The organism is Streptomyces sp. NBC_00207 (assembly GCF_045160965.1).
Lineage (GTDB): Bacteria > Actinomycetota > Actinomycetes > Streptomycetales > Streptomycetaceae > Streptomyces.
In genome coordinates, this window is sequence record NZ_CP130715.1 from 5645225 (window position 1) to 5701316 (window position 56092).

54 protein-coding genes (2 of these 54 cut by a window edge) are annotated in these 56092 nt (G+C 72.3%); 35 read left to right on the top strand and 19 right to left on the bottom strand.

Annotation, left to right across the window (positions count from 1 at the left end):
• The 6 genes from OG472_RS26840 to OG472_RS26865 all read left to right on the top strand — a co-directional run.
• On the top strand, nucleotides 1-268 hold the 3' portion of the coding sequence (locus OG472_RS26840) for a holo-ACP synthase (RefSeq protein ID WP_401607363.1). It extends 101 nt beyond the left edge of the window; only the last 268 of its 369 coding nucleotides appear in the window; the start codon falls outside the window, past its left edge; its stop codon occupies nucleotides 266-268.
• Nucleotides 269-294: 26 nt separating this feature from the next.
• Nucleotides 295-1680, top strand: a complete 1386-nt coding sequence (locus OG472_RS26845) for an NAD(P)H-hydrate dehydratase (RefSeq protein WP_405942138.1) — start codon at nucleotides 295-297, stop codon at nucleotides 1678-1680.
• Between the two features lie 118 nt (nucleotides 1681-1798).
• Nucleotides 1799-2935 carry an alanine racemase gene (gene alr / locus OG472_RS26850; protein ID WP_405942139.1) on the top strand — a complete coding sequence of 379 codons (1137 nt, stop codon included), beginning with the start codon at nucleotides 1799-1801 and terminating at the stop codon, nucleotides 2933-2935.
• On the top strand, nucleotides 2932-4143 hold the full coding sequence (locus OG472_RS26855; RefSeq protein WP_405943211.1) for an alpha/beta fold hydrolase: 1212 nt from the start codon (nucleotides 2932-2934) through the stop codon (nucleotides 4141-4143). Before alr ends, OG472_RS26855 begins: the two co-directional genes overlap by 4 nt.
• Nucleotides 4094-4660 (top strand): tRNA (adenosine(37)-N6)-threonylcarbamoyltransferase complex ATPase subunit type 1 TsaE, encoded by a 567-nt coding sequence (gene tsaE / locus OG472_RS26860; protein ID WP_401607354.1) that lies wholly within the window; start codon nucleotides 4094-4096, stop codon nucleotides 4658-4660. The genes OG472_RS26855 and tsaE overlap by 50 nt, the downstream gene beginning before the upstream one ends.
• 116 nt (nucleotides 4661-4776) lie before the next feature.
• Complete coding sequence (locus OG472_RS26865) at nucleotides 4777-4956, top strand: hypothetical protein (RefSeq protein WP_405942140.1); 180 nt, start codon at nucleotides 4777-4779, stop codon at nucleotides 4954-4956.
• A gap of 33 nt (nucleotides 4957-4989) precedes the next feature.
• Here the strand turns inward: OG472_RS26865 and OG472_RS26870 are convergent, their stop codons facing one another.
• Complete coding sequence (locus OG472_RS26870) at nucleotides 4990-5547, bottom strand: hypothetical protein (protein ID WP_405831612.1); 558 nt, start codon at nucleotides 5545-5547, stop codon at nucleotides 4990-4992.
• Nucleotides 5548-5702: 155 nt separating this feature from the next.
• Between OG472_RS26870 and tsaB the strand changes: the two genes are divergently transcribed.
• Genes tsaB through OG472_RS26895 form a run of 5 tightly spaced genes read left to right on the top strand, consistent with a single transcriptional unit; the run spans nucleotide 5703 to nucleotide 8936 of the window.
• Nucleotides 5703-6365 carry a tRNA (adenosine(37)-N6)-threonylcarbamoyltransferase complex dimerization subunit type 1 TsaB gene (gene tsaB / locus OG472_RS26875; RefSeq protein WP_383577445.1) on the top strand — a complete coding sequence of 221 codons (663 nt, stop codon included), beginning with the start codon at nucleotides 5703-5705 and terminating at the stop codon, nucleotides 6363-6365.
• A gap of 29 nt (nucleotides 6366-6394) precedes the next feature.
• Nucleotides 6395-6874 (top strand): ribosomal protein S18-alanine N-acetyltransferase, encoded by a 480-nt coding sequence (gene rimI, locus OG472_RS26880; RefSeq protein WP_030710386.1) that lies wholly within the window; start codon nucleotides 6395-6397, stop codon nucleotides 6872-6874.
• A complete protein-coding gene (gene tsaD / locus OG472_RS26885) occupies nucleotides 6867-7991 on the top strand; it encodes a tRNA (adenosine(37)-N6)-threonylcarbamoyltransferase complex transferase subunit TsaD (protein WP_405831614.1) in 1125 nt (374 codons plus the stop codon). The genes rimI and tsaD overlap by 8 nt, the downstream gene beginning before the upstream one ends.
• Entirely contained in the window at nucleotides 7988-8260 is a 273-nt protein-coding gene (locus OG472_RS26890; RefSeq protein ID WP_319727499.1) for a hypothetical protein, read from the top strand. The genes tsaD and OG472_RS26890 overlap by 4 nt, the downstream gene beginning before the upstream one ends.
• A gap of 52 nt (nucleotides 8261-8312) precedes the next feature.
• A complete protein-coding gene (locus OG472_RS26895) occupies nucleotides 8313-8936 on the top strand; it encodes a hypothetical protein (RefSeq protein WP_401607345.1) in 624 nt (207 codons plus the stop codon).
• Nucleotides 8937-8983: 47 nt separating this feature from the next.
• Here OG472_RS26895 and OG472_RS26900 read toward each other — a convergent pair whose 3' ends face one another.
• Complete coding sequence (locus tag OG472_RS26900) at nucleotides 8984-10180, bottom strand: THUMP-like domain-containing protein (RefSeq protein ID WP_405831616.1); 1197 nt, start codon at nucleotides 10178-10180, stop codon at nucleotides 8984-8986.
• Nucleotides 10181-10297: 117 nt separating this feature from the next.
• Here OG472_RS26900 and OG472_RS26905 point away from each other — a divergent pair, with 117 nt between their 5' ends.
• Nucleotides 10298-11254 (top strand): polysaccharide deacetylase family protein, encoded by a 957-nt coding sequence (locus tag OG472_RS26905; protein WP_401607342.1) that lies wholly within the window; start codon nucleotides 10298-10300, stop codon nucleotides 11252-11254.
• On the top strand, nucleotides 11251-12150 hold the full coding sequence (locus tag OG472_RS26910; RefSeq protein ID WP_401607339.1) for a polysaccharide deacetylase family protein: 900 nt from the start codon (nucleotides 11251-11253) through the stop codon (nucleotides 12148-12150). The genes OG472_RS26905 and OG472_RS26910 overlap by 4 nt, the downstream gene beginning before the upstream one ends.
• Here OG472_RS26910 and OG472_RS26915 read toward each other — a convergent pair.
• The 5 genes from OG472_RS26915 to OG472_RS26935 form a co-directional block, all read right to left on the bottom strand.
• Entirely contained in the window at nucleotides 12147-12497 is a 351-nt protein-coding gene (locus OG472_RS26915) for a hypothetical protein (RefSeq protein ID WP_405942141.1), read from the bottom strand. The genes OG472_RS26910 and OG472_RS26915 overlap by 4 nt on opposite strands.
• A gap of 286 nt (nucleotides 12498-12783) precedes the next feature.
• Complete coding sequence (locus OG472_RS26920) at nucleotides 12784-14178, bottom strand: FtsW/RodA/SpoVE family cell cycle protein (RefSeq protein WP_405942142.1); 1395 nt, start codon at nucleotides 14176-14178, stop codon at nucleotides 12784-12786.
• Nucleotides 14166-14495, bottom strand: a complete 330-nt coding sequence (locus tag OG472_RS26925; RefSeq protein ID WP_401607332.1) for a hypothetical protein — start codon at nucleotides 14493-14495, stop codon at nucleotides 14166-14168. Before OG472_RS26925 ends, OG472_RS26920 begins: the two co-directional genes overlap by 13 nt.
• 476 nt (nucleotides 14496-14971) lie before the next feature.
• A complete protein-coding gene (locus tag OG472_RS26930; RefSeq protein ID WP_405942143.1) occupies nucleotides 14972-15190 on the bottom strand; it encodes a hypothetical protein in 219 nt (72 codons plus the stop codon).
• A 4-nt stretch (nucleotides 15191-15194) separates the two neighbouring features.
• Nucleotides 15195-15707, bottom strand: a complete 513-nt coding sequence (locus OG472_RS26935) for a hypothetical protein (protein WP_405942144.1) — start codon at nucleotides 15705-15707, stop codon at nucleotides 15195-15197.
• Between the two features lie 257 nt (nucleotides 15708-15964).
• Here OG472_RS26935 and groES point away from each other — a divergent pair, with 257 nt between their 5' ends.
• Nucleotides 15965-16273, top strand: a complete 309-nt coding sequence (gene groES, locus OG472_RS26940; RefSeq protein ID WP_030011064.1) for a co-chaperone GroES — start codon at nucleotides 15965-15967, stop codon at nucleotides 16271-16273.
• A 112-nt stretch (nucleotides 16274-16385) separates the two neighbouring features.
• Nucleotides 16386-18014: a chaperonin GroEL gene (gene groL, locus OG472_RS26945; protein WP_401607325.1), complete on the top strand. Its 1629-nt coding sequence runs from the start codon at nucleotides 16386-16388 to the stop codon at nucleotides 18012-18014.
• Between the two features lie 73 nt (nucleotides 18015-18087).
• Here groL and OG472_RS26950 read toward each other — a convergent pair whose 3' ends face one another.
• The 3 genes from OG472_RS26950 to OG472_RS26960 all read right to left on the bottom strand — a co-directional run bounded on the left by OG472_RS26950 (nucleotide 18088) and on the right by OG472_RS26960 (nucleotide 20385).
• Nucleotides 18088-18798: an ester cyclase gene (locus OG472_RS26950; protein ID WP_401607322.1), complete on the bottom strand. Its 711-nt coding sequence runs from the start codon at nucleotides 18796-18798 to the stop codon at nucleotides 18088-18090.
• 95 nt (nucleotides 18799-18893) lie between these two features.
• Complete coding sequence (locus OG472_RS26955) at nucleotides 18894-19667, bottom strand: SDR family NAD(P)-dependent oxidoreductase (protein WP_401607320.1); 774 nt, start codon at nucleotides 19665-19667, stop codon at nucleotides 18894-18896.
• Between the two features lie 31 nt (nucleotides 19668-19698).
• Entirely contained in the window at nucleotides 19699-20385 is a 687-nt protein-coding gene (locus tag OG472_RS26960; RefSeq protein WP_401607877.1) for an MOSC domain-containing protein, read from the bottom strand.
• Between the two features lie 92 nt (nucleotides 20386-20477).
• On the opposite strand from OG472_RS26960, the gene OG472_RS26965 reads away from it, so the two are divergent.
• Nucleotides 20478-21377, top strand: coding sequence for a LysR family transcriptional regulator (locus OG472_RS26965; RefSeq protein ID WP_405831628.1), 900 nt, complete (start codon nucleotides 20478-20480; stop codon nucleotides 21375-21377).
• Nucleotides 21378-21516: 139 nt separating this feature from the next.
• Here the strand turns inward: OG472_RS26965 and OG472_RS26970 are convergent, their stop codons facing one another.
• Nucleotides 21517-21843 (bottom strand): WhiB family transcriptional regulator, encoded by a 327-nt coding sequence (locus OG472_RS26970; protein ID WP_030710411.1) that lies wholly within the window; start codon nucleotides 21841-21843, stop codon nucleotides 21517-21519.
• A gap of 390 nt (nucleotides 21844-22233) precedes the next feature.
• Here OG472_RS26970 and OG472_RS26975 point away from each other — a divergent pair, with 390 nt between their 5' ends.
• From OG472_RS26975 to OG472_RS26990, 4 genes are all read left to right on the top strand, one after another.
• The gene (locus tag OG472_RS26975) at nucleotides 22234-22845 is read left to right on the top strand and encodes a response regulator transcription factor (protein ID WP_003948568.1); all 612 of its coding nucleotides are present in this window, start codon (nucleotides 22234-22236) and stop codon (nucleotides 22843-22845) included.
• 348 nt (nucleotides 22846-23193) lie between these two features.
• Nucleotides 23194-23823 carry a sigma-70 family RNA polymerase sigma factor gene (locus OG472_RS26980; RefSeq protein ID WP_030389108.1) on the top strand — a complete coding sequence of 210 codons (630 nt, stop codon included), beginning with the start codon at nucleotides 23194-23196 and terminating at the stop codon, nucleotides 23821-23823.
• Between the two features lie 114 nt (nucleotides 23824-23937).
• Nucleotides 23938-25437 (top strand): IMP dehydrogenase, encoded by a 1500-nt coding sequence (guaB, locus tag OG472_RS26985; protein WP_401607315.1) that lies wholly within the window; start codon nucleotides 23938-23940, stop codon nucleotides 25435-25437.
• A gap of 146 nt (nucleotides 25438-25583) precedes the next feature.
• A complete protein-coding gene (locus OG472_RS26990) occupies nucleotides 25584-26708 on the top strand; it encodes a GuaB3 family IMP dehydrogenase-related protein (protein WP_189733282.1) in 1125 nt (374 codons plus the stop codon).
• 75 nt (nucleotides 26709-26783) lie between these two features.
• Here the strand turns inward: OG472_RS26990 and OG472_RS26995 are convergent, their stop codons facing one another.
• Entirely contained in the window at nucleotides 26784-27257 is a 474-nt protein-coding gene (locus OG472_RS26995; protein ID WP_401607311.1) for a hypothetical protein, read from the bottom strand.
• Nucleotides 27258-27376: 119 nt separating this feature from the next.
• A complete protein-coding gene (locus OG472_RS27000) occupies nucleotides 27377-28606 on the bottom strand; it encodes a nucleotide sugar dehydrogenase (protein ID WP_401607310.1) in 1230 nt (409 codons plus the stop codon).
• Nucleotides 28607-28837: 231 nt separating this feature from the next.
• Here OG472_RS27000 and OG472_RS27005 point away from each other — a divergent pair, with 231 nt between their 5' ends.
• From OG472_RS27005 to OG472_RS27035, 7 genes are all read left to right on the top strand, one after another.
• A complete protein-coding gene (locus tag OG472_RS27005) occupies nucleotides 28838-30544 on the top strand; it encodes a glycerol-3-phosphate dehydrogenase/oxidase (protein ID WP_401607308.1) in 1707 nt (568 codons plus the stop codon).
• A 443-nt stretch (nucleotides 30545-30987) separates the two neighbouring features.
• The gene (locus tag OG472_RS27010; RefSeq protein WP_405942145.1) at nucleotides 30988-33390 is read left to right on the top strand and encodes a serine/threonine-protein kinase; all 2403 of its coding nucleotides are present in this window, start codon (nucleotides 30988-30990) and stop codon (nucleotides 33388-33390) included.
• Nucleotides 33391-33468: 78 nt separating this feature from the next.
• A complete protein-coding gene (locus OG472_RS27015) occupies nucleotides 33469-35982 on the top strand; it encodes a protein kinase (RefSeq protein WP_405942146.1) in 2514 nt (837 codons plus the stop codon).
• 125 nt (nucleotides 35983-36107) lie between these two features.
• Nucleotides 36108-37736: a protein kinase domain-containing protein gene (locus tag OG472_RS27020; RefSeq protein ID WP_401607301.1), complete on the top strand. Its 1629-nt coding sequence runs from the start codon at nucleotides 36108-36110 to the stop codon at nucleotides 37734-37736.
• 93 nt (nucleotides 37737-37829) lie between these two features.
• Nucleotides 37830-39458, top strand: coding sequence for a succinic semialdehyde dehydrogenase (locus OG472_RS27025; RefSeq protein WP_401607300.1), 1629 nt, complete (start codon nucleotides 37830-37832; stop codon nucleotides 39456-39458).
• Between the two features lie 9 nt (nucleotides 39459-39467).
• Nucleotides 39468-41273: a GMC oxidoreductase gene (locus OG472_RS27030; RefSeq protein ID WP_405831638.1), complete on the top strand. Its 1806-nt coding sequence runs from the start codon at nucleotides 39468-39470 to the stop codon at nucleotides 41271-41273.
• Between the two features lie 166 nt (nucleotides 41274-41439).
• Nucleotides 41440-43077 (top strand): peptidase, encoded by a 1638-nt coding sequence (locus OG472_RS27035; protein WP_405942147.1) that lies wholly within the window; start codon nucleotides 41440-41442, stop codon nucleotides 43075-43077.
• Between the two features lie 264 nt (nucleotides 43078-43341).
• On the opposite strand, the gene OG472_RS27040 is transcribed toward OG472_RS27035, so the two are convergent.
• Nucleotides 43342-43605 (bottom strand): chorismate mutase, encoded by a 264-nt coding sequence (locus tag OG472_RS27040; RefSeq protein WP_319726447.1) that lies wholly within the window; start codon nucleotides 43603-43605, stop codon nucleotides 43342-43344.
• 297 nt (nucleotides 43606-43902) lie between these two features.
• Between OG472_RS27040 and guaA the strand changes: the two genes are divergently transcribed.
• From guaA to OG472_RS27060, 4 genes are all read left to right on the top strand, one after another.
• On the top strand, nucleotides 43903-45489 hold the full coding sequence (gene guaA / locus OG472_RS27045; protein ID WP_401607293.1) for a glutamine-hydrolyzing GMP synthase: 1587 nt from the start codon (nucleotides 43903-43905) through the stop codon (nucleotides 45487-45489).
• A 137-nt stretch (nucleotides 45490-45626) separates the two neighbouring features.
• The gene (locus OG472_RS27050) at nucleotides 45627-46400 is read left to right on the top strand and encodes a class II aldolase/adducin family protein (protein ID WP_405831641.1); all 774 of its coding nucleotides are present in this window, start codon (nucleotides 45627-45629) and stop codon (nucleotides 46398-46400) included.
• 117 nt (nucleotides 46401-46517) lie between these two features.
• The gene (locus tag OG472_RS27055; protein ID WP_401607874.1) at nucleotides 46518-47759 is read left to right on the top strand and encodes a hypothetical protein; all 1242 of its coding nucleotides are present in this window, start codon (nucleotides 46518-46520) and stop codon (nucleotides 47757-47759) included.
• An 18-nt stretch (nucleotides 47760-47777) separates the two neighbouring features.
• Nucleotides 47778-48293, top strand: a complete 516-nt coding sequence (locus OG472_RS27060) for a DoxX family membrane protein (RefSeq protein WP_405942148.1) — start codon at nucleotides 47778-47780, stop codon at nucleotides 48291-48293.
• Here OG472_RS27060 and OG472_RS27065 read toward each other — a convergent pair.
• A complete protein-coding gene (locus tag OG472_RS27065) occupies nucleotides 48239-48463 on the bottom strand; it encodes a hypothetical protein (protein ID WP_401607286.1) in 225 nt (74 codons plus the stop codon). The two genes, OG472_RS27060 and OG472_RS27065, sit on opposite strands and share 55 nt — an antisense overlap.
• Nucleotides 48450-49751, bottom strand: a complete 1302-nt coding sequence (locus tag OG472_RS27070; RefSeq protein WP_405831645.1) for a PspC domain-containing protein — start codon at nucleotides 49749-49751, stop codon at nucleotides 48450-48452. Before OG472_RS27070 ends, OG472_RS27065 begins: the two co-directional genes overlap by 14 nt.
• A gap of 131 nt (nucleotides 49752-49882) precedes the next feature.
• Here OG472_RS27070 and OG472_RS27075 point away from each other — a divergent pair, with 131 nt between their 5' ends.
• The 3 genes from OG472_RS27075 to OG472_RS27085 all read left to right on the top strand — a co-directional run bounded on the left by OG472_RS27075 (nucleotide 49883) and on the right by OG472_RS27085 (nucleotide 53097).
• A complete protein-coding gene (locus OG472_RS27075) occupies nucleotides 49883-51187 on the top strand; it encodes a PspC domain-containing protein (RefSeq protein ID WP_401607282.1) in 1305 nt (434 codons plus the stop codon).
• Complete coding sequence (locus tag OG472_RS27080; protein ID WP_383565237.1) at nucleotides 51184-51873, top strand: LuxR C-terminal-related transcriptional regulator; 690 nt, start codon at nucleotides 51184-51186, stop codon at nucleotides 51871-51873. The genes OG472_RS27075 and OG472_RS27080 overlap by 4 nt, the downstream gene beginning before the upstream one ends.
• Nucleotides 51874-51993: 120 nt before the next feature.
• Nucleotides 51994-53097, top strand: coding sequence for an alpha/beta hydrolase (locus tag OG472_RS27085; protein WP_401607280.1), 1104 nt, complete (start codon nucleotides 51994-51996; stop codon nucleotides 53095-53097).
• An 80-nt stretch (nucleotides 53098-53177) separates the two neighbouring features.
• On the opposite strand, the gene OG472_RS27090 is transcribed toward OG472_RS27085, so the two are convergent.
• From OG472_RS27090 to OG472_RS27100, 3 genes are all read right to left on the bottom strand, one after another.
• Nucleotides 53178-54236, bottom strand: coding sequence for an NlpC/P60 family protein (locus tag OG472_RS27090; protein ID WP_405942149.1), 1059 nt, complete (start codon nucleotides 54234-54236; stop codon nucleotides 53178-53180).
• Nucleotides 54237-54357: 121 nt separating this feature from the next.
• On the bottom strand, nucleotides 54358-54711 hold the full coding sequence (locus OG472_RS27095; protein WP_361760526.1) for a hypothetical protein: 354 nt from the start codon (nucleotides 54709-54711) through the stop codon (nucleotides 54358-54360).
• Between the two features lie 26 nt (nucleotides 54712-54737).
• A complete protein-coding gene (locus OG472_RS27100) occupies nucleotides 54738-55640 on the bottom strand; it encodes an alpha/beta fold hydrolase (protein WP_405942150.1) in 903 nt (300 codons plus the stop codon).
• A gap of 133 nt (nucleotides 55641-55773) precedes the next feature.
• On the opposite strand from OG472_RS27100, the gene OG472_RS27105 reads away from it, so the two are divergent.
• Nucleotides 55774-56092, top strand: the 5' portion of a protein-coding gene (locus tag OG472_RS27105; RefSeq protein ID WP_383565247.1) for an ArsR/SmtB family transcription factor. It continues 29 nt past the right edge of the window; the window shows 319 of its 348 coding nt (coding positions 1-319); it begins with the start codon at nucleotides 55774-55776; its stop codon lies off the right edge, out of view.

The window sequence follows — 56092 nt, forward strand, 5'->3', positions numbered from 1 at the left end:
GTTGACGCTGGCGAGCGGTGAGCGGCGCGGGACCGCCTCGCTCGCCGCGCGGTTCGCCGCCAAGGAGGCGCTGGCCAAGGCGCTCGGCGCGCCCGCCGGGATGCTGTGGACCGACGCCGAGGTGTACGTGGAGGCCAGCGGGCAGCCGCGGCTGCGGGTGTCGGGAACGGTGGAGGCGCGGGCGCTTGCACTGGGCGTGAAGTCCTGGCACATCTCGCTGAGCCACGACGCCGGCGTCGCCTCCGCCGTGGTGATCGCCGAGGGATAGCGCCTGCCGTCGGGCAGGCTGGTGCCATGCGTACTGCTTACAGCGTGGAGACCGTACGGGCCGCCGAGCGGGAGCTGATGGCCCGGCTGCCCGAAGGAGCCCTGATGCAGCGGGCGGCGGCCGGACTGGCCGCCGTGTGCGCGGGGCTGCTCGTACGGGTGTACGGGTCCCGGATCGTGCTGCTCGTAGGGCCCGGCGACAACGGGGGCGACGCGCTCTACGCCGGGGCGCGGCTCGCCCGGCGCGGGGCCGCGGTGACGGCGGTGCCCATGGACCCCGAACGGATGCACCCGGGCGGGCTGGCCGCGCTGCGGGCCGCCGGCGGCCGGGTCGGGGAGACCGTACCGCAGCGGGCGGACCTCGTACTCGACGGGCTGCTCGGGATCGGCGGCCGGGGCGGGCTGCGGCCTGCGGCGGCCGCGCTGGTGGAACGGATCCCGCCGGGGGTCCCGGTGGTGGCCGTGGACCTGCCGAGCGGGGTGGACGCGGACACCGGGGAGGTGGCGGGGCCGGCCGTCACGGCCGACGTCACGGTGACCTTCGGCGCGTACAAGCCGGGGCTGCTGATCGACCCCGGAGCCTCGCGGGCCGGGGTGGTGCGGCTGGTGGACATCGGGCTGGAGCTGCCGTCGCCGCAGGTGGAGGCCTTGCAGCACGCCGACGTCGCGGGGCTGCTGCCGGTGCCGACGGCGTCGAGCGACAAGTACCGGCGGGGCGTGGTCGGGATCGTCGCCGGCTCCGCGCAGTATCCGGGGGCGGCCGTACTGGCCGTGGCCGGAGCGCTGCGGGGCGGTGCGGGTGCGGTGCGGTACGTGGGGCCGGCGGCGGAGGCCGTGCTCGCGCGGTACCCGGAGACGCTGATCGGGCCCGGCCGGGTGCAGGCATGGGTGGTCGGGCCGGGACTGGGGGAGGGGCGCGCCGGGGAGGTCGCGGACCTGCTGGCGGGCGACGTGCCGGTGCTGGTCGATGCGGACGGGCTGCGCGGGCTGGACGCGGAGCTGCTGCGGGCCCGGACGGCCCCGACCCTGCTGACCCCGCACGCGGGGGAGGCGGCGGCGCTGCTCGGGGTGTCGCGGGAGTCGGTGGAGGCGGGGCGGCTGGGGGCGGTGCGGAGGCTGGCGGCCGGGTACGGGGCGGCGGTGCTGCTGAAGGGGTCGACGACGCTGGTCGCCTCCGGCGGGTCCGCCGTCCGGGTGAATCCGACGGGGAGTTCCTGGCTGGCCACGGCGGGGAGCGGGGACGTGCTGTCCGGGCTGGCCGGGTCGCTCCTGGCGGGCGGGCTGTCCGGCGCGGACGCCGGTTCCGTGGCGGCGTACCTCCACGGCCTGGCGGCCCGACTCGCCGGCGGCCCCCTCCTGGCCCACCAACTGGCCGAAGCCCTCCCCACTGCGTGGCGCAACGCCAGCCAGTGACACCGCGGCTCCCGGGGGCCAGCCCCCGGACCCCCGCGCCTCAAACGCCGGCGGGGCTGGAGTGGTGCGGCGAGGCTGACCGGCAGGGCACGGTGGGGGTTCTGAGAGACTGGGGGCGATGAACGAGACACCGACGCGCGTGTACGCCGAGATCGATCTTGACGCCGTACGGGAGAACGTGCGCGCACTGCGCGAGCGGGCGCCCCGGGCCGAGTTGATGGCCGTGGTCAAAGCGAATGCCTACGGGCACGGAGCCCTGGCCTGCGCCCGGGCCGCCCAGGAGGCCGGCGCCACCTGGCTCGGGACCGCCACCCCCGAGGAGGCGCTCGCGCTGCGCGCCGCCGGGATCGAGGGGCGGATCATGTGCTGGCTCTGGACCCCCGGCGGGCCCTGGCGGGAGGCCGTCGAGGCCGACATCGACGTGTCCGTCAGCGGAATGTGGGCCCTCGACGAGGTGCGCGAGGCCGCCCGGGCCGCGGGCCGGACCGCGCGCGTCCAGCTCAAGGCCGACACCGGCCTCGGCCGCAACGGCTGCCAGCCCGCCGACTGGGAGGAGCTGGTCGGGGCGGCCGTCGCAGCCCAGGCCGAGGGGACCGTCCGGGTCACCGGGGTCTGGTCGCACTTCGCCTGCGCCGACGAGCCCGGCCACCCCTCCATCCAGCTCCAGCTCGCCGCCTTCCGCGACATGCTCTCGTACGCCGAGAAGGAGGGCGTCGAGCCCGAGGTCCGGCACATCGCGAACTCGCCGGCCACCCTGACCCTGCCCGAGTCGCACTTCGACCTGGTGCGCTGCGGGCTGGCCGTCTACGGGGTCTCGCCCGCGCCCGAGCTCGGCACCCCGGCCCAGCTGGGCCTGCGGCCCGCGATGACCCTCAGGGCCTCCCTCGCCCTGGTCAAGACGGTCCCCGCCGGGCACGGCGTCAGCTACGGCCACCACTACGTCACCGAGACAGAGACGAACCTGGCGCTGATCCCGGCCGGCTACGCCGACGGCATCCCGCGGCATGCCTCCGGGCGCGGGCCGGTGCTCGTCGCCGGCCGGATCCGCCGGGTGGCCGGGCGCGTCGCCATGGACCAGTTCGTGGTCGACTTGGGTGCGGACCACGCCCGCGTCGGGGACGAAGCCGTCATCTTCGGGGACGCGGAACGCGGTGAACCCACCGCCGAGGACTGGGCACAAGCGGCGGACACGATCGCGTATGAGATCGTCACCCGTATCGGTGGACGTGTGCCCCGGGTGTACCTGGGCGGCTGAGCGAGCGGAGTGAGGGCGGCGGCGTGAGCGAGAACTGGCGCAAGGCCGGCTGGGCCGGCGCCGCCATCGGCGTGATAGCCGCGGGCGCGGCGGCCGGTGTCGCGGTCGAACGGATCACCGTCGGGCGCGGCATGCGCAGGAAGGCGCGCCTCGCACTCGACGCCGCCGGGGACTACGGCGCCCTGCGCGGGACCGAGGGGACCTGCCCGGCCGAGGACGCCACCGAGCTCTACTACGAGGTCGAAGAGCTGCCGGAGGAGGGCAAGCGGCGCCGACTGCGGCGCAAGGCCGCGCCCCCGGCCACGGTCGTCTTCTGCCACGGCTACTGCCTCAGCCAGGACTCCTGGCACTTCCAGCGCGCCGCCCTGCGCGGAATGGTCCGCGCGGTCTACTGGGACCAGCGCAGCCACGGCCGCAGCGCGCGCGGCCTCGCCCAGGCGGACGGCGAGCCGCTGACCATGGAGCAGCTCGGCCGCGACCTGAAGACCGTCATCGACGCCGCCGCTCCGGAGGGCCCGCTGATCCTCGTGGGTCACTCGATGGGCGGAATGACCATCATGGGATTCGCCGAGCAGTTCCCCGACATCGTGCGCGAGCGCGTGGTCGGCGTGGCCCTGGTCGGGACCTCCAGCGGCCGCCTCGACGAGGTGACGTACGGGCTGCCGTCCGTCGGGGTGGGCGCCGTGCGCCGGATCCTGCCGGGCGTGCTCAAGGCGCTCGGCTCGCAGGTGGAGCTGGTGGAGAAGGGCCGGCGGGCCACCGCCGACCTGTTCGCCGGCATGATCAAGATGTATTCGTTCGGCTCCCGTGACGTGGACCCGGGCGTCACGCGCTTCGCGGAGCGGCTCATCGAGGCCACCCCGATCGACGTGGTCGCCGAGTTCTACCCGGCCTTCCAGACCCACGACAAGACGGCCGCGCTCCGGCTGTTCGCGGACATCCCGGTCACCGTCATCGCCGGCGACAAGGACATGATCACCCCGCCCGGGCACAGCGTGGCCATCAAGGAGGCGCTGCCCAGCGCCGACCTCGTGGTCCTGGAGTCCACCGGGCACCTGATGATGCTGGAGCGCCCGGAGACCGTGACGCGGCTGCTCACCGGGCTGCTGGCGCAGACCGGCGCGGTCCCGCTCCCCACACCGACTAACGTTGGCGCGCATGGAAGAAGTACCGCTGGAAGCCCAGCGCAGCCAGGCACCGGCACCTGAGGCCGAGGACAGCACAGAGACCCGGATCACCGTCGGTTCGCCGGACGCGATGCAGGAGTTGGGCCGCAGGATCGCCGCCCTGCTGCGTCCCGGCGACCTCGTCCTGCTGACGGGTGAGCTGGGAGCGGGCAAGACCACGCTGACCCGCGGCCTGGGCGAGGGCCTGGGCGTGCGCGGGGCCGTGACCTCGCCGACCTTCGTGATCGCCCGCGTCCACCCCTCGCTGACCGGCGGGCCCGCGCTGGTGCACGTGGACGCGTACCGCCTGGGCGGCGGGCTGGACGAGATGGAGGACCTGGACCTCGACGTCTCGCTGCCCGAGTCCGTGGTCGTCGTGGAGTGGGGCGACGGCAAGGTGGAGGAGCTCTCCGACGACCGCCTGCACGTGGTGATCGCGCGCGCGGTCGGCCACGAGGAGGTGCTGGACGACGTGCGCGAGGTCTCGGTGCGCGGGGTCGGGGTGCGCTGGACCGCCGGGGCCGGGCTGGACTCCCTGGCCGGTGCACTCTCGGAGTAAACGTACCGACAACTCGTCGGCAAGATATTGCGCTGGTGGCAGCCCTCGTGGTGACATGGTACCGAGAGTTTCTTAGGTATGCCTAAGTTCGGTGTCCCGGGGTCCAGGAGGCAGCCATGTCGGCACCAGCAGGAGCACAGCGCGATCCCCGCCCGTCCGTCGTCTCCATGCGGATGCTGCTCGCCGCCGGAGTGGCCGCCACCGCCGTCTCGACTCCGCCCGCGCCCGAACACGTACCGGGCGGGCCCGAGGACACCGCACGCGAAGAGGCCGCTCCGGAATCCGAAGCGGCCTGAGTCGCACGTACGGGTGAAGCGCGGGCGCTCCGGTCAGGGAACGACGACGACCTTCGAGTTGATCGTCGCGAAGGCCCACATCGCGTCGCCGTCGGCGCGCGTCATGCGGATCCCGCCGGTCTTCTTGGCCGCGTCGGGCGCCGGCGTCGCGCCGTCCAGACGGGCGCTGAAGCCGACCGCCACACCCTCGGCGGTGGCGAACCGCACGACGTGCTCGATCGGCACGCCGTCCGAGCCGGTGACCGAGCCCGAGCGCGAACCGACGAGGTAGCTGCCCGCCTTCGGGTGCACCGTGCTCGGCATCACCGTGAACGACTTCGGCTCCTGCGCGGCGTCGCCCACCAGCCACACCCGCTTCTGGCCCACCGAGTACACGACGCGCGTCCCCGTGCCGGAGCCCTCCGGCACGGGCACCGGCTTCGCCGGGTCCTGCTTGGCGGCGGACTGGCTCGGGGCGGGGGCCGCGGCTTGCGGGGCCGCCTTCGAGGGGCGCGCCGGCGCCGTGGCGGAGGCCTGGTAGCCGAGGAAGCCGACCGCGGCCACTGCCGCGATGGTGAGCCCGGCCACGATTCCCGAGCTGCTGCGTGCCACCTTGCTCCACCTCTCCGCGCTGACCGACACCTCGACCGACAGTTCGGCCGATGGCTCGACCGATACCTCAGTGATCCCTCGGTCGAAAGGTAGCAGCCGCCCTCCTTTCCGACCGGCCGCAAGGGGCGCGGCCGCCGGAGTCGTAGGCTGTTCGCGTGCTCCTGCTCGCTGTAGATACCGCCACGCCCGCCGTCACCGTCGCCCTGCACGACGGCGAGTCCGTCCTCGCCGAGTCGAACCAGGTCGACGCCCGCCGCCACGGGGAGCTGCTGCTGCCCTCCGTGGACCAGGTGCTCGCCGAGGCCGGGCTGAAGCTCGACGCCCTCACCGGCATCGTCGTCGGGGTCGGCCCCGGCCCCTACACCGGGCTGCGCGTGGGCCTCGTCACCGCCACCACCTTCGCCGCCGTGCTGGGCGTGCCCGTGCACGGCCTGTGCACGCTCGACGGCCTCGCGTACGCCGCCGGCACCGCCGGGATCGAGGGCCCCTTCACCGTCGCCACCGACGCGCGGCGCAAGGAGGTCTACTGGGCCCGGTACGAGGACCCGCGCACGCGCGTCGGAGAGCCCGCCGTGGACCGCCCGGCCGACATCGCCGAGCAGGTCGCGGGGGTGCCCGCGGTGGGCCAGGGCGCGCTCCTGTACCCCGAGGTGTTCCCGGACGCGCGCGGCCCCGAGCACCAGTCCGCCGCCGCACTGGCCTCGCTGGCCGCGGAACGACTGGCGGCGGGGGCGCAGTTCCTGCCCCCGACCCCGCTCTACCTGCGCCGGCCCGACGCCCAGGTCCCCAAGAACTACAAGGTGGTCACCCCGCAGTGACCCCGGCGACCCCCCACAGACTGCGCGAGATGCGCTGGTGGGACATCGGACCCGTGCTGGAACTGGAGCACGAGCTGTTCCCCGAGGACGCCTGGTCCGCCGGGATGTTCTGGTCCGAACTCGCCCACGCCCGCGGCCCGCAGGCAACCCGCCGCTACGTCGTGGCCGAGGACGCGTCGGGCCGGCTCGTGGGATACGCCGGGCTGGCCGCCGCCGGCGACCTGGCCGACGTACAGACCATCGCGGCCGCCCGCGACCAGTGGGGGACCGGGCTCGGCGCCCGGCTCCTCACCGACCTGCTGCGGGCCGCCACCGCGTTCGAATGCGCCGAGGTGCTGCTGGAGGTGCGGGTGGACAACACCCGCGCCCAGAAGCTCTACGAGCGCTTCGGCTTCGAGCCCATCGGCTTCCGGCGCGGCTACTACCAGCCCGGCAACGTCGACGCGCTCGTCATGCGACTGACCGACCCCGCACAAGCACGAACTGAGAGCAGTGAGAGCAATGGCTGACGAACCGCTCGTCCTCGGAATCGAGACGTCCTGCGACGAGACCGGCGTCGGCATCGTCCGTGGCACGACCCTGCTCGCGGACGCGATCGCGTCGAGCGTCGACGAGCACGCGCGCTTCGGCGGCGTCGTGCCCGAGGTGGCCTCGCGGGCCCACCTGGAGGCGATGGTCCCCACCATCGAGCGCGCGCTGAAGGAGGCCGGGGTCAGCGCCCGCGACCTCGACGGCATCGCGGTCACGGCCGGGCCGGGCCTCGCGGGGGCGCTGCTGGTGGGCACCTCGGCGGCCAAGGCGTACGCCTACGCGCTGGGCAAGCCGCTCTACGGGGTGAACCACCTGGCCTCGCACATCTGCGTGGACCAGCTGGAGCACGGGCCGCTGCCGGAGCCGACGATGGCGCTGCTGGTGTCCGGCGGGCACTCCTCGCTGCTGCTGGCCCCCGACATCACCTCCGACGTACGGCCGCTCGGCGCGACCATCGACGACGCGGCGGGCGAGGCCTTCGACAAGATCGCGCGCGTGCTGCAGCTGGGCTTCCCCGGCGGTCCGGTCATCGACCGGCTCGCGCGCGAGGGCGACCCGAAGGCGATCCACTTCCCGCGCGGGCTGACCGGGCCGCGCGACGCGGCGTACGACTTCTCCTTCTCCGGGCTGAAGACGGCCGTCGCCCGCTGGATCGAGGCGAAGCGGAACGCGGGCGAGGAGGTGCCGGTGCGCGACGTGGCGGCGTCCTTCCAGGAGGCCGTGGTGGACGTGCTGACGCGCAAGGCGATCCGGGCGTGCAAGGACGAGGGCGTCGACCACCTGATGATCGGCGGCGGTGTGGCCGCCAACTCCCGGCTGCGCTCGCTCGCGCAGGAGCGGTGCGACGACGCGGGGATCGTCCTGCGGGTGCCGCGGCCGAAGCTGTGCACGGACAACGGCGCGATGGTGGCGGCGCTGGGCGCGGAGATGGTCAAGCGGAACCGGGCCCCCTCCGACTGGGACCTGTCGGCGGACTCCTCGCTGCCGGTGACGGACCCGCACGTACCGGGCGTCCAGGGGCACGGGCACGGCCACGGCCACGCCCATGACCACGACCACGTGCACGAGCTGAGCAAGGACAACCTGTACTCATGAGCACCGTCGCGCTGATGTGGGAGGCCCGGGCCGCCGACGGCCGGGGCAACGAACTCCTGGAGTGGGCCCGGGCCCAGGTCCTCGCCCGGGAGCCGGTGCGCCGCGAGGTGTTCCGGGCCCCGCAGGACCGGGTGCTCGTGATCACGTGGTGGGAGGCGGCCGAAGGGGTGTCGGCGGAGCTTCCCGAACTGCCCGAGCCCGCAGCCGACTTGATCACGCGGGCGGTGCACCGCTGGCGGTTCGAGTCGGTGGAGGTCGACGGGGGCTGACGGCTCCCGCCCGGTCCGTGGGTGGTCCCGGGCTGCGGCTATGGTCATGTGCATGCCTCGCCGTGACCTGCCGCCCCTGCCGCCGCCCGCGCACCTGCGCGTCTGGCTGGACGAGGGCAGCGTACGGGCCGACCGTGCGCGTTTCCTGCACGACCTGGCCCATCGCAGCCTGGGCCTCGGGCGGTTGCTGCTGCTCTGGGCCGTCGCGGCCGTCTTCGCCCTCGGCTGGTCCTTCGTCGGCATGGCCCTGGTGGCCTTCGAAGCGGGCGACCCGGTCTCCTTCCTCCTCGGGATCGTCTTCGTCGTCCTGGGCGCCGGAGTGCTGATCCCGGCCGGCTTCTGGTTCGCCTGGGGCGCCCGGCGCGACCGCGAGGTGCGGCGGCTGCTGTCCGCGTGGGCCGAGGCCGGCCGGGACCCGGCCGTCGACCTCCGGATGCGCGCACCCGGCCGGAGCCTGACCTGGCTGCTGGCCTCCTTCGTCCTGGGCGCGGCCGGGCTGTGGGTGACCTTCGGCGTCGCCCTGACGGCGCGCCCGGGCGAGGAGACGTACGGCGAGGTCGCCTACTACATGGGCCTGGGCATGATCCTGTGGATCACCGCCCTCCTGGGCGCGGCCAAGGCGGCCGCCCACTACCGCTGGGCACTGCGCGCCGTCCGCCCGGCCCGCACGGCGTAGCCCGGGAACCGGAGGCTGCCGGCTCCGGCCCGCGGCCGCGCGGGACGTCACTGCCCGGGCATCGCCGCAGGCGGCACGGCGGGACGGCCGATCAGCATGGACGGGGCGCCCGCCACGCGGGTCAGGAAGACCGTCGCGGAGTTCGGGCCCTGCGGTTTGACCTTCCTGCGCAGCTCCTCCGGCTCGATCGCCGAGCCGCGCTTCTTCACGGTCAGGACGCCGACCCCGCGCTCGCGCAGCAGGGCCTTCAGCTTCTTCAGGCCGAAGGGCAGCACGTCGGTGATCTCGTACGCGGTCGCGTACGGGGTCGCGCGCAGCTCGTCGGCGGTGATGTAGGCGATGGTCGGGTCGATGAGCCGGCCGTCCAGCTGTTCGGCGACCTCGGCGACCAGGTGGGCGCGGATGACGGCGCCGTCGGGCTCGTAGAGCCAGCGGCCGACCGGTCCGGCCGGCGGATCGGGCAGCGGATCGGCCGTCCGCAGTCCGCGCGGCCCGGGCAGCAGGGTGGCGCGCACGGTCCCGGGGGCGGTCCCGAACCAGAGCACCGCCTCCTTGACGTCACCGTGGTCGGAGATCCACTCGGCCTCGGCCTCCTCGGGCACGGCCTCGTGCGGGATCCCGGGGGCGATCTTGAGGGCCGCGTACTTCGCCGTACGGGCGGTGGCGACGGCCCAGGACAGCGGCGGCGAGTACGACTCCGGGTCGAAGACCCGGCCGCGCCCCCCGCGCCGGGCCGGGTCGATGAAGACGGCGTCGTAGCCGGAGGTGTCCACCTCGGTCACGTCCGCCTCCCGGACCTCGATCAGGTCCGCCAGCCCCAGCGCCTCGGCATTGGCCCGCGCGACGGCGACGGTCAGCGGGTCGCGGTCCACCGCGAGCACCCGGATGCCGAGCCGGGCCAGGGCGAGGGCGTCGCCGCCGATGCCGCAGCACAGGTCGGCGAGGCTGCGTACGCCGAGGGCCGCGAGCCGCTCCGCCCGGTACGAGGCCACGGACGCGCGGGTGGCCATCTCGCCGCCGCCGGGCGTGAAGTACATCCGGAAGGCGTCCTCGGCGCCGAACTTCGCCACCGCGCGCTGCCGCAGCCGGGCCTGCCCGAGCGCGGCGGAGACCAGCCCGGCGGGGTGCTCGCGGCGCAGCCGGGTGGCCACGGCCAGCTCCTGGGCGGGGTCGTAGTCGCGGAGCGAGTCGAGGAGGGCGCGGCCCTCGGGGGTGAGGAGGGCGGCGAAGTCTTCGGGGGTCACGGGTCCATTGTCGGCGACGGGCCGGAACCGGACGGTGTGGGCCAGTCGAAGGAAGGTGGGACCGCGTTCGCGGTGTCTTCCGGGGGGTCCGTGTGTCGGGTGCCAGGATGCGCAGCTATGCAGCTAGTACGACAAAAAGGAAATAACTCGCAACAGGGTCACCGGTACGCGGCAGGTCCGCGCGGCCGGTTCGGGGTGGCCGTCGCAGCCCTGCTCGTCGCCGCCCTCGGAACGGCCTGCGGATCCGGGGACTCCGGGCCGGACAAGGCCGCGAAGGAGAAGGCCGCCAAGGCGGCCAAGGCCGCCGAGGCGGGCGCCGCGGGTGCGCTCAGCGCCGCCGAGAAGGCCAAGGCGGCCCAGCAGGCGCGCGTCGTCGCGGCGAAGAAGTGGGGCCTGCGCAAGACCCCGCTCGCCGCCCCGCCCGCGCCGAAACAGAAGCCCGAGATCACCACGCGGGACGGCTTCGAAGTGGAGGACCAGGAGGAGTACCCCCACGTCTTCACCACCGTCCCGACCGAGGACAAGGTCGTCTTCCTGACGATCGACGACGGGTCGGAGAAGGATCCCGAGTTCCTGAAGATGATGAAGGAGCTGAAGATCCCGTACACGGCCTTCCTCAGCGACTACGTCGTGCGGGACAACTACCCGTACTTCAAGGAGATGCAGGCCGCGGGCGTCACCCTGAACAACCACACGCTCAACCACCGCTACATGCCGGGCCTGTCGTACGAGCAGCAGCGCGAGGAGATCTGCGGTCAGCAGGACACCATCCAGAAGCAGTTCGGCAAGCGGCCGACCCTCTTCCGGCCGCCGTACGGCAACTACAACCAGGACACGCTGCGCGCGGCGAAGTCCTGCGGCATCAAGGCCGTCCCGCTGTGGAACGCCGAGGCGTTCACGAACCGCATGGACTACCGCGAGTGGGACCGGGACCTGCACCCCGGTGACATCATCCTCACGCACTTCCGCGGCAAGGAGGACTGGAAGGGCACGATGCCTGACATGATCCGTCATGTCATGAAGACCGTCACGGACAAGGGATATGCCGTGGCTCGCCTGGAGGACTATCTGTGAAGCACGCGCGCCGGTTGGTAGCCGGAACGCTGGCGGCCGGCGCGCTCGCGCTGTCCCTGACGGGGTGCGGGGACAGCGCGGACCCCACCGAACGACTGGGCCGCAAGGCGACGCAGACACCGGGGACGCCGGAGTCGAAGCAGCCGGCGGACGCCGGTTCCACCGCTCCGTCGGGGACTCCCTCGGCGCCGGGGTCCGCTTCTGACGAGGCGTACAAGAAGTGGGGCCTGACGGCCCCCCTCTCCTTCGCGCCGAAGCCCGCACAGAAGCCCCAGATACCGAAGGCCGCCCCGGGCAAGGTCCCGGTGGTCGACCGAATACCCGTCCCGGCCGGGGAGAAGACGGTCTTCCTGACCTTCGACGACGGCGCCGAGAAGGACCCCGAGTTCCTGAAGATGGCGGCCGACCTCAAGCTGCCGATCAGCATGTTCCTCACGGACAACGTGGCCGCCTCGGACTACGGGCACTTCGAGAAGCTCCGCGACAACGGCTCGGCGAGCACGATAAACAACCACACGCTGACGCACCCGAACCTCCGGACCCTGCCCTTCGAGGGGCAGAAGAAGGAGATATGCGGCCAGCAGGAGCGTCTGGAGAAGCGCTTCGGCGCGCGCCCGCCGCTCTTCCGCCCGCCCTTCGGCAACTACAACGACGACACCCTCCGGGCCGCCTCGGAGTGCGGTGTCTCGTCCCTGGTCCTGTGGCGGGTGTCGATGCAGATCAACAACTTCCAGTACGCCGAGGGCTCCGCCCTCAAACCGGGCGACATCATCCTGGCCCACTTCCGCGGCCCGTCCGAGCTCAAGGGCACGACGGAAACCCAGATGACGACCCGCATGCTCCAGCGCATCCAGGAACAGGGCTACCGCATAGGCCGCCTGGAGGACTACCTCTAGCCGAGCCGCGGCAACGTACTCCTCGTATCGATCCTGTCAAGCCCCGAATTTCCGCTGCTTTGCTCATGTCCGGTGATGAGTGAATCTCGTTTCAGGCGCACCGCCGTGCACCTGGAAACCTGCGAAATGCTGTCACTCAGGGAGACAAAGCTATGGCTGTGGATGTTCGTAGGCAGATGCCTCGCATAATCGGCGTTTCTTTCGTTGCTGCGCTTCTTGCCGGAACGGCAGGAGCGGCCGGCGCTCACGCGGCCCCTCAGACGGGGAAGGCTGCGCCGAGCGTGGTGCGGCACGCCCACCAGGTGAACCTGGTCCAGGATGACGGTGACGCCGGCCATCGCGGCCACGGCAACGCGAGCATCCCCGGTCTGAACCACGGTTACGGTGACGTCGGCGAGGGCGGCAGCGGTGGGGACCCGCTCATTGGCCTCCCTGGAGGCGAGGGCGGCAGCGGTGGGGACCCGCGCATTGGCCTCCCCGCAGGCGGCAACCCGTCGTCGAACGGGAAGCACGGTGGCCGCTCGTGGAAGGACCTGGTGAAGCCGCACTCGGTCCTGCCCGAGTGGCGGCCCACTGTCCCCGTTTTGGTTGGGTGACCGTCCGCCGAGCCGCAAGGCCGCCCGGGCGAAGCCGCTACCCCACCTCGACTCTGCTGATCGTCGTTTCCGCCGGGCCCCTGGCGTCCGCCTCGCGGCCGCGTTCCGAGCTGTCGCTGATGCGCAGGAGCAGGGCGATCATGATCCAGTTGGCCAGGAGGGAGGAGCCGCCCTTGGCCAGGAAGGGCAGTGCCTTGCCGGTCAGCGGGATCAGGCCGGTCACGCCGCCCGCGACCACGAAGACCTGCAGGGCCAGCGCCGAGGCCAGGCCGACCGCGAGCAGTTTGCCGAAGGGGTCGCGGGCGCCGAGCGCCATCCGCAGCCCGCGCTGCACCAGGAGCGCGTAGAGGATCAGGACGGCCATGACCCCGGCCAGGCCGAGCTCCTCGCCGACCGTGGTCAGGATGAAGTCGCTGCGCCCGGCGAACGCGATCAGCTCGGGGTGGCCCAGGCCCAGGCCCGTGCCGGAGACGCCGCCCGTGCCGAAGCTGAACAGCGCCTGCGCCGACTGGTCCGAGGTGACCCCCGGCGGCCGGTTCTCCCAGTAGTACGACAGCGGGTTGAGCCACGCCGCCACGCGCGCCTTGACGTGCGGCTCGGTCGAGCCGACGACGAAGGCGCCGGCCGAGGCCATGACCAGGCCGCACACGATCCAGCCGGTGCGCTCGGTGGCGACGTACAGCATCACCACGAACACGCCGAAGAAGATCAGCGAGGTGCCCAGGTCGCGCTCGAAGACCAGCACCAGCATCGAGACGATCCACACGGTGACGATGGGCCCGAGCTGGCGCATCGGCGGCAGGCGCAGGCCCAGGAACCGGCGGCCCGTGAGCGCCAGCGAGTCCCGGTGGATGACCAGGTACCCGGCGAAGAAGACCGCGATCATGATCTTCACGAACTCGCCGGGCTGCAGCGAGAAGCCGAAGAGTTTGATCCAGCGCTTCGCGCCGTACGTGTCCGCGCCGAAGAAGGCCGGCGCGATCAGCAGCACCAGCGCGACGGCCATCGTGATGTAGATGAAGCGCTGCAGCAGCCGGTGGTCGCGCAGCAGCGCCAGCACCAGGAGGCAGGCGGCGACCCCCACCACCGTCCACATCAGCTGCCCGGGGGCGTTCGCGTCCGAGTTGTAGCGCTCGATGTAGCCCTGGTCGAGGCGGTGCAGCAGCACCAGCCCGAGGCCCGTCAGCAGCATCGCGAGGGGGAGGATCAGCGGGTCCGCGTAGGCCGCGAAACGGCGTACGCCCAAGTGCCCCACGAGCGACAGCAGGGTCATGCTGATGGTGAAGCCGGCGAGGTTGGGCGGCAGCTCGTCGTTCATGGCGAGGCCCGCGGCGGCGTGGCCGAAGACCGCGATGGCGATGACGAAGGCCAGGAGCAGCGCCTCTGTGCGGCGGCGGGCGCCCGCCGAGGTCAGGGGCTTCAGTCCACGCACGGGATGCCGCCACCGTCCTTGGGGGCGGACGGGGAGGGCGGTGAGGAGGGTGGCGGGGGTGCGTCTTCGCCCGACGCCTCATGTGACGCCGGAGGTGCGGACGCGGCGCCCGGTGCGCCGGGGCTTGCGGAGGCTTTGGGTCCGATCTGCTCGGCAATGAGGCGCTTTATCTTCATATCATCTACGACGTTGATGTCCTCCCCATGGTTCCTTCCCAAGCGTTCGACGGGGAGCGTCGTGAAGTGCACCCGGCCGCCCGACAGGTTCTTCGCCTGCTTCACGAACGCCGGCAGGTCCCAGCCCTCGTCCGTGACCACGTCCTTCTCTGCGGCGTCGACCAGCTTGATCAGCTTCTTCGTCGCGCCCGCGGGTGGTGGAAACCGGCCAGGTTCAGCTCGGCGAAGTGATCGACCGGGACGCCCAGGAAGTTCCGCACCGTCTCGATCTGCGCCCTGCGCCCCGCCTCCCGGCCCTCCCGCTCCAGCTGCCGACCGTCCTCGACCTCCTTCGCGGCGAGCTGCAGCAGGACGTTAGTGTCGCCGGACCTCGACTTCGCGGTGCCTTCCAGAGCCTTGGAGCTGCCGATGCCGGCGGCGAGGTCCCGGTACGCGTACCAGGCGCCGCCGCCCGCCAGGACGGCCGGCGCGCAGCCTGTGACGAGCAGGGTGCGGACGAGCCCCCCGGCGGGACGTGCGGCGGGATCGGGCCTGCCTCGTCTTCCTCCGGTGCGCGCTCATGCCTGTCGATGCCGGCGGAGGCCTGCTGAAGGAATCCTGAGGGCGCGGGCGGAGCGCTACCGGATCGGCACCGCCCAGCCGTCCTGCGCGGCCGCCCGTACGACGACCTCCGCGCGGGCGTACCGCAGGGCGTTGTCCACCAGCTTGGCCAGCGCCCGCTCCAGCCGCGCCGGATCCCCTGACGCCGGTACGGGCGCCCGCGCGTCCAGCCGTACCGCGACCCGGGAGCCGCCCCGGCGGGCCACGTCCTCCGCGGCCAGCAGGGCCAGGTCCACCGGCTCAGCCCGAGACGTCCGCGGCTGCGGCGGGGTCCGCGGTCTCGGCGGTGGCCGTGGAGCCCTCGGCGACGTCCCGACGGCGCCTGCGGCGGTCGAGGGCGTCGCGGGTGGCCGAGGTCAGCGCCCAGGCCGGGAACGCGAAGCCGGTCAGGCCCAGGACCATGGGCGCGAGGGAGGTGCGGAAGTCCGGCCGCACGGCCTTGTCGGCCGACGGGCCGCTGACGAGGGAGGCCACCGGTGCCTTGGGCCGGGTCTCGAAGCGGCCCTCGATCTCGATCCCGCGGATCGTGAACGATCCGTCAGAGGCGGTGAAGGACCCCTTGCAGGTGGCCTGCGGGTCCCCGTCCGAGTCCTCCTCCCACGTGCAGTGCTCCGCGCGGAAGCTGCCCTCCACCCCCGTCAGCTGGGTCACCAGCCGCGGTACGGACAACGCGAACGCGAAGATCCCGAAGGCGAGGCCGATGGCGATCGGGATGGCGTGGTGCCAGCGCACCCCTGAGTTTGTCCTGGTCATGCGGTGGAGAGTAGTGATCTCGAACGTTCGTGCGCCCCGGTTTTCGGGGTTCCGGGCCCCCTCCGCGCAACGCCCGACGGCCGGGAATTGGCACTCCGCTTGACCGAGTGCTAATCGCCGGAATAGTCTCGCACCTGGCACTCACCCCTGGTGAGTGCCAACACAGCGACAGGCAGATCCGGCACCCGCGACGACGGATCGACCTGGTCGCCACCTCAGACAGTTAACCCCGGATCTCCGAAGGGGGAGGTCGGATCGTGACGACCGCCAGCTCCAAGGTTGCCATCAAGCCGCTTGAGGACCGCATTGTGGTCCAGCCGCTCGACGCCGAGCAGACCACGGCCTCCGGCCTGGTCATCCCGGACACCGCGAAGGAGAAGCCCCAGGAGGGCGTCGTCCTCGCGGTGGGCCCGGGTCGCTTCGAGGACGGCCAGCGTCTCCCGCTGGACGTCACCGTCGGCGACATCGTGCTCTACAGCAAGTACGGCGGCACCGAAGTGAAGTACAGCGGCGAGGAGTACCTCGTCCTCTCGGCTCGCGACGTGCTCGCGATCGTCGAGAAGTAATTCTCTTCATCAGTACTGCTTTGAGCTGCGCCCCTGGTCACCCCGCTGATTGCCGGGCGGCGAGGGGCGCAGCTCGTTAAACCCGAGTTTTCGAGAGGGCTGAACCGCTCCCATGGCGAAGATCCTGAAGTTCGACGAGGACGCCCGTCGCGCCCTCGAGCGCGGCGTCAACAAGCTTGCCGACACGGTCAAGGTGACGATCGGCCCCAAGGGCCGCAACGTCGTCATCGACAAGAAGTTCGGCGCCCCCACCATCACCAACGACGGTGTCACCATCGCCCGCGAGGTCGAGCTGGACGACCCGTACGAGAACCTGGGCGCGCAGCTCGTGAAGGAGGTGGCGACCAAGACCAACGACATCGCGGGTGACGGCACCACCACCGCCACCGTGCTGGCCCAGGCGCTGGTCCGCGAGGGTCTGCGCAACGTCGCCGCGGGTGCGTCCCCGGCCGCCCTGAAGAAGGGCATCGACGCCGCGGTCAAGGCCGTCTCCGAGGAGCTCCTCGCGACCGCCCGCCCGATCGAGGACAAGTCCGACATCGCCGCCGTGGCCGCGCTCTCCGCGCAGGACCAGCAGGTCGGCGAGCTCATCGCCGAGGCGATGGACAAGGTCGGCAAGGACGGTGTCATCACCGTTGAGGAGTCCAACACCTTCGGCCTTGAGCTGGAGTTCACCGAGGGCATGGCCTTCGACAAGGGCTACCTCTCCCCGTACATGGTCTCCGACCAGGAGCGTATGGAGGCCGTCCTCGACGACCCGTACATCCTGATCAACCAGGGCAAGATCTCCTCGATCCAGGACCTCCTGCCCCTGCTGGAGAAGGTCATCCAGGCCGGCGGCTCCCGCCCGCTGCTGATCATCGCCGAGGACGTCGAGGGCGAGGCGCTCTCCACCCTCGTCGTCAACAAGATCCGCGGCACCTTCAACGCGGTCGCCGTCAAGGCCCCCGGCTTCGGTGACCGCCGCAAGGCGATGCTCCAGGACATGGCCACCCTCACCGGTGCCACCGTCATCGCCGAGGAGGTCGGCCTCAAGCTCGACCAGGCCGGTCTGGACGTACTGGGCTCCGCCCGCCGCGTGACCATCTCCAAGGACGACACCACCATCGTCGACGGTGGCGGCAGCCACGACGAGGTCGTCGGCCGCGTCAACCAGATCAAGGCCGAGATCGAGTCCACCGACTCGGACTGGGACCGCGAGAAGCTGCAGGAGCGCCTGGCGAAGCTCGCCGGCGGCGTCTGCGTCATCAAGGTCGGCGCCGCCACCGAGGTGGAGCTCAAGGAGAAGAAGCACCGCCTCGAGGACGCCATCTCGGCGACCCGCGCCGCGGTCGAGGAGGGCATCGTCTCCGGCGGTGGCTCCGCGCTCGTCCACGCCGTCAAGGTCCTCGAGGGCAACCTCGGCCTGTCGGGCGACGAGGCCACCGGTGTCGCGGTCGTGCGCCGCGCCGCCGTCGAGCCGCTGCGCTGGATCGCCGAGAACGCCGGTCTCGAGGGTTACGTCATCACCTCGAAGGTCGCCGAGCTCGACAAGGGCCAGGGCTTCAACGCCGCCACCGGCGAGTACGGCGACCTGGTCAAGGCCGGCGTCATCGACCCGGTGAAGGTCACCCGTTCCGCGCTGGAGAACGCCGCCTCCATCGCCTCCCTGCTGCTCACGACCGAGACCCTGGTCGTCGAGAAGCCGGCGGACGACGAGGGCGACGCCGGTCACGGCCACGGTCACGGCCACAGCCACTGATCGCGCACCACGCAGAGAAGGCCCCGTTCCGCAGCCGCGGAGCGGGGCCTTCCGCGTGGTTCGGCTTCGGGCCTCAGGATCCGTAGGGCGATCCGGTCCCGCCCATCTGGCGCTGCAGTACTCCGGGGTTGTAATGCCACCAGCCCTCGACGATCTCTCCGTCCAGGCACCGGAAGGTGGTGGTCCCGGACATCTCGTAGGTCTTCCCGGTCGGTGCGACCCCCATGAACGTCCCCTTGTGGGTGCCGCGCCAGTTCCACACCGTCGTGACCATGTCGCCCTCGGCCACCTGGGCCGTCGGCTCGAAGGTCATGTCGAAGGCCGCGCGCCACGTCTCCATGTCCGACCGCATGGCCTCGCGTCCGATGACGGTGGGTTCCTCCTTGCTGACGTCGTGGTCGATGTAGTTCGCCGCGAAGCAGTCGTCCAGGACGCTCATGTCGCCGCGCATGGCGGCTTCCTGGAACACCCGGTCGACGAGCTGCTTGTTGAGGTGCTCGTCGCGGACCACATCAAGGTTCATGAACTTCGGCATTCCCTCGCAGAGGGCCACCATCTCCTGGAACATTCGGTCTGTCTCCGGGAGCTGAGAGTTCTTCATGGCCTCCTCGTACGAGGCGAACTCCACCATGTCCACGTAGTGGTTCCGGGCCTCGCGGTCCTGGCCGATCATCGTGTGCGTGGCGGTGCGCCTGCCGCTGCTCTGCTCCGCCCAGCGGTCGATGAGCGCGTTCATCTCATCGAACCGCCTGGTCTCGTAATCGATCACCTGTACGAATGTCATCGCGTCGCCTCCCGCTGGAGATGGGACATGTCCAGTTTAGGGAGGGTTCATCCGTTTGGCGGCTTGGTGGCGGGCCGACCGGCCGGTCACGACCGCTATTGGGGCCCGTACTTGCGGCCCGTACGCGAGGACACCCCGCCCAGCAGCCCGCGCGGCGTCAGCTTCACCACGCTCATCAGCGCCTTGTACCGCGGGTCCGGGACCGACACGGTCTTCCCTCGCGCCAGGTCGGCCAGCGCCGCCGCCACCAGCTTGTCGGCGTCCAGCCACATCCAGCCGGGGATGTTGTCCGTGCCCATGCCGGCGCGCTGGTGGAACTCCGTACGGACGAAGCCGGGGCACAGCGCCATCAGCCGCACCCCGGACCCCGCCAGGTCCCGCGCCGCGCCCTGGGTGAACTGCACGACCCAGGCCTTGCTCGCCCCGTACGTGCCGCGCGGCACGAAGGCGGCCACCGAGGCCACGTTGATCACGCCGCCGCGGCCGCGCGAGCGCATCGACCCGGTGGCCGCCGAAGTCAGCCGCAGGACCGCCTCGATGTGCACCTTCAGCATGGTCAGCTCGTCGGCCATGGAGACCTCGAGGTAGCGGCCCTTGTTGCCGAAGCCGGCGTTGTTGACCAGCAGGTCCACCGGGTGCGTACGGTCGCCGAGGCGCTGCTCCACCGCCGCGATGCCCTCCTCCGTGGAGAGGTCGGCGGCCAGCACCTCGGCCTCGATCCCGTGCCGGTCGTGCAGCTCGGTGGCCTGCTCGCCCAGGCGCTTGGTGTCGCGCGCCACCAGCACCAGGTTGTGCCCCTGGGCGGCGAGCCGCCGGGCGAAGGCGGCGCCGATGCCCGCCGTGGATCCCGTAATCAACGCAGTCGTCATAGGCGCAACCTAGCCGCCCCGGGTGACGGTGCTACCGCGCCCCGGCACCGGTCCCGTGCGCCTGCGCGTACCGGCGCACCCGCTCGTGGGCCTCCGGTTCCATCGCCTCACCCGCCGCCAGGGTGCGCGGCAGCAGCGCGCGCTCGGTGGTGAAGGCGCGGAACCACAGCTCCACCGTCACGTCGTGGTCAGGCCGGTGGATGATCTCGACGGGGTCGCCGGGGGAGACCGAGCCTTCCCGGATCACCCGCAGGTACGCGCCCGGCCGGACCACCTGGGTGAACCGCTTGACCCAGCCGGTCTCGCCCATGACCCCCTGGAAGGTCCGGCAGGGGATGCGGGCCGAGGCCACTTCGAGGACGAGCTCCGCCCCGACCCGCCAGCGGTCGCCCAGCCGTGCGGCGTTCAGGTCGATGCCGGAGGTGGTGAAGTTCTCCCCGAAGATCCCGCCGGGCAGTTCGCGGCCCAGCTCGGCCTCCCACCAGTCCAGGTCCTCGCGCGCGTACGCGTAGACGGCCTGGTGGTCGCCGCCGTGGTGGCGCCGGTCGCAGACGGCGTCCCCCTCCAGGCCGCTGCCGAGACCGGTGGCCTTCGAGCCGGGGGTGCGGACGCGGACCGGACCGGGGACGGGGCGCTTGCCGATGCCCGTCACCCCGCCCTCGGCGTCGGTGTAGTCGACGGCCGTGGCACGGCCGAGGTTCACGGAGATCAGTTGCATGGTGCCCATGGGGAACACGCTAGCCGCGAGCCGGACCCAAAGCGTCCCAGAGACATTCGCGCACCAGTCAAAGCAGGCCTTATGCTCGAAGGGTGATCGAGGCACGTCATCTCCGCGTCCTGCGCGCCGTCGCCGGGACCGGTTCCTTCTCCGCCGCCGCCCGCGAGCTCGGCTGCACCCAGCCCGCCGTCTCCCAGCAGATGAAGGCGCTGGAGCACTCGGCCGGCACCCCGCTGCTCATCCGCACCGGGCGCGAGATGCGGCTGACCCAGGCCGGTGAGGCCCTGGTGCGGCACGCCGCGGGGATCCTGGCCGGGCTGACCGCCGCCGAGGAGGAGGTCGCCGCCATCGCCGGGCTGCGCGCCGGCCGGGTCCGGCTCGTCTCCTTCCCCAGCGGCAGCTCCACGCTGGTGCCGACCGCGCTCGCGGCGATGCGCGCCGAGCACCCGGGCACCCGGATCTCGCTGGTCGAGGCGGAGCCGCCGCGCTCGGTGGAGATGCTGCGCGAGGGCGACTGCGACCTGGCGCTGGCCTTCCGCTACGGCGGGGCCGCCGGCTCCGCGGCGGAGTGGGAGGACCTCGTGGTGCGGCCGCTGCTGACGGACCGCCTCGTCGGGCTGGTCCCGGAGGGGCACCGGCTGGCCGGCGCGGAGCGCGTGGGCATGGCGGAGCTGGCCGACGAGCCCTGGATCGCGGGCTGTCCGCGCTGCCGCCGCCATCTGGTGGAGGTGTGCGAGGGCGTGGGCTTCACCCCGCGCATCGACTTCGCCACCGACGACTACCCGGCGGTGGTCGGCCTGGTCGGCGCCGGGCTGGGCGTCGCGGTGCTGCCGGAGCTCGCGGTGGAGTCCGTACGGGCCAAGGGCGTGAGCACGGTCGTCGTGGAGCCGGCGGTCGAGCGGGAGGTCGTGGCGCTGACCCTGCCCGACCTGGCCCGGGTGCCGGCGGTGGCCGCGACCCTGGCCGAGCTGGAGCGGGCCGCCACGCGCTGACGGCCCGCGCGCAACCGGCCGTACGCACACACTCAACCGGGTGCGTACGGCCGAACGCGTGAATTCCGGGCCTGGCGGCGACACGCCCGGGGGTGCAGGTGATCGGAAGAAACGTTCCTTCGGACGTTTCGGCGGACGCTCAGTCCGGAGCGATCGGACCGATCGCACTCGACGCGGGGATCAGACGGTGCCGGGCGCGGCCCATCAGTTCCTCACGTTCGTCCTCGGTCAGACCTCCCCACACTCCGTAGGGCTCGCGGACGGCGAGTGCGTGCGCGGCACATTCCGCGCGGACCGGGCATCGCATGCAGACCTCTTTAGCCGAGGCCTCGCGCGCGCTCCTGGCCGCGCCCCGCTCGCCTTCCGGGTGGAAGAAGAGGGAGCTGTCGACCCCGCGGCAGGCAGCCAGCAGCTGCCAGTCCCAGAGGTCGGCGTTCGGGCCGGGGAGGCGGGAGAAATCTGCCATTGGTAGTCCTCGTTGGTGCCGGTACTGAGGCGGATACGGTCGATGTCTCCAAGGGTCTCCACACCTACTGTCGGAGTAGATGTAAATATGACTCATTGGGAATCTAGCCTCAGACACGTGCCAAACGGAAGGAAAGCCGCCAAATAGGGCATAGCTCCAGATGGAGGACAGGTGGCTTGTGGCGTCGACGCCGTGATCGCTTCCTCACGTAGAGTGCCGAAGGTGTCCGTCCGACCCGTAACTCTTTCGAGTGACCATCGTTGAGAGTGCGAAGGCGGTTGAACCAATAAGTTCTCGGACAGGTGTCCGGGGGCATCGACCGCACAGGTGACGATACGTACCAGCCTGGAGGCTCAAGGTGACGCGCATCAGCAGCTGCGGAGGGCGGTCATGACATCCGTCCTCGTCTGCGACGACTCCCCGCTTGCCCGAGAGGCGCTCCGTCGCGCGGTTGCCACCGTGCCCGGCGTCGAGCGTGTGACGACGGCTGCCAACGGCGAGGAAGTCCTCCGCCGCTGGGGTGCCGACCGCTCCGACCTGATTCTGATGGATGTACGGATGCCGGGGCTCGGCGGCGTGGAGACGGTCCGCCGACTGCTCTCGGCCGACCCCGGTGCCCGCATCATCATGCTGACGGTCGCCGAGGACCTGGACGGGGTGGCCCTCGCGGTCGCCGCCGGCGCCCGCGGTTACCTGCACAAGGACGCCTCGCGCGCCGAACTGCGGGCCACGGTCACCCAGGCCCTCGCCGACCCCACCTGGCGACTGGCCCCGCGCCGGCTCCGCTCGGCCGAGATGGGCGCCGCGCCCACGCTCACCGCGCGAGAGATCCAGGTGCTGGAGGGCATGAGCCACGGCCGGTCCAACGCGGAGATCGGGCGCGAGCTCTTCCTCTCCGAGGACACGGTCAAGACGCACGCCCGCAGGCTGTTCAAGAAGCTCGGCGCCTCGGACCGGGCGCACGCCGTGGCACTCGGATTCCGCTGGGGTCTGGTCCGCTGACCCGCTGGTCGTGACCGGGCCCGGCCCGGTCCGCCGCAGACCGCGGACCGTCGAGAGCGGTCCCGTCCGCCACGGGCGGACGGGGCGGCGCGCCGCCCTCGTTTTCCGTGCAGCCCTGTCCCGCCGTACCCGGTGCGCACCCGGGGGTTGGCGGGGCACAATCCGGGGGACGTCTCGCTTCGTGCGCGATGCCGCATCCTTGAGGGTGTGGAGTCTCTCGGAGACGATTCGGCCGAGCGGGAGGGGAGGGCGCAGATGACGAGTTCAGGCGCACCCGCTCATAACGCTTCTATGCACAACAAGGGCCACGGTGCCGCGGATGCTCCGGCGCCAAGGCACCATGGATTGATGCGCGACGACGAGGCCCTGGGGTCACCCGCGGCCACAGGCCCCACCGGCGCCGCCAAAGGCGGCAGTGCCGGGGGTGTCAGCGCGCTCGTACGCAGGGCGGTCGAGGGCGACGAACAGGCCACGCACGACCTGCTCGCCTTCGTGCACCCCCTCGCCATCCGCTACTGCCGCACCCGGCTGTCGCGGCTCCCGGGTGATGCTCGTCACTTCGTGGAGGACCTGGCGCAGGAGGTCTGCGTCGCCGTCCTGATGGCCCTGCCGCGCTACCGGGACACCGGGCGGCCCTTCGAGGCCTTCGTCTTCGCCATCGCCGCGCACAAGGTCGCCGACCTGCAGCGGGCCGCCATGCGGCACCCGGGCAGCACGGCCGTGCCCTCCGACGAGATGCCGGAACGGCCCGACGACTCGCTGGGTCCGGAGGAGCGGGCGCTGCTCAGCAGCGACGCCGCCTGGGCCAAGAAGCTGCTGGCCAACCTTCCGGAGAACCAGCGCGAGCTCCTCGTCCTGCGGGTGGCCGTCGGGCTGACCGCGGAGGAGACCGGGCAGATGCTCGGGATGTCCCCCGGAGCCGTGCGCGTGGCACAGCACCGGGCGCTCAGCCGGCTGCGTGCGCTCGCCGAGCAGTAGGAACAGTCGTAGGAAGCGACGAAACTTCTGCTTGACCTTGGTCGTGGAATGAGACGCGTCGGGATCCCGTTAGCATGGACATCCGCGCTGAGCAAGACCATTTGGGAAGGTGTCATGACCGCCGACGGAGTGCCCGACAAATTCGCCACGCTCGGACTGACCTACGACGACGTGCTGCTGCTGCCGGGCGCGTCGGACATGTCGCCTGATGCGATCGACACCTCTTCCCTCATCTCGCGGAACGTCCGTGTGAACGTTCCCCTGCTGTCCGCGGCCATGGACAAGGTCACCGAGGCCCGGATGGCCATCGCGATGGCCCGCCAGGGCGGCGTCGGCGTGCTGCACCGCAACCTCTCCATCGCCGACCAGGCCAACCAGGTCGACCTGGTCAAGCGCTCCGAGTCCGGCATGGTCACCGACCCGATCACGGTGCACCCGGACGCGACCCTGCGCGAGGCCGACGAGCTCTGCGCGAAGTTCCGCATCTCCGGCGTCCCCGTCACCGACGCCGCGGGCAAGCTCCTCGGCATCGTCACCAACCGCGACATGGCCTTCGAGTCGGACCGCAGCCGCCAGGTGCGCGAGGTCATGACCCCGATGCCGCTGGTCACGGGCAAGGTCGGCATCTCCGGCGTGGACGCCATGGAGCTGCTGCGCCGCCACAAGATCGAGAAGCTTCCGCTGGTCGACGACGCGGGCATCCTCAAGGGCCTCATCACGGTCAAGGACTTCGTCAAGGCCGAGAAGTACCCGAACGCCGCCAAGGACAAGGACGGCCGGCTGCTCGTCGGCGCGGCCGTCGGCGTCGCCGGCGACGCGTACGAGCGCGCCCAGGCCCTGATCGAGGCGGGCGCCGACTTCATCGTCGTCGACACCGCCCACGGCCACTCCCGCCTGGTCGGCGACATGGTCGCCAAGATCAAGTCGAACTCCACCGTCGACGTCATCGGCGGCAACGTCGCCACGCGTGACGGCGCCCAGGCGCTCATCGACGCCGGCTGCGACGGCATCAAGGTCGGCGTCGGCCCCGGTTCCATCTGCACCACCCGCGTCGTCGCCGGCATCGGCGTCCCGCAGGTCACCGCGATCTACGAGGCCTCGCTCGCCGCCAAGGCGGCCGGCGTCCCGGTCATCGGCGACGGCGGCCTGCAGTACTCCGGCGACATCGCCAAGGCCCTGGTCGCGGGCGCCGACACGGTGATGCTCGGTTCGCTGCTCGCGGGCTGCGAGGAGTCCCCGGGCGAGCTGCTCTTCATCAACGGCAAGCAGTTCAAGTCCTACCGCGGCATGGGCTCGCTCGGCGCGATGCAGTCCCGCGGCGACCAGCGCTCCTTCTCCAAGGACCGCTACTTCCAGGAGGGCGTGGGCGGCGACGACAAGCTCATCCCCGAGGGCATCGAGGGCCAGGTCCCGTACCGCGGCCCGCTCTCCGCGGTCGTGCACCAGCTCGTCGGCGGCCTGCGCCAGTCCATGTTCTACGTCGGCGGCCGCACGGTCCCCGAGCTGCAGGACCGGGGCCGCTTCGTCCGGATCACCTCGGCGGGGCTCAAGGAGAGCCACCCGCACGACATCCAGATGACGGTGGAAGCGCCGAACTACTCCCGCAAGGGGTAGCAGCCGATTCAGAGGGGCGGGCCCGGGCGACCGGGGCCCGCCCCTTCGGCGTGGGGGGCCGGTCGTCCGTACAGCGGTCACCGGAACGCGGCCCCCCGGGGTTCGGGGATACTGGACGGGCAGACCCAGAGGAAAGGCCACCACACGTGACTGAGATCGAGATCGGGCGCGGCAAGCGCGGCCGCCGGGCGTACGCGTTCGATGACATCGCCATCGTCCCCAGCCGTCGTACCCGGGACCCGAAGGAGGTCTCGATCGCCTGGCAGATCGACGCCTACCGCTTCGAGCTGCCCTTCCTGGCCGCCCCCATGGACTCGGTCGTCTCCCCGCAGACCGCGATCCGCATCGGCGAGCTCGGCGGCCTCGGCGTGCTGAACCTCGAAGGCCTGTGGACCCGGTACGAGGACCCGCAGCCGCTGCTCGACGAGATCACCGAGCTCGACGAGGACGCCGCCACGCGCCGCCTCCAGGAGATCTACTCCGCGCCGATCCAGGCGGACCTGATCCGGCAGCGCATCAAGGAGGTGCGCGACTCCGGTGTCGTCACCGCCGCCGCGCTCTCCCCGCAGCGCACCGCCGAGTTCTCCAAGGCCGTCGTCGACGCGGGCGTGGACATCTTCGTGATCCGCGGCACCACCGTGTCGGCCGAGCACGTCTCGGGCGCCGCCGAGCCGCTGAACCTCAAGCAGTTCATCTACGAGCTCGACGTCCCCGTCATCGTGGGCGGCTGCGCCACCTACACGGCGGCCCTGCACCTGATGCGCACCGGCGCCGCGGGCGTCCTGGTCGGCTTCGGCGGCGGCGCCGCGCACACCACGCGCAACGTGCTCGGCATCCAGGTCCCGATGGCGACCGCCGTCGCGGACGTGGCCGCGGCCCGCCGCGACTACATGGACGAGTCCGGCGGCCGCTACGTGCACGTCATCGCCGACGGCGGCGTGGGCTGGTCGGGCGACATCCCGAAGGCCGTCGCCTGCGGCGCGGACGCCGTGATGATGGGCTCCCCGCTGGCCCGTGCCACCGACGCGCCCGGCAAGGGCAACCACTGGGGCATGGAGGCCGTGCACGAGGACGTGCCGCGCGGCAAGAAGGTCGACCTGGGCACCGTCGGCACCACCGAGGAGATCCTCACCGGTCCCTCGCACACCCCGGACGGCTCGATGAACATCTTCGGCGCCCTGCGCCGCTCGATGGCCACCACCGGCTACAGCGAGCTCAAGGAGTTCCAGCGGGTCGAGGTCACGATCGCGGACTCGCAGCACAGCCGCTGACCGCTCCGCCCGTACGCCGGAGGGCCGGCACCCCGTGGGGGTGCCGGCCCTCCGGCGTTATGCGGTGCGGCCGGGTCAGTCGCCCATCTTCTTGGCCGAGCCGAAGGCGGCGAAGCCGCCGATGCCGAGGAAGACGTAGGACATGAAGTCCGCGCTCTCCTTCCAGAGGTCGTTCAGGCCGCCGATGCCGACCTCGCTGAACACCTCGCCCACGCCGACCTTGCCGTAGTCGGCGATCGCCAGCGCGATGAAGAACAGCTGGCCGAGGTAGACGGCGCCGAGGGAGAGCGCGGCGGCGATCGCGGGCAGGATCGGGTTGCGGCCGCCGACCTTGCCGATGGCGAGGCCGACGAGGAGGCCGACGCCGATCGCGGCGTAGCCGATCTCGCGCTCGATGGCGTTCATGATGCCGCCGTACGCGCCCGCCGCGACGAGGGCCGCGACGACGCCCGCGACGATGCCGAGACCGATGTTGCCGGTGCGGGCCGGGGCCGGGGCGGGCGCCGGGCTGAAGGAGTCGGGCGCGGGCGGCGTGAAGTTCTGGCTCATTGGGAAATCCCCCCCAGGGATGTGTGGGGCACACGTGTCCAGGGGGACGTATGTGCGAGATAAGTGACGCCGCAGGCTAGCAGCCGCGACGGACATTCACGGGGAGGATTTCCCGACCGTCACAGGCGGTGGGCCGCGCCGACCGGGCTGGCGCCGCGCGTGTCCAGCAGCAACTGGGCCTTCACGGCGAGACCTTGCAGGTCATAGGTGCGGTGGTGCTGGAGCAGGATCGTCAGGTCGGCGTTGGCCGCGGCCTCGTACAACGATTCGGCGCGGGGGACCGGCTGGTCCCTGACCCGCCAGCCCGTGATGTACGGGTCGTGGTAGCTGATCAGCGCCCCCAGGTCGAGCAGACGGCTGGCGATCTCGCGGGCCGGGGAGCCCTCCTGGTCGGCGAGGTCGGGCTTGTAGGTGACGCCCAGCAGCAGGACGCGGGCGCCGCGGGCCGACTTGCCGTGCTCGTTCAGCAGGGTGGCGCAGCGCTGGATGACGTACTGCGGCATCCGGTTGTTGATCTCCTGCGCCAGACCCACCATGCGCAGGGGGTGGCCGGGGGTGCGGGTGGTGTGGGGGAGGTAGTTCGGGTCCAGGGGGACGCCGTGGCCGCCGACCCCGGGGCCGGGGCGGAAGGCCTGGAACCCGTACGGCTTGGTCTCGGCGCAGCGGATGACGTCCCACAGGTCGACGCCGAGGTCGTGGCAGAGCACCGCCATCTCGTTCATGAGGGCGATGTTCACGTGCCGGTAGTTCGTTTCGAGGAGCTGGACGGTCTCGGCCTCGCGCAGGCCGCGGGCGCGGACCACCTTCTCGGTGAGGCGGGCGTAGAAGGCGTGCGCGGACTCGGTGCACGCGGGGGTGAGGCCGCCGATCACCTTGGGGGTGTTGGAGATGCCGTGGGTCCGGTTGCCCGGGTCGTGGCGGCTGGGGGAGTAGGCCAGGTGGAAGTCCCGGCCGGCCCGGAGCCCCGAGCCCGCTTCGAGGATCGGGCGCAGGTAGTCCTCGGTGACGCCCGGGTGGACGGCGGATTCGAGGATCACGGTGGTGTGCGGGCGCAGCCGCGCGGCGAGCGCACGGCCGGCCTCACCGACCGCGGAGAGGTCCAGTGCGCGATCTGCGCCGAGCTGGGTGGGGGCGCAGATGACGGCCGTGCGGACCCGGCCGAGCTCGGCCGGGTTGGTGGTCACCCGGAAGCCGGCCGCCGACATGCGGCGGATCTCGGCGGCGGTGAGGGTGGAGTCCGTGACCGGACCGCTGTCGTAGCCGACCGTCTCGATCCCGGCGGCGACGGCCGCCTGGGCGAGTGGGAGGCCGAGATGGCCGAGTCCGATGACGGCGAGATCTGCGGGCATGGGGGTGCCGTCCCTTCCCTGACATGAGGGGGCTGCCGCGCAAGTCCTCCGGGGGGACAGGGGAGCTGGCGCAATGTCAGACTAGGCGTATATATGAAAGATATGTCGCATTCTGGGGTGAAGGTCATCGTTGTGTTGTCCACAGGCGGTGGCTGATGTGGGTGCGGGCGGTCAGAATCATGAAACGGGGGCATGTGAGCGGGATCTCACCCGCACCAACGGGAGGCAGCCGTGAGGACAGCGACACTGGGGCCGGCGCAGCGGGCCGAGGCCCTCACCCGGATGGCCGAACGCGAGCTGGACGTGCTGGTGGTGGGTGCGGGCGTGGTGGGCGCGGGCACCGCGCTCGACGCCGTCACCCGCGGCCTGTCGACCGGCCTGGTGGAGGCGCGGGACTGGGCCTCGGGGACCTCCAGCCGGTCCAGCAAGCTGATCCACGGCGGCCTGCGGTACCTGGAGATGCTGGACTTCGCGCTCGTACGGGAGGCGCTGAAGGAGCGCGGCCTGCTGCTGGAGCGGCTCGCCCCGCACCTGGTGAAGCCGGTGCCCTTCCTGTACCCCCTGCAGCACAAGGGCTGGGAGCGGCTCTACGCGGGCTCGGGCGTCGCGCTGTACGACGCGATGTCGGTCTCCAGCGGGCACGGGCGGGGTCTGCCGGTGCACCGGCACCTGTCGCGCAAGCGCGCGCTGCGGGTGGCTCCGGCGCTGCGCAAGGACGCGCTGGTGGGGGCCCTGCAGTACTACGACGCCCAGATGGACGACGCGCGGTACGTGACCACGCTGGTGCGGACGGCCGCGGCGTACGGGGCGCACTGCGCCAACCGGGCGAGGGTGATCGGCTTCCTGCGCGAGGGCGAACGGGTGGTCGGCGCGCGGGTGCAGGACGTGGAGGGCGGCGGTGAGTACGCCATCCGGGCCAAGCAGGTCGTCAATGCGACCGGGGTGTGGACGGACGACACCCAGGCGCTGATCGGGGAGCGCGGGCAGTTCCACGTACGGGCCTCGAAGGGCATCCACCTGGTCGTGCCGAAGGACCGGATCCATTCGAGCACCGGGCTGATCCTGCGGACCGAGAAGTCGGTGTTGTTCGTCATCCCGTGGGGGCGGCACTGGATCGTGGGGACCACGGACACCGACTGGGACCTGGACAAGGCGCACCCGGCGGCGTCGAGCGCGGACATCGACTACCTGCTGGAACACGTGAACTCGGTGCTGGCGGTGCCGCTGACGCGCGATGACGTCCAGGGCGTGTACGCGGGCCTGCGGCCGCTGCTGGCCGGCGAGTCGGACGCGACGAGCAAGCTCTCGCGCGAGCACACGGTGGCGCACCCGGTCCCCGGGCTGGTGGTGGTGGCGGGCGGCAAGTACACGACGTACCGGGTCATGGCGAAGGACGCCGTCGACGAGGCCGTGCACGGGCTGGACCAGCGGGTGGCGGAGTGCGTGACGGAGGACGTGCCGCTGGTGGGGGCGGAGGGGTACCGGGCGCTGTGGAACGGGCGGGCGAGGATGGCCGCCCGGACGGGGCTTCACGTGGTGCGGGTGGAACACCTGTTGAACCGCTTCGGGTCCCTGACGGAGGAACTGCTGGACCTGATCGCTGCCGATCCGGGACTGCGTGAGCCGGTGTCCGGGGCGGACGACTACCTGCGGGCGGAAATCGTGTACGCGGCCTCGCACGAGGGGGCGCGGCACCTCGACGACGTGCTGACGCGGCGGACGCGGATCTCGATCGAGACCTTCGACCGGGGGACGCGGTCGGCGCGGGAATGCGCGGAGTTGATGGCTCCGGTGCTGGGGTGGGACGAGCAGCAGATCGAGAAGGAAGTGGAGCACTACGAGAAGAGGGTCCAGGCGGAGCGGGAGTCGCAGCGCCAGCCGGACGACCAGACGGCGGACGCGGCGCGGCTGGGGGCGCCCGACATCGTTCCGTTGTAACTCCGGAATGCGCGAGGGGGAACCGCGGACCCGGGGGGCCCGTCCGTTGCGGAGTGAGGAACAATGAGGGTTCTGCCGGGGCGGGTTACCGCGGGCCCCGGCCGCCGGGTCGCTCGGCCGCCGGGGCAGGCGGAGCAGCGGCAGGATCGCAGAGGGGACGCATGTCGAAGCCGGAGCACACCGAGTCACCTGCCGGGGCGCCTGCCGGTACGCCTGCGGCGAAGCCTGACGGTGCGAAGCCGGCGGCCACGTCTGCGCCGGCCAGTACGCCTGCGGCGAAGCCTGAGGGTGCGAAGCCGGCCGGGACGCCTGCGGCGAAGCGCCGGAACGTGAAGCCTGCGGCCGTGCCTGCGGCGAGGTCCGAGGATGCCGGGGTGCCTGCGGCGGAGCCTGACGATACGAAGCCTGCGGCTGCCAAGCCCGGGTTGAGCAAGGCCGCGCGCGTGCCTGCGGCGAAGGCCGAGCCGGAGGACGCGAAGCCGGAGCCGGGCGAGCCCGAGGACGCCCGGCCGGCGGCTGCGAAGCCGGGGCTGGGCAAGGCCGCGCCCGTGGGCAAGCCCGAGGCTGTGCCCGCGGCGGGAGAGGCGAAGCCCGAGCTGAGCAAGGCCAAGGCCGCGCCCGCGCCGGACGCCGAGGCTGAGCCTGCGGCCAAGACCGAAGCCAAGGCCGCGCCCGTGGGCAAGCCCGAGGCTGTGCCCGCGGCGGGAGAGGCGAAGCCCGAGCTGCGCAAGGCCAAGGCCGCGCCTGCGGCGGACGCCAAGGCTGTGCCTGCGGCCAAGGCCGTGCCGCTGGGGAAGCCCGATGTCGCGCCCGTCGCGAAGCCTTCGGCCAAGGCGGCCGAAGGGGTCAATCCCGTCGTCGAGAAGGCCGATGCCCTGGCGGCGGCCGTCAAGGCGGCGGCCGCGAAGGCGGCCGGGAACGGGGAGGACGAAGGGCGGCTGCTGGCCGGGCGCTACCGGCTCGGGGCCGTGCTCGGCAAGGGCGGCATGGGTACCGTCTGGCGCGCCCGGGACGAGACCCTGGGACGGACCGTCGCCGTCAAGGAACTCCGGTTCGGCACAGGCGTCGACGAGGACGAGAAGCGCCGCCTCATCACCCGTACCCTCCGCGAGGCCAAGGCCATTGCCCGGATCCGCAGCGGCGGCGCCGTCACCGTCTACGACGTCGTCGACGAGGACGGCCGGCCGTGGATCGTCATGGAGCTCATCGAGGGCCCCTCGCTCGCCGAGTTCGTACGGGAGAACGGCCCCCTGACCCCCCGTCGCGCCGCCGAGGTCGGCCTCGCCGTGCTCGACGTGCTGCGCGCCGCCCACGGCCAGGGCATCCTGCACCGCGACGTCAAGCCCTCCAACGTGCTCATCGCCGGCAACGGCCGCGTCGTCCTCACCGACTTCGGCATCGCACAGGTCGAGGGCGACCCCTCCGTCACCTCCACCGGCATGCTCGTCGGCGCGCCCTCGTACATCTCCCCCGAGCGCGCCCGCGGCCAGAAGCCCGGCCCGCCCGCCGACATGTGGTCGCTCGGCGGCCTGCTGTACGCCTCCGTCGAGGGAGTGCCCCCGTACGACAAGGGGTCCGCGCTCGCCACCCTCACCGCGGTGATGACCGAGCCCGTGGACCCGCCGAAGAACGCCGGCCCGCTGACCGAGGTCATCTACGGCCTGCTGGTCAAGGACCCCGCGCTGCGGCTCGACGACGCCCGGGCGCGGGCCCTGCTCACCGCCGTGGTCAACGCGCCCGAGCCCGTGCCGGCCCCGGCGGTCCCGGCCGCCGCCGAGGAGACCCGGCAGATATCCCTCGCGGACGCCAAGGCGGCCGCGGACAAGGCCTCTGCCGAGAAGGCAGCCGAGAAGGCGGCCAAGAAGGAACGCGAACGCCGTGACCGCGAGCAGCGCGAACGCGCCCGCGCCGCACTGAAGTCGGCCCGCAAGGCGGCCACGGCCGCGGCGGCCACGACGGCCGTCTCGGCCGCCGAGCCGCCGAAGGCCAAGCCGTCCCCCGTCGTGGCGCCGCTCACCGACGTCATGCTGCGCCGCACCATCGCGCTCGCGATAGCCGCCGTGGTCGTGGTGCTGGCCGTGATCGGCTCGCTGATCGCCTACGCCATGAGCGGCGACGACAAGGGCGCCAAGAACGAGGGCAAGGGCGGCCAGCCCACCCCGGCCGCCTCCGCCCCCGACAAGCAGGCCTCCCCGAAGCCCTCGGGGAACACCGGCGATTCGGCCGGCAACGGCAGTGCGGGCACCGGTGCCGGTACCGGCACCACCACCGGTACCACCACGGGTACGGGCGGCGAGCCCGGCCAGGGCCAGCAGTCCCCGGCCGCCAGCGCGGGACAGGGCGCAAGCGAGGGACAGGGCGCCACCTCCGGGGGAGCGGGCGGCGCCGTCCCGGCCGGATACGCCCTGGTACAGGACTTCGGGTTCCACTTCTCGATGGTGATGCCCGAGGGCTTCAAGCACCTGGAGACGGCGGGCAAGAACTCGGGCGCCATCTACAGCCGGGCCAAGGACTTCCCGAAGATCCAGGTCGACTACAACAAGAGCCCGGGCGACGACGCCCGCAAGGCCTGGCTCGAGCTCGCCCCCGCCGTGGGCGGCAGCAGCAGGGCGTACAGGCAGATCCGCATAGACACGGTGGAGTACAAGGGCTACCCGACCGTCGCGGACTGGGAGTTCGAGCGCGAGCAGAACGGCACCACGATCCGGGTGCTCAACCGCGGGTTCAGGGTGGACCCCACGCACGGCTACGCCATCATGATCAGCTGCCCCGCCGACCAGTGGGACGGCCCCCAGTGCACCCAGATGCGCAACATCGCCTTCGAGACCTTCCAGCCGCTCGGCTGACCCCGGGACGCGGGCGGCTCCGGCGACGTATCGTGTCAGCCGGGGCCATGGGGGGCCCACGCACTCGGGGGAGGCGATGTGGAGGAGTACGCGGGCCGGATCCTGGCCGGCCGTTACCGTCTGCCGCTGCCCCCGTCCGACGAGTACGAGCTGGTCGAGACCCGCGCCTTCGACACGCGCACCGGGCAGGAAGTCCTGGTCCGGCAGGTCCCGTTGCCGGAGGTCGTGGACGCCGAGCTGCTGGACGGGCAGCGGCCCGTCCCGGCGGCGGTGCGCCGCTCGCCCGCGGACCTGCCGGCCGTGCGGCGCGCGATCGAGGCGGCGCAGGCGGCCGCCTCGATTCCGGACCATCCCCGGCTCGACCAGGTCTTCGACGTCTTCGCCGAGGGCGAGTCGCTGTGGATAGTGAGCGAACTGGTCCCCGCCCGGCCGCTGGCCGCCCTGATAGCCGATGAACCGCTCAGCCCGTACAGGGCGGCTGAGGTGGCGTCGGACGTGCTGACCGCGCTGCGCGTGCTGCACGCGCACGGCTGGACGCACCGGAACATCACCGTCCGGACCGTGCTGGTGTGCGATGACGGCCGGGTCGTGCTGACGGGCCTGGCGGCCGGCGCGGCGGAAGAGGCCCTGTGCGGCTACGACCCCGTACCGAACTCCGCCGACCCCGACGGCGCCGGCGGCTGGGGAACGGCTCCCGCCCCGGCCCCGGGGCCCGCCACCGCCCCGGCTCACGGGCCGGGTCCGGCCCCGGCAGCCGCCCCCGCTCCCGCGCCGGAGTCCGCCCCGGACACCTCCGCCGGGTACGCCCCGCTCGTGGCTCCCGGGTACGACACCGGGCCCCGGTACACCGATCACATCACCCCGGGCCGCCCCCAGGGCCGCCCCGACCTCCAGGCCGCCGCGCGCGCCGGAGCCATCGCCGCCTACCGGGCCGGGGCGCGGGCGGCCGCCGCGAAGGTCGGCGAGCAGCGCCAGACCGGCCCCATCGTCGTGCCGGAGCAGAGGCCGCAGGGGTCGACGCTCCCGCAGGGGTACTCGTACCCGTACGGCGGCCCGGAGACCTCCTCCGCCGCTCCCTGGCACGGCGCGACCCCCCGCAACCGCCCGGCGCTGCCCGCCTCGCAGGAGCCGGACCCGCCGGAGCCGCGGGAGTCGCCGGAGCCGGACGAGCGGCAGGCACCGGCCGGGCAGGAGCCCGGGCCGGCGGCACAGCCCGGGCCCGCGCCGGCGGCGTGGAGCCGGGCCGAACCCCCGGCGGCGCCCGGGCTGCCCGCCCGGCTCGCCCTGCCCCAGGGCTACCGCCAGGCCGAGACCCCGGACCGGCCGGCCCCCGAACCTGCCGCCCCCGACGCGCCGCAGCCGGCCGGGGCGGGGCCCGCCCCCGCCACGGGCGGCTGGGCCGGGCCCCGGACCGGGCTGGACGCAGAGCGGGCGCGCCAGACGCGCATGGCCGTCGTCGGCGCCGTCACCGAGCGGTGGGCTCCCGAGCAGGCCGGCCCCGTCCTCGGGCACTGGCAGCTGGCGCCCCCCGTCGGGCCCGCCACCGATCTGTGGGCGCTCGGCGCGCTGCTGTACCGCGCGGTGCAGGGACACGCCCCGTACCCCGAGGACAGCGTCGCCGAGCTCGTCGAGCTGGTCTGCGCCGAACCGCCCGCCTTCGCGGAGGAGTGCGGGGCGCTGCGCCCGGTCGTGGAGTCGCTGCTGCGTCAGGACCCGACCGAGCGGCCCGACTTCGAGGAGCTCCGCGGCTGGCTGCGTTCGCTCGTGCGGTCGGCCCCCGAGCCGGAAGCCGCCTTCGGGGTGCTCCCCATGCCGGAGGCGGACCCCGCGCGGCTGCCCGTCGTACGCCGCCGCGGTGAGGTCCACGGGCGGCACCGCAATCCCGCGGCCCCCCGCAAACCGCGCGCCCTCGGCCGGACCCTGCTGGTCGGCATCCTGGTCCTGCTGGCCGGGACGGTGGCGTACGCGATGCTGTTCATGCCCCGCTCCGGCGCCCCGGAGCCACAGGGCGGCGCTCCCGGGAGCAGCACGCAGCCGCAGGCGAAGCCGAGCCCCTCGCAGGTCCCCACCGGCACGCCCGAGTCCAGGCCCGCGCCGCAGACGACCGCGCCCGCCGAGTCCCCGGCCGCTCCCGCTTCCGCCCCGCCCGGCTACACCGGCCAGCAGGACCCGGAGCACTTCGAGATCGCCGTGCCCAACGGCTGGGAGCGGCGCGGGATCAACGAGGCCGGCCAGGTGCGGTACACGGACGGGGCGTTCGTGCTGACCGTGGTCCCCGGCCGGGACAAGGTCCAGGGGAACCCGGACCCGGCGGCGTACCAGAAGGACAAGGAGCCGGAGCTGACCCCGTACCGCACCTCCACCTGGTCGACCGTCGGGGACGTCAAGACCACCAAGGTGGGCCAGCAGTTGCAGGCCACGGGCCGCTACACGTGGATCGACGGGACCGGTCGCAACGTCTACGCCCGCAATTTCGTCGTGGCACTGGGAGGGAGCTACCACGTCGTCCTGGTCACGGGCCCGGAGGACGAGCAGTCCAAGGTCACCGAGATCTTCGAGAAAGCCACGGCGAGTTACAAGTCGGGCGGTTGAGCGGATACTGACGACGGATCAGTACGGCGATTGCGTCACAGTGCCGCCTTTCGGCGGCCGGGCGGTTCCGGCAGCCCCCGTGGGATCCGTAATCTGGCCGTAAGTGCAGAGAGCGGCGGGATTTCGTGGAACAGCAGACAGGTGGGGGCGCCGTGCTGGCGGGCCGGTACCGGCTCGTCGAGCCGATCGGCCGGGGCGGCATGGGCAAGGTGTGGCGCGCGCATGACGAGCTGCTCCACAGGACCGTCGCGGTCAAGGAACTGACGGCTGGTCTGTACGTCGCCCAGGCCGACCGGGACGTCATGCACGCCCGGACGCAGAAGGAGGCGCGGGCCGCGGCCCGGATCCAGCATCCGGCGGTGGTGACCGTGCACGACGTGCTGGAGCACGACGACCGGCCGTGGATCGTCATGGAGTACATCGACGGCCCCTCCCTCGCGGAGGCGGCCAAGGCGGCCGGGCGGATCGAGCCCCGCGAGGCGGCCCGGATCGGGTTGCACGTGCTGGGCGCGCTGCGCGCCGCGCACGCGGTCGGCGTGCTGCACCGGGACGTGAAGCCGGGCAACGTGCTGCTGGCCAAGGACGGCCGGGTGCTGCTCACGGACTTCGGGATCGCCGCGATCGAGGGCGACTCCTCGATCACACGGACCGGCGAGATCGTCGGCTCCATCGACTACCTGGCTCCCGAGCGGGTCACCGGCGGGATCCCCGACCCGTCCTCGGACCTGTGGTCGCTGGGCGCCACCCTCTACACGGCGGTGGAGGCCCGCTCGCCGTTCCGCCGTACGTCGCCCATCTCCAGCCTTCAGGCCGTGGTGAACGACGAGCCGCCGGCGCTGCGCCAGGCCGGGGCCCTGGGGCCGGTCATCACGGCCCTGCTGCGCAAGGATCCGATGGAGCGTCCCTCGGCCGTGGAGGCCGAGCGGATGCTGCTGGAGGCGATGGAGGGCCGGGAGCCGAAGGCGGCGCAGGCGTACGTGCCCACGCGCGCGGTGACCCAGGACGAACTGGCCCCGGCGCAGGAGCCGTCCGCCGAGCCGGCCGCGCCGGCGGAGCGCGCGCAGCCGTCCGCGCAGACGACCTCGCAGACGGCTCCGCTGCCGGAACCCGCCGAGACCGCGCCGGTGCCCGCTCCCGCGGTTCCGGGGAGCGGCTGGCTCAAGCGGGCCGCGGGCATCGCCCTGGTGGCGGCGCTGCTCGGTGGCGGCGGTGTGTTCGGGGTGCTCAAGTACACCGACGACTCGGAGAGCGGCGGCGCGGACAAGAACGTCAGCGCCCCCGACGTGACCCCCGCGCCGGCCGGCTACAACCGGGTCACCGACCCCATCGCCGGCTTCACCCTGTTCGTCCCGGAGGGCTGGACGCGCCAGGCGAACGGCGACCAGATCGACTACACCCCGGACGACGGGAAGCACTTCATCCGGATCGCCTCCGATTCCACCCCGGACTACCAGGACCCGTACGCGCACCTGCTCGACCTGGAGAAGCAGGTGGCGAAGCGGACCGACTACAAGAAGGTGCGGCTGAACCAGAACACCTTCCGGGACAGCACCCTGGCCGCGCTCTGGGACTTCAGCTGGACGGAGAAGCAGAACCACCCCGGTCCGCGAAGAGCCAAGGAGCAGATGTACGTCTCGCCGGAGGGCACGGAGTACGCCATCTACATGTCGAGCCCGGCCGCCGACTGGGCCACGACCGAGCAGCAGTTCGACATCGTGCTCAGCGGTTGGGCGCCGCCCGCCAAGAAGCCCTGATCCCGTCATCCTGCCAGCGATCACTGGCGGAAATGACAAAATCCGGTTACCGGCGGGTACCCAAAGGCTGTCCGGCGCAATACGCTCACCGGCATGACGGACTCGCAGGCCCCGGCCCCCCTCCGCACCGCACCGGAACCCACCAACCCGGTCGCCCCGGCCCCGGCCGGTGCCCGTACCGCCGCCGACGTGGTGACCCCCGACCTGGTCGCCCGCCTCACCCGCGGAGTGCTCGGCTCCGGGCGCACCGCCAACCACACCCCCTTCACCGGGGACCGGCTGGCGGAACTCCCCGAGGCCACCCCCGAGGACGTGGCCGAGGCCTTCGAGCGGGCCCGCGCCGCGCAGCCCGCCTGGGCGGCCGTCCCCGTCGCCAAGCGGGCGGCCGTGCTCCTGCGCTTCCACGACCTGGTCCTGGACCGGCAGGCCGAGGTCCTCGACCTGATCCAGCTGGAGACCGGCAAGGCCCGCCTGCACGCCCACGAGGAGGTCCAGGCGGTCGCCGTCTCGGCCCGCCACTACGGCCGCAGGGCCCCCTCGTACCTGCGCCCCAAGGGCCACACGGGCGCCATGCCCACCCTGACCAAGGTCACCGAGCTGCGCCAGCCGCGCGGGGTGGTCGGCCAGATCGCCCCCTGGAACTACCCCCTGGAGCTGTCGGTCGGCGACGCCCTGCCCGCCTTCGTGGCCGGCAACGCCCTCGTCATGAAGCCCGACACCGAGACCGCACTGACCGCCCTGTGGGCGCGCGACCTGCTGATCGAGGCCGGGCTGCCCGCGGACGTCTTCCAGATCGTCCTCGGCGAGGGCCCGGTCGTCGGCCCCGAGGTGGTCCGGCACGCCGACTACGTCTCCTTCACCGGCTCCACCCGCACCGGCCGCGAGGTCGCCCGGGGCGCCGCCGACCGGCTCGTCGGCGTCTCCCTCGAACTCGGCGGCAAGAACGCCATGCTCGTCCTGCACGACGCCGACGTGGAGAAGGCCGCCGCCGGCGCCGTCCGCGCCTGCTTCTCCTCCGCGGGCCAGCTGTGCATCTCCATCGAGCGGCTCTACGTCCACGCCTCGATCGCCGACGCGTTCGTCGAGCGGTTCGCCGCCCGCACCAAGGCCATGCGGCTCGGCAGCTCGCTGGCCTACGGCGCCGACATGGGCTCCCTGGTCGGCGAGCGCCAGCTGGAGACCGTACAGCGGCACGTGGACGAGGCCGTCGCCAAGGGCGCCACCCTCGTCGCCGGCGGCACCGCCCGCCCCGACATCGGCCCGCTCTTCTACGAGCCCACCATCCTCGACGGCGTCGAGTCGCCCATGGCGGTGTGCGGCGAGGAGACCTTCGGCCCGGTCGTCTCGGTCTACCGCTTCACCGACGAGGACCAGGCCATCGCGGAGGCCAACGCCACCGCCTACGGCCTGAACTCCAGCGTCTGGACCAAGGACGCCCGCCGCGGCCACTCCGTCGCCGCCCGCCTGCGCACCGGCACCGTCAACATCAACGAGGGCTACGCCCCCGCCTACGGCAGCGCCCAGGCGCCCATGGGCGGCATGAAGGACTCCGGCCTCGGCCGCCGCCACGGCTCCGAGGGCATCCTCAAGTACACCGAGGCCCAGACCGTCGCCCACCAGCGGCTGCTCCCGATGGCGCCCTCGCTGGGCATGGACGACGAGAAGTACGCGGCGTTCATGACCCGCAGCCTCAAGATCATGAAGGCCCTCCGACTGCGCTAAGGGGTATCCGTGTCGCAAGACGAAGCATCCGACGCCGCATACGACTACGACGTCATCGTCATCGGATCGGGCTTCGGCGGCTCGGTCTCGGCCCTGCGCCTGACCGAGAAGGGGTACCGGGTCGGCGTCCTGGAGGCAGGGCGCCGGTTCACCCGCGAGAGCCTGCCGAAGAACAGCTGGGACCTGCGGAACTACCTGTGGGCCCCGGCCCTCGGGCTCTACGGGATCCAGCGGATCCACCTGCTCGGCAACGTCATGGTGCTCGCGGGCGCCGGCGTGGGCGGTGGCTCGCTCAACTACGCCAACACCCTGTACGTGCCGCCCACCGCCTTCTTCGAGGACCGGCAGTGGGCCTCCATCACCGACTGGCGCGCCGAACTCGCCCCGTACTACGACCAGGCCCAGCGGATGCTCGGCGTGCGCCTCAACCCGACCATGACCCCCTCCGACGTCCACCTCAAGGCGGCCGCCGAGAAGATGGGCGTGGCGGACTCCTTCCACATGGCCCCGGTCGGCGTCTTCTTCGGCGACGGCGACGACGCCGAGGGCCACGCGAAGGTCCGGCCCGGCGAGGAGGCCCCCGACCCGTACTTCGGCGGCGCCGGCCCCGCCCGCAAGGCCTGCACCGAATGCGGCGAGTGCATGACCGGCTGCCGGCACGGAGCCAAGAACACCCTGAACGAGAACTACCTGCACCTCGCCGAGCGCGCCGGCGCCGTCATCCACCCCATGACGACCGTCACCGCCCTCGCCGACCACCCCGAGGGCGGCTACCGCGTCCGCACCGTCCCCACCGACGGCCGCCGCCGGGGCAGGGCCAAGGTGCTGCGCGCCCGCCACGTGGTCGTCGCGGCGGGCACGTACGGCACGCAGACCCTGCTGCACACGATGAAGGACCGCGGGGAGCTCCCGCGCCTGTCCGACCGGCTCGGGGAACTGACCCGGACCAACTCGGAGGGCCTGGTCGGCGCGCAGACCGACGACCGCCGCTACCGCAAACGGCACGGTGCGGGCGCCGGCAAGGAGCAGCGCGCCGACTTCACCCGGGGCGTGGCGATCACCTCCTCCGTGCACCCCAACGCCGACACCCACATCGAGCCGGTCCGCTACGGCAAGGGCTCCAACGCCATGGGGTTCATGACCGTCCTCCAGGTCCCCCACAGCCGGCACCGGGTCCGCGCCTGGCTGGCCAGGACCGCGAAGCACCCGCTCCAGCTGGCCCGCTCGCTGTCGAACCGGCGCTGGTCGGAGCGGACCATCATCGGCCTGGTCATGCAGTCGCTGGACAACTCCCTGACCACGTACCGCAAGCCCGGCGGGATCGGGAAGGGCCTGCTCACCGCCCGCCAGGGCCACGGCGCCCCCAACCCGGTGCAGATCGCGGAGGCCACCCGGGCCGCGACCCTGCTGGCCGAGGAGATCAACGGCTTCCCGGGCAGCAACATCGGCGAGCTGATGGGGACCCCGCTGACCGCGCACTTCCTCGGCGGCTGCCCGATCGGGGCGTCGGCGCAGGAGGGCGTGGTGGACCCGTACCACCGGCTCTACGGGCACCCGGGCATCTCGGTGGTCGACGGCTCGGCGGTCTCCGCGAACCTCGGGGTCAATCCGTCGCTGACGATCACGGCACAAGCGGAGCGCGCGATGTCGTACTGGCCGAACAAGGGCGAGCAGGATCCGCGGCCCGAGCAAGGGGCGGCGTACGTACGCCTGGAGGCGGTGGAACCGGCCCGTCCGGCGGTCCCGAAGGAAGCCTTCGGCGCCCTGCGCTTGCCTTTTCTGGCGGTCCCCGAGATTCCGCCGCGCCGGTCATGACAGCGGCGGGTACCGCGCTCCCCCTCCGAGCGCGGTACCCGCCGCGGTACATAGGTGACAGATGTTCAGCCTTGATGGTTGTACCGGAATCCGCCCGGCCGGGCTGTGGCGTCGATCACACGGTGAAGTGTGCAACTGCTACTGATCTTCGGCAGTCAACGGCTGCATGAGAAAGCGCATCTCCCTGCTGGCTGCCGGTGGCCTCGTGGCCGTCGCGCTGGCCACCACCCCCGCACACGCAGCGGACCCCGAATTCCGGCTGGCCGGCCCGGCCGAGACCGGCCTGCGCCCCCACCCCGGCGCCGACAGCGCGCCGCAGAAGACCTCGGTCGGGTTCCGGATCTTCAACGACACCGCCAAGACGTTCGACCGCCAGAGCACCTTCACGATCGACCTGACGCCCCTCAAGGGCGTCGCCGACGTCACGCTCGCCGAGAACCAGAGCTCGGACTGCACGCTCACCGCCACCGCCGTGACCTGCAAGCGCTGGGCGCTGTGGACGGGCGACTCCACCCTCGTGGACCTGCGGCTCAGCGCGGCCAAGGACAGCAAGGTCGGCGCGACCGCGGACCTGACCGTGACCGGCAAGGCCGAGGGCGCCGCCATCAAGGCCGCCACCACCAAGGTGCGGGTCGGCGGCCCCGACCTGGTGATGGAGCCCGCCGCGCTCAAGGCGGAGCAGAAGCCGGGCGACAAGCAGGCCCTGCCGATCGTCTTCGCCAACCAGGGCACGGAGTCCGTCCAGGGCGTGGTGCTCGAAGTGCGCACCACGCACGGCATCGGCCTGGTGGAGCAGTACGGCAACTGCTCCTACTCCGAGGACACGGGCGAGGGCCGGCCGTTGAACACGGGCTGGACCACGGTGCAGTGCCTGCTCGAAGGCGAGTACGAGGCGGGCAAGATCTACGGGGTGGACGGCCCGCTGACCCTCAAGGCCGCCCCGCACGCCTTCGCCGACGTGCTCACCTACGCGGTGTACGCGAACGGCGAGCAGCCGAAGGCCGAGAAGCTCCGCAAGCCCTCCGCCGGCAAGCAGCTGACCGCGAAGGCGCGGGCGCCCAAGGCCTCCGCGCAGGCGGCGGACCTCACCCCCTGGAACAACCTCCAGGAGTTCGACTTCGCGACGAAGAACACCGCCGACCTCGTGGCCGCGCCCGTGTCCCTCAAGGGCAAGGCCGGCGAGACGGTGCGGGCCGAGTTCGGCTTCCGCAACAACGGCCCGGCGTGGGTGGCCCACCTGCGTTCCCATGAGGACGTCGCCCGCACGGACATCGTCATCCCGGCCGGTGCGAAGGTCACCAAGGTGCCGGCCGGCTGCCAGGGGGTCAACGCCGACGGCACCCAGCGGGAGCAGACCCTGGGCGCGCCGCGCTACTTCTGCTCCACCGGACACGTCGTGGGGGAGAGGGAGACCTTCGCCTACCCGTTCGAGCTGAAGATCGAGACGGTCGTCGAGGACGCCAAGGGCTCCGTCTCGGTCGGCCAGTGGACGCCCGGCGGCACCCAGCCCCAGCGGTGGGACCCGAACCACGCCAACAACAAGGCGGCCCTCGTGATCAACGCGAAGGGCGGCGGCAGCACGCCGAGCCCGACGCCCACGGCCTCGGCCACCCCGAGCGCCTCGGCCACCCCGACGGCGACCGCCTCGCCGACCCCGGGCAGCAGCACCGGCACGACGGCGAACGGCGGCCTGGCCGCCACCGGCGCCCCGGCCGGGGCGATCGCCTTCGGCGGCGCGGCGCTGGTGGCCGCCGGCGGCGCCCTGGTCCTGGCGTTCCGCCGCAAGGCCGCCGGGCGCGCGTAGCGCCGTACGCGGGAAGACGAAGAACGGCCGGCCCGGGGCGTCCCCAGGGCCGGCCGTCCTCCAAGGGGTGACCGGGCTGCTGTCCCCTGCCGTCCGGTCACGCGAAGGAGCGAGGTCCCACGACGCGCGCTCCACGGGGCGCACGTCTCATCGCTCCAGCGGAGCCACGCGTGGTGATGCGGTCCCGCGGCTGGCTGCCGCGGACATCCTCACCAACGAAGGGCCGCGGGGGCGGTCACGGTCCGGACGGGTGACGAACAGCCGTCACACGCGGCCCCGGCACAGCTCCAGCACGGTCATGGCGAGGGCGGTGCCGGGCTTCCCGAGGGCGTCGCTCCAATGGGAGAGCACCTCCATCTCGCGGGACAGGTGCACGCGGCGCCCGCCCGATGAGATCCGGGCGTCCTGGATGACCGTGGAGACGGCCATCCGCTCCTGGATCAGGCCGATGATCCGGTCGTCGATGGCGTCGATGCGCATCCGGGAGTCGGCGATCAGCTGCTCGGGGGTGGTGGTGATCGTGGTCATGGTCATCTCTCCTGTCGGGTGGGGCCCGCAGGTCCGGGGAAACGCAGAGCGCCCCGGTCCTGTCGGACCGGGGCGCTCTGGGAAGTCAGCGGCTCAAGCGAGCATCACGAGGACCCATGGCGACCGGACCGGCCGGTGCCATAGGTAAAGAGGAAGCTCAGCTGCTTGCGCATGGACAGGATTATGACCTTCCGTCGCCCTCCCGGCCAAGCCGATTCGGATGGTGAGACGAAGAGGGGTGCGGCTCCCCCGTTAGAATCGACAAAACAGCCACCTCTTCCGCCGGAAGGCCGCCCCGTGCCAGAAGCACCCTCCGCCGCCCACGACAGCGCCCCGGACACGGTTCTCGTCGTCGACTTCGGCGCCCAGTACGCCCAGCTCATCGCCCGCCGCGTCCGCGAGGCACGGGTCTACAGCGAGATCGTGCCGAGCTCGATGCCCGTCGACGAGATGCTGGCCAAAAACCCCAAGGCGATCATCCTCTCCGGCGGTCCGTCCTCCGTGTACGAGGAAGGTGCCCCCCAGCTCGACCGCGCGATCTTCGAGGCCGGCGTCCCCGTCTTCGGCATGTGCTACGGCTTCCAGCTGATGGCGGTCACCCTCGGCGGCCGGGTCGACAACACCGGTGCCCGCGAGTACGGCCGCACCCCGCTGGCCGTCTCCAAGGCCGGCTCCACCCTCTTCGAGGGCACCCCCGAGAACCAGTCGGTGTGGATGTCCCACGGCGACGCCTGCTCCGCCGCCCCCGAGGGCTTCACCGTCACCGCGTCGACGAACGTCGTCCCGGTCGCGGCCTTCGAGAACGACGAGAAGAAGCTGTACGGCGTGCAGTACCACCCCGAGGTGATGCACTCCACGCACGGCCAGCAGATCCTGGAGCACTTCCTCTACCGCGGCGCGGGCCTCGCCCCCACCTGGACCACCGGCAACATCGTCGAGGAGCAGATCGCGGCGATCCGCGAGCAGGTCGGCGACAAGCGCGCCATCTGCGGCCTGTCCGGCGGCGTGGACTCCGCCGTCGCCGCGGCCCTCGTCCAGAAGGCCATCGGCTCGCAGCTCACCTGCGTCTACGTCGACCACGGCCTGATGCGCAAGGGCGAGACCGAGCAGGTCGAGAAGGACTTCGTCGCCGCCACCGGCGTGCAGCTGAAGGTCGTCGACGCGCAGGAACGCTTCCTGACCGCGCTCGCCGGCGTCTCCGACCCGGAGACCAAGCGCAAGATCATCGGCCGCGAGTTCATCCGCGTCTTCGAGCAGGCCCAGCTGGAGATCCTCCAGGAGGAGGGCCCCGCGGTCGCCTTCCTGGTGCAGGGCACCCTGTACCCGGACGTCGTCGAGTCCGGCGGCGGCACCGGCACCGCGAACATCAAGTCCCACCACAACGTGGGCGGGCTCCCCGACGACATCGAGTTCGAGCTCGTCGAGCCGCTGCGCCAGCTGTTCAAGGACGAGGTCCGGATGGTCGGCCAGGAACTCGGCCTGCCGGACGAGATCGTCCAGCGCCAGCCCTTCCCCGGCCCCGGCCTCGGCATCCGCATCGTCGGCGAGGTCACCAAGGAGCGCCTGGACCTGCTGCGCGAGGCCGACGCCATCGCCCGCCACGAGCTCACCGCGGCGGGCCTGGACCGCGAGATCTGGCAGTGCCCGGTCGTCCTGCTCGCGGACGTCCGCAGCGTCGGCGTCCAGGGCGACGGCCGCACCTACGGTCACCCGATCGTGCTGCGCCCCGTCTCGTCCGAGGACGCGATGACCGCGGACTGGACGCGCATGCCGTACGAGGTGCTCGCCCGGATCTCCACCCGCATCACCAACGAGGTGCCCGAGGTGAACCGGGTGGTCCTGGACTGCACGAGCAAGCCCCCGGGCACCATCGAGTGGGAGTAGTCCCCGCCACCGCCTGAGCCGAAGCCGCCGCTCCCTCCGGAGCGGCGGCTTCGTCGTATGTATGGCCACTTCGCGGGGGCGCCGGTACTTTGCGCCGCGACCCGAAGGCGACCGTAGGCGACCGTAAGGAGGGCCCCATGCCGGACCGGCCCGTACCCGTGCCCGTGGAGCGGCTCGGTTTCGAGATGCCGCCCGTGCACGACACCGCCGAGGCGGCGCGCGCCCACCGCAAGGAGCGGCTCGCCGGGGCGCTGCGGCTGCTGGGCCGGCTGGGGTACGAGGACGGGGTGGCCGGGCAGGTCACCGCGCGGGATCCCGAGTTCGAGGACTGCTACTGGGTGAACCCCTTCGGGCGGCCCTTCGCCGGGCTCACCGCCGGCGACCTGCTGCTGGTCGACGGGGACGGGCGGGTGCTCCGCGGGGAGCGCCGGGTCAACGAGCTGGCCTTCGCCGTGCACGCGGCGGTCCACCGGCAGCGCCCCGAGGTGGTGTCCGTGGTGCGCGCGCAGGCCCCGTACGGCCGAGCCCTCGCGGCCCTGGGCGAGCTGCTGGCCCCGATCACCGAGGAGGCCTGCGCCTTCTACGAGGACCACGCGCTGCTGGACGAGTACGCCGGGGCCGGGGAACCCGGCCGGATCGCGCTCGCGCTGGGCCCGTACAAGGCCCTGGTCCTGCGCAACCGGGGGCTGCTGACGGTCGGGGACTCCGTGGACGCCGCCCTCTGGTGGTTCGTCGCGGCGGAGCGGGCGGCGCAGGTGCAGCTGATCGCCCGGGCGGCCGGGAAGCCGGTGCCCATCGACCACCGCGCCGCGGTCGCCACCCGCGAGCGGTTCGGGTCCGACCTGGCCGCCTGGGTGAGCTGTCAGCCGCTGCTCCACGACGGGGACACGCCGGTGGCGTCAACATCATGAACCGTTAATCACCTGCTCTGACATCGTGCGCAATCCGGAGCACTGCCGCAGTGGTGCACAATTCGCTGGCATTGCACCGTAGTTCAGAGAGGCGGCACGTCCGTGGCTGTCCAAGAGATGTCCAGAGGTACCCATACCACGGCCTGCACCTGCGAGGAGTGCGCACGTGAGGGCCACCGCCGCGCCGTCGCCGCCTTCTTGGAGAAGCGCGACGAGTTCGCCTCCGGGCTGGGCGTGCCGGCCGCCGTGGCCCACTCGCTCGGCGCCTCCCGCCAGTGGGTCTCCGACGAACTGACCCTGTCGGCCCGTACCGTCGCCGACCGGGGCCGGGAGGCCGGGAACTCCTGGCTGTACCTGTTCTCGCGGCGGGCCGTCCTCGCCGTGTGGATCGCCGCCGGGGTGCTGCTGCTGGTCCAGGTCGCCGCCGCGCTCGGCACCGGCTGGTCCGCGGCGCGCACCGCCGGGCTGCTGGCGGCCGTGGTGCTGGCCGGGCTGCTCACGGTCGCCGCCCGCGCCCAGTCGGTGCGCGGCGGGCTGCTGGCGCCGCTGGTCGGCGAGGACAACCGGCTGTCCACCTCGAAAGCCGTGCCCAGCGCCTGGGTGGTGCTGACCGCGTTCGCCACGCTGCTGCCCGCGCTGCGGCTGGCCGCCTCGGCGCCGGGGCCCGAGCGGCAGGCGCTGTACGCGGGCCTCGCGCTGGACCGGGCGCTGCCGCTGCTGGCGGTGGTCTCGCTGACCTCGGCGGTGGCGGTGCTCGTACGCCGCGTGGTGTCCGTACGGATCATGGGCCAGCGGCTGCAGAAGCTGCCGGCCGACCGGCCGCGCGGGGTGGACCTGCTGACGGACGACGCGGGCCGCGGGAGCTTCCCGGACGCGCAGTACGTGCTCGTCTCGACGGTGGTGCTGGCCTACGCGGCGGCGTCGCTGGCCCGGTTCCCGGACCGGCTGCCGCAGCTGCCCTGGGCGCTGGCCCTGCTGGTGGCGCTGTCGGCCGCGGTGTACCTGGCGGCGAAGTACGCGGAGGGCACCCGCCCGCTCGTGCTGTCGGTGGTGCGCAGACGGGAGCCCGGGGATCTGGACGCGGCCGTCCGCCCCGGGGACGACATCGAGATCCGGGGCGTGGGCTTCGTGCCGCCCGGGGCGCACACGCCGGAGATGCTGGCCCGGCTGGTGGTGCGGATCGGGGCGGTGCACGTGCACGTACCGCTGGTCCCGGTGCCGGGCGGGTTCACGAACCCCTCCGACGCCGTGCTGACGGTGCCGGTCCCGGCGGAAGTGGAACCCGGGCGCATCGAGATCCAGGTGGTCACTGCCGCAGGAGTGGAATCCAACCGCTGCACCATCGACGTTGCCGAGTGATCGGGGTACACATGTTCCGTGACCCGAACCGATGTTCTTGAAGCCGAAGCCCCTCGTGACGCGGCGGGACTGCGTGAGCTGGCATCCCGGTACGCACTGCTGCCCCTGCGGATCTTCCTGGGCGTGACCTTCGTCTACGCGGGGCTGGACAAACTGACCGACTCCGCGTTCCTCTCCGCCGGCGGTGACGGCTCCATCGGCGACCTGATGCGCGGGGTGCGCGACACCTCCGCGATCCCCGCCCTGGTGGACCTGTCGCTGAACTCACCCGTCGGCTTCGCCGTCGCCTTGGCCATCGGGGAGATCCTGGTGGGACTCGGGACCCTGGCCGGTCTGCTGACCCGTGTCGCGGCCGTCGGCGGAGCGCTGATCGCGCTCAGCCTGTGGCTCACGGTGTCGTGGGCGGTGAGCCCGTACTACTACGGCAACGACCTCGTCTACCTGATGGCCTGGACCCCGCTGATCCTCGCCGGGGCCCCCTACCTGTCGCTGGACTCCGTGATCCGGTCGCGCCGGTCCCGGCGCACGGCGTAGGCCACCATCCCGACCAGGGCGGCCAGCGAGAGACCGCCCAAGGTCATCGGGATGACGAGGAACCACGGCAGATCGGCCTCGCCGGCCGCGTCGAGCAGGTACAGCACGCCCGCCGCGATGAGGACCAGGCCCGCGAGGAGCCGTCCCGGCTGGAACTCATGACGCCGCACGGGCCACCTCCACCTGTCCCACACCCGTGTTCAGGTGCAGCTCGATCGTTCCGCCGGCCTCGGTGCCGACGGCGGGCGCCAGCGTCGCCCGCTGGTGTTCGCCGCCGCTGCGGATCCGGACGTCCCGGCTCGTCTCCCCGGGCATGTGGATGTCGCCCAGACGGACCGAGACGTCGGCCTCGGCCGTCACCTCCCGCGGCAGGATCACCTTGAGCTGCCCCGCGTCGAGGGAGGCGCGGACCGGGACGGTGGCCCCCTTCGGGACGTCCAGGCGGCTCAGGTCCAGGACGGCGAGCCCGGTGCCCGCCTCGTACGAGGGCCGTACGTCGGCCACCGCGGCGGGCCGCCACTCGGTCCGCCGCCAATCGGTGCCGATCTCGGCGGGCAGCGCCGAGGCCACCGCGAGGAGGCCCGCCGTCACGACCGCGAGCAGGACGGTGCCGAAGCCGGTGCGGCCCTTGACCGAGCTGACGGCGAGGCCCAGGCCGAAGACAGCCAGCGCGCCGGCCAGCCCGATCTGCAGGGCGTGGCCGAGAGTGCTGCCCTCCCACACCGAGGCGGTGGAGACGATCCCGGCCAGCAGGGCCAGTACGAACACCCGGCCGCCGATCCCGCCGCGCGGGCGGGGCGCCGCCGGGGCCGCCGCGGGAGCCGCCGCGGCGACCGGGCCCGGTGCGCCGACGACGGCGTCGTCGTCCGGGCCCCACAGGTAGCCGGTCGACCCGACGGGGCCGGTGGTGCCGTCCTTGACCAGCGGGTCCCGCCACCACGACGGGCCGCCGGGCGCCGGCGGGGCCTGGGTCTCGGGAGTCGGGGGGCGGTGGCCGGCCGCGTCCTCCGCCTTCGGCGGGAAGGTGTGCCGGTGCCGCTGCGACCAGTACGCCGCCCCGCCCAGGGCGAGGGCGGCCAGGACCGAGAAGACCGCCAGCCCGCCGTTGTCCAGCATCGACAGGAACAGCGCGCAGCCCACCAGCGCGGCGAACACCGCCGCCAGCGTGGCCCCCTCGACCCGCCCGGTCAGCAGCTTCTTCGCCTCGCTGTCCTCCTCGCCCTCCTGGGGGAGCAGCAGCCACGCGAAGCCGTAGAAGATCAGACCGACGCCGCCGGTGACCGCGAGGACACCGAGGACGATGCGGAAGACCACCGGGTCCAGGTCGAAGTACCGGCCCAGGCCGCCGCACACGCCCGCGAGGACCTTGTCGCGCTTGCTGCGGCGCAGGGGCGGCCGGGCGTCGGCGGCCGGGGGACCCCCGGGCTCGGCCGTCGGTGCTTCGTGTACTTCGGTCATGGGTCCATGGTGACGGGCCGCCGGGGCGCGCGGCACCGGGCCCTACCCTGGCGCAACCCTGATATCCCCCGCACAGAAGTGGGGGGATGCCCTGATGCCGGGCCGTCGCCGCCCGTGTGACCCTTGGTGACATGCCCGTAGCCGCCGCTCCCCGTACCCCGCACGCACCGGAGACCCCGCAAGGATCCGAACCGCCGCAGCGCAAGCTCTACCGCAGCGCGGACGGCCGGATGCTCGGCGGCGTCGCGCGCGGTCTCGCGGGGCACCTCGGGCTGCCCGTGATCTGGGTCCGGCTCGCGTTCCTGGGCCTGTTCATGTGGGGCGACGGGCTGGGCGTGCTGCTGTACGCCGCGTTCTGGGTCTTCGTACCGCTCGGCGTCGGCGGCCGCAGCGGACACCGCTCCTTCTTCGAGACCCTCCCCGACGGCAGCCGCCGCCTGCGCAAACCCGACCGCGGGCAGATCACCGCGCTGATCGCCCTGTCCGTCGGCGCGGGCATCTTCATCTCGAAGGTCCAGGTCGGCGGCGCCTCCGGCCGGTACGTGTGGCCGACGCTGCTGGTCGGGGCCGGTGTGGTCCTCGTATGGCGGCAGGCCGACAACGCCCGCCGCGCCCACTGGACCACGGCCGCCGGACGGCACGGGCGCCTGTTCCAGGTCGCCCGGGCCCTCGCCGGCGTCGCCCTGGTCGGCGTGGGCCTGACCGTCTTCATCGTCGTACGGGGCTCCGCCGCCCAGCTCGGCAACGTCCTCACCGCCACCCTCGCCGTCCTCGTCGGCGTCGCCCTGCTCGCCGGACCCTGGCTGATCCGGATGACCCAGGACCTATCCGAGGAACGCCTGATGCGCATCCGCGCCCAGGAGCGCGCCGAGGTCGCCGCCCACGTGCACGACTCGGTGCTGCACACCCTCACCCTGATCCAGCGCAACGCGGAGGACGTCGGCGAGGTGCGCCGGCTCGCGCGGGCGCAGGAACGGGAGCTGCGGAACTGGCTCTACAAGCCCGAGGGCACCGGCAAGGAGGAGGCGGAGGAGCCCGCCACCCTGGCGGAGGCCGTGAAGAAGACCGCCGCCGAGGTGGAGGACCACCACGGCGTCCCCATCGAGGTCGTCGTCGTCGGCGACTGCCCGCTCGACGAGAGGCTGGCGGCGCAGGTCCAGGCCGCGCGCGAGGCGATGGTCAACGCCGCCAAGTACGGTGGCGAGGGCGGCCCCGTGCAGGTGTACGCGGAGGTGGAGGGACAGACGGTCTTCGTGTCCGTACGGGACCGGGGACCGGGCTTCGACATCGACGCGGTACCGGACGACCGCATGGGCGTACGAGAATCGATCATCGGCCGGATGCAGCGCCACGGCGGGACCGCACGGCTGCGGTCCGCGCCCGACGGCGGCACGGAAGTCGAGCTGGAGATGGAGAGGGCGGCGAACGCAGGATGACCGAGGACAGCGCTGTGACGGAGACCAGGAGGGTCCGGGTGGTCCTCGTCGACGACCACCGGATGTTCCGCACCGGAGTGCAGGCCGAGATCGGCGAGACCGCGCGGACCGGGGTCGAGGTCGTCGGCGAGGCCGCCGACGTCGACCAGGCCGTCACCGTCATCACCGCCACCCGGCCCGAAGTGGTCCTGCTCGACGTGCACCTGCCCGGCGGCGGCGGGGTCGAGGTGCTGCGGCGCTGCGCCCCGCTGATGGCGGCGGCCGAGGCCCCCGTCAGATTTCTGGCGCTGTCGGTGTCCGACGCGGCCGAGGACGTCATCGGGGTGATCCGGGGCGGCGCGCGCGGCTACGTCACCAAGACCATCACCGGCACCGACCTGGTGGACTCGATCTTCCGCGTGCAGGACGGCGACGCGGTGTTCTCGCCGCGGCTGGCGGGCTTCGTGCTCGACGCCTTCGCCTCGACGGACGCTCCGCCCGTGGACGAGGACCTGGACCGGCTGACCCAGCGCGAGCGCGAGGTACTGCGGCTGATCGCGCGCGGGTACGCGTACAAGGAGATCGCCAAGCAGCTCTTCATCTCGGTGAAGACGGTGGAATCGCACGTCTCCGCCGTGCTCCGGAAGCTCCAGCTCTCCAACCGCCACGAGCTGACCCGCTGGGCGACGGCCCGCCGGCTGGTGTGACGTACGGCCCGCGGGCGGGCAGCCCTGCCCGCGGGTGTGGCGTCTGACCTGCGGGTGTGACCCACACCGCAGGTCGGACGGGCAACCGGGGCCGGTCACGCCGCCCTCTACGGTGGCGTGATGAGCTTGACGGGGACACCCTTCTTCGTGACGGTGATCGCGCTGACCGCGATCGCCGTCATCCTGCCGCTGGCCGTGTGGAGCAAGGTGCGCGGCCCCGCCGTCGTACGCACTGCCGTACGTGCGCTGATGGTGGTGTTCGCGCAGGTCACTGCCGTCGCCGTGGTGTTCGTCGCCGTCAACAGGGCCGAGCACTTCTACGCGTCCTGGGGAGACCTCCTCGGCACCGGCAAGTACGTCACCGCTGCCCCCGACCTCGGCCCGGACGGACTCGGCGGGAAGAAGGTCGAAGAGGCCCCGAAGGTCAAACAGCAGTTCCAGCCGGTCGAGGGCCTCGGCGACCGGGTCCGGAAGACCGAGCTCGACGGCAAGATATCCGGGGTCAAGGGCGACGTCATGGTGTGGCTGCCGCCGCAGTACGACGACCCGGCCTACAAGGACAAGAAGTTCCCGGTGGTCGAGCTGATCCCGGGCATACCCGGGACGGGGAAGTCCTGGTTCCAGGGGGTCAAGGCGCACGAGGTGCTGGAGCCGCTGATGAAGAGCGGCAAGGTGCAGCCGTTCATCCTGGTCTCGCCGCGCGCCATGCTGGTCGGCAACGGCGACACCGGCTGCGCGAACATCCCCGGCAAGGTCAACGCGGACAGCTGGTTCAGCGTCGACGTCCGCAAGATGGTCGTCGACAACTTCCGGGCCTCGGAGGAGGCCCGCACCTGGGGCGTGGCCGGCTACTCGGCCGGCGCCTACTGCGCCGCCAAGCTGGCGATCCTGCACCCCGACCGCTACAGCGCGGCCGTCTCCCTGTCCGGCTACAACGACCCGGGGCAGGAGCCCTCCTCGCTGGTCGCCCAGGACCCGCAGCTGCGCACCACGCACAACCTGAAGAACCTGCTCAAGGCCGCGCCCACGCCGCCGGCGGTCTCGCTGTGGATGTCGGGGGCCGAGCAGGACGGCTACCTGTCCGGCATGGACCTGAAGGGCCTCGCGCAGAAGCCGACCGCCGTGCACGCCGAGAAGGTGGTCGGCGGCCACAACCTCGAATCGTGGTCCAAGCAGCTGCCGCAGACCTTCGGCTGGCTGAGCACGGTCGTCAAGGCGCCGTAGCCGGCCGGGCCTCTTCCGGGGCCTCTTACCGGGCCGATGCCGGACCGGCCACCGCCCCCGGCCGGACGGTCCCGCGGGGCCTACGCCGGGCGGGAGGCGCCGGCCCAGGGCATCGAGTCGACCGGTGCCAGGCGGACCGTCGACCCGGGGCGCGGGGCGTGGATCATCTGGCCGTTGCCGATGTAGAGGCCGACATGGGTCACCCCGGAGTAGAAGAACACCAGGTCTCCGGGGGCCAGTTGGTCGCGGGACACGCGGCGGCCGGCGTTGATCTGGGTGTAGGTGGTGCGGGGCAGGGAGACCCCGGCCGAGCGCCAGGCCGCCTGGGTCAGGCCCGAGCAGTCGAAGGACCCCGGGCCCGTCGCTCCCCAGACGTACGGCTTCCCGATCGCCCCGTGCGCGAAGGCCACGGCGCGGGCCGCGCGGGAACCGTCGGAAGGCGGAGGCGGCGGGCTGCTGCTCGTCGGGGCGGCGGACGAGGCGGAGGGCGAGGCGGCGGGCGTCTCGGCCTCGTAGGCGGCGCGCTCCTCGGCGGTGAGCTTGGCCAGCAGGCGCTTGGCGGCGGCGAGCTTGTCCTCGATCACGGCCTTGTGCGCGGCGATCTCGTCCTGCTTGGAGCGGAGGTCGGCGAGCTGCCCGGCGGCCTGGTCCCGGAGTTTGCCGACCTCGTCGAGCCGGCGGCGCACGGTGCTGATCCCGGCGGCGTTGCGGTCCCCGGCGCGGGTGATGAAGGAGGCCTGGGAGAGGTACTCCTGCGGGTCGGCCGCCAGCGCGAGCTGCACGGCGGTGCCCAGGGACCCGCTGCGGTACTGGGAGGCGGCGAGGGTGCCGAGCGCGCTGCGGGCGGTGTTGAGCTGGTCGGTCTTGCGGGCGGTCTCCTCGCGCAGGCCGGTCAGCGCGCGCTCGGCCTCGTCGGCCTTCTCCTTCGCCCCGTTGTACTGCTCGGTCGCCGCCTCGGCCTCCTCGTAGAGCCGGTCCACCTCCGACTTGACCTGGGAGGGGGTGGGCCGGGGGTCGGCCTGGGAGGTGCCTTCGAAGGCGGTGGCGGTGGCAGCGCCCGCGAGGGCGAGGGTGGCGGCGGTCGTCCGTGCCGTGCCGCCGGAGAGCGGGCGCTGCCTGGGCTTTCGATGACTGGCCACGAGGGCCTCACGTCCTTCCCCTGTCACTGACGCTGGGTCTTGGGGGAGGACGCTAAACCTGAAAGTAACGGGCCGATGTCGAGATGATCCGAACTGATCGGATGTGGCGGATCGGTATCCGTCAGTGCCAGAGGACGGCGATAAAGATATTGATCACGGTCAGTCCGCCGACCGCGCCGAACAGCGCCTTGTCGACCGTCTCCTCGTCGCGCTTGACGTAGACGAGGGCGAGGATCACGAAGAGGATCGCGAGCTTCACACCGACCTTGACGTTGTTGACCGGCGTTCCGTCCATCTGGTTGAAGCCGACCAGCAGGACGCCCGTCACGAGCATGGTGAGGGCGCCGTGCAGCATGGCCGGCGTGAAGCGGGCGGTGCCCGCGCTCATCGCCTTCATCTGGGTCAGGAAACCGCCGAGCAGCGAGGCGATTCCGATGATGTGCAGGCCGACGAAGACATTGATGAGTACGTCCATGCGGTCGAGCGTACGGGGCGGTCCGATCAGCCCAGGAACCGGACCAGCTCTTCGGTCACGGCCTCCGGCCGCTCCTCCGGAAGGTAGTGGCCGCTGCCGTCGACGCGGACGATCCGGGTGTCGGTGCCGAGCGCCGGCACCGCGGCGAGCAGCCGCTCGTAGTTGCTGTGTTCGCCGCCGAGCGCGAGCAGCGGGGCGGTCACGGGGGAGTAGCCGGCGAGGTCGTCGATGTCCCGGTGGAAGGCGCGGTACCAGGCGTTGCCGGCGCGGATCGCGTCCGGGGAGTCGTAGGCGCGGGCGTACACGGCGCGGGAGCGGGCGTCGATGGACGCGGGGTCGGTGGTCATGGCCGTGAACAGCCAGTCCAGCAGCAGGTGGTAGCGGCCGGCGAGGAGCTGCTCGGGCAGGTCCTGCACCTGGTTGAAGGCGAACCACCACAGGTGGCGGACGCCGGGCCGGGGCAGCAGGGGCATCTGCGCCCATGCCTCCTCGGGGTGCGAGACGTCCAGGAGGGCGACCCGGCCCGTGGCCTCGGGGTGGTTGGCGGCGAAGGCGTAGGCGACCATCGCGCCGATGTCGTGGCCCGCGATGTGGGCCCGGTCCAGGCCGAGGTGGCCGAGCAGAGCCCGGACGTCGGCGGCCATCGTCTTCTTGTCGTATCCGCCGTCCGGCTTGGCGGAGCCGCCCATGCCGCGCAGGTCCACGGCGATCACCCGGTGGCGGCGGGCCAGGGCGGGCATCACCTTGTGCCACTGCCACCAGGTCTGCGGCCAGCCGCCGAGGAGGACGAGAGGCTCGCCGCTGCCGCCCTGGACGTAGTGCAGGCGGGTGCCGTTGACCTCGGCGTGGTGGCTGGTGAAGCCGCCGTCGAGGGAGGCGGCGAGAGAGGCGTCGTCGAGGGCGGTGGTGCCGGATGCGGAAGCGGGCATGGGGCGTCCTTGTGGAGGAGTGGCGGAGGCGTGACCGGATGACCGTACGAAAATCTCGTACGGTTGATCGGAACTGTACGAGATCTTCGAACTGTCGGGCAAGGTCCGTACGAGATCTGCGTACAGTTGGGGCATGGCTGCCGCTGCTGACCTGACCCACCCCGCCGCCGACCGCATCGAGCTGGTCGACGTCCTGGCCGCGCTCGGGCATCCCGTCCGGCTGGAGATCGTCCGCAAGCTGGCCTCCGGCGAGGAGGCGTTCTGCGGCGAGGTCGTGCCGGACCTGCCCAGGTCGAGCGTCACGCACCACCTCAAGACGCTGCGCGAGAGCGGAGTGATCTGCCAGCGCCCCCACGGCCGCAAGCTCTACCTCGCGCTGCGCCGCGACGATCTGGACGAGTGCTTTCCCGGTCTGCTGGAACTCGTCCTGGCCTGTCGGTCCCGCCCCCTAG

What these genes read in the sequence shown, in the direction of transcription:
- OG472_RS26905 (WP_401607342.1), top strand. Translation starts at nt 10,298, where the DNA reads ATGCAGCTAGTACGACAAAAAGGAAATAACTCGCAACAGGGTCACCGG.
- OG472_RS27080 (WP_383565237.1), top strand. Translation starts at nt 51,184, where the DNA reads ATGACCGAGGACAGCGCTGTGACGGAGACCAGGAGGGTCCGGGTGGTC.
- OG472_RS26895 (WP_401607345.1), top strand. Translation starts at nt 8,313, where the DNA reads ATGCCTCGCCGTGACCTGCCGCCCCTGCCGCCGCCCGCGCACCTGCGC.
- OG472_RS26890 (WP_319727499.1), top strand. Translation starts at nt 7,988, where the DNA reads ATGAGCACCGTCGCGCTGATGTGGGAGGCCCGGGCCGCCGACGGCCGG.
- rimI (WP_030710386.1), top strand. Translation starts at nt 6,395, where the DNA reads ATGCGCTGGTGGGACATCGGACCCGTGCTGGAACTGGAGCACGAGCTG.
- OG472_RS27100 (WP_405942150.1), bottom strand. Translation starts at nt 55,640, where the DNA reads ATGCCCGCTTCCGCATCCGGCACCACCGCCCTCGACGACGCCTCTCTC.
- alr (WP_405942139.1), top strand. Translation starts at nt 1,799, where the DNA reads ATGAACGAGACACCGACGCGCGTGTACGCCGAGATCGATCTTGACGCC.
- OG472_RS27035 (WP_405942147.1), top strand. Translation starts at nt 41,440, where the DNA reads ATGAGAAAGCGCATCTCCCTGCTGGCTGCCGGTGGCCTCGTGGCCGTC.
- groL (WP_401607325.1), top strand. Translation starts at nt 16,386, where the DNA reads ATGGCGAAGATCCTGAAGTTCGACGAGGACGCCCGTCGCGCCCTCGAG.
- OG472_RS26970 (WP_030710411.1), bottom strand. Translation starts at nt 21,843, where the DNA reads ATGGCAGATTTCTCCCGCCTCCCCGGCCCGAACGCCGACCTCTGGGAC.
- OG472_RS26995 (WP_401607311.1), bottom strand. Translation starts at nt 27,257, where the DNA reads ATGAGCCAGAACTTCACGCCGCCCGCGCCCGACTCCTTCAGCCCGGCG.
- OG472_RS27085 (WP_401607280.1), top strand. Translation starts at nt 51,994, where the DNA reads ATGAGCTTGACGGGGACACCCTTCTTCGTGACGGTGATCGCGCTGACC.
- OG472_RS27070 (WP_405831645.1), bottom strand. Translation starts at nt 49,751, where the DNA reads ATGACCGAAGTACACGAAGCACCGACGGCCGAGCCCGGGGGTCCCCCG.
- guaB (WP_401607315.1), top strand. Translation starts at nt 23,938, where the DNA reads ATGACCGCCGACGGAGTGCCCGACAAATTCGCCACGCTCGGACTGACC.
- OG472_RS27000 (WP_401607310.1), bottom strand. Translation starts at nt 28,606, where the DNA reads ATGCCCGCAGATCTCGCCGTCATCGGACTCGGCCATCTCGGCCTCCCA.
- OG472_RS26950 (WP_401607322.1), bottom strand. Translation starts at nt 18,798, where the DNA reads ATGACATTCGTACAGGTGATCGATTACGAGACCAGGCGGTTCGATGAG.
- OG472_RS26845 (WP_405942138.1), top strand. Translation starts at nt 295, where the DNA reads ATGCGTACTGCTTACAGCGTGGAGACCGTACGGGCCGCCGAGCGGGAG.
- OG472_RS26955 (WP_401607320.1), bottom strand. Translation starts at nt 19,667, where the DNA reads ATGACGACTGCGTTGATTACGGGATCCACGGCGGGCATCGGCGCCGCC.
- OG472_RS27025 (WP_401607300.1), top strand. Translation starts at nt 37,830, where the DNA reads ATGACGGACTCGCAGGCCCCGGCCCCCCTCCGCACCGCACCGGAACCC.
- tsaD (WP_405831614.1), top strand. Translation starts at nt 6,867, where the DNA reads ATGGCTGACGAACCGCTCGTCCTCGGAATCGAGACGTCCTGCGACGAG.
- OG472_RS27055 (WP_401607874.1), top strand. Translation starts at nt 46,518, where the DNA reads ATGTCCAGAGGTACCCATACCACGGCCTGCACCTGCGAGGAGTGCGCA.
- OG472_RS26975 (WP_003948568.1), top strand. Translation starts at nt 22,234, where the DNA reads ATGACATCCGTCCTCGTCTGCGACGACTCCCCGCTTGCCCGAGAGGCG.
- OG472_RS27050 (WP_405831641.1), top strand. Translation starts at nt 45,627, where the DNA reads ATGCCGGACCGGCCCGTACCCGTGCCCGTGGAGCGGCTCGGTTTCGAG.
- OG472_RS26960 (WP_401607877.1), bottom strand. Translation starts at nt 20,385, where the DNA reads ATGCAACTGATCTCCGTGAACCTCGGCCGTGCCACGGCCGTCGACTAC.
- tsaE (WP_401607354.1), top strand. Translation starts at nt 4,094, where the DNA reads ATGGAAGAAGTACCGCTGGAAGCCCAGCGCAGCCAGGCACCGGCACCT.
- OG472_RS26865 (WP_405942140.1), top strand. Translation starts at nt 4,777, where the DNA reads ATGTCGGCACCAGCAGGAGCACAGCGCGATCCCCGCCCGTCCGTCGTC.
- OG472_RS26980 (WP_030389108.1), top strand. Translation starts at nt 23,194, where the DNA reads ATGCGCGACGACGAGGCCCTGGGGTCACCCGCGGCCACAGGCCCCACC.
- OG472_RS27075 (WP_401607282.1), top strand. Translation starts at nt 49,883, where the DNA reads ATGCCCGTAGCCGCCGCTCCCCGTACCCCGCACGCACCGGAGACCCCG.
- OG472_RS27095 (WP_361760526.1), bottom strand. Translation starts at nt 54,711, where the DNA reads ATGGACGTACTCATCAATGTCTTCGTCGGCCTGCACATCATCGGAATC.
- OG472_RS26935 (WP_405942144.1), bottom strand. Translation starts at nt 15,707, where the DNA reads ATGACCAGGACAAACTCAGGGGTGCGCTGGCACCACGCCATCCCGATC.
- OG472_RS27040 (WP_319726447.1), bottom strand. Translation starts at nt 43,605, where the DNA reads ATGACCACGATCACCACCACCCCCGAGCAGCTGATCGCCGACTCCCGG.